Here is a 44,371-nt window from a genome sequence, read left to right on the forward strand (position 1 = left end):
CCCAGGGTTACCCCGCCGCCCCCGCGCCCGCCTGGGGCGCCCCGCAGCACGGCCACCACGGCGGGCACCAGCAAGGCCACTACGGCGGGCACCGGCAGAAGGGCTTCGGCCGGATGCTCTTCTCGTCCTGACCCGACCGGCACACGAAGCAGCCCCCGGCCGATGTCCCGGCCGGGGGCTGCTTGCTGGTGGTGCGCGATACTGGGATTGAACCAGTGACCTCTTCCGTGTCAGGGAAGCGCTCTCCCGCTGAGCTAATCGCGCGGGATTCATTCAGTTGATCTTGCGGTCGTGCTGACTGCGTGCGCGATACTGGGATTGAACCAGTGACCTCTTCCGTGTCAGGGAAGCGCTCTCCCGCTGAGCTAATCGCGCGGGACGGACACCCGTTTCCGGGGTTCCAGTGGACGATACTGGGATTGAACCAGTGACCTCTTCCGTGTCAGGGAAGCGCTCTCCCGCTGAGCTAATCGTCCTTGGAGGTGGAGACGGGATTTGAACCCGTGTAGACGGCTTTGCAGGCCGTTGCCTCGCCTCTCGGCCACTCCACCAGGAGTGAATGACAGGGGGTCGGGAAGATCCCCCACACCGAGCGGACGACGAGATTCGAACTCGCGACCCTCACCTTGGCAAGGTGATGCTCTACCAACTGAGCCACGTCCGCTTGTCTTACCGGGGCGTTCCGTGTCCCGGCGACGTGTTGAACTCTAGCGGATTCCGGGGCCAGTACAAAAACGCGTTTGTGCAGCGTGCTGCGCTGCCTCCGCCCCGGCGCAGGTCATCGCGGTCCGCTCTAGACTCGGGGCCGTGCACGACCTTCCCCCTTTGGCCCGCTTCGGCGGCCTTGTCGCCACCGATCTGCGCGATGTGACCAGCGATCCCGCCGCACTCGACTCCGCCGGCTTCTGGGCCGTCACCGCGGACTTCGAGGGCGGTCTCGTGTGCGCCCGCTTCGGCGACGTGCGCACCGAACCGGTCCCCGCCCCGGTGCCCGGGGCCTGGCTCGGGCCCTCGGCCGGTGACTGGACGTCGTCGATGGACCGCGCCGCGTACACGGCCGGAGTGCGCCGTATCCGCGAGCACATAGCCGCCGGCGACGTCTACCAGGCCAACCTGTGCCGCGTCCTGACCGCGCCGCTGCCCGACCGGGCCGGTGCGCGGGCCGACGTGGACGCGCTCACCGCCCTGCTCGCGCGGGGCAACCCGGCGCCGTACGCGGGAACGATCCGGCTGCCCGCGCACGGCGTCGAGATAGCCACCGCTTCCCCCGAGCTCTACCTGCGGCGCGACGGGCGGACCGTCGAGTCGGGGCCCATCAAGGGCACCGGACGCACGGCCGGCGATCTCCTGGAGAAGGACCACGCCGAGAACGTGATGATCGTCGACCTGGTGCGCAACGACCTCGGACGGGTCGCCGTCGCCGGCTCCGTGACCGTGCCGGAACTGTGCGTGGTCGAACCGCACCCCGGCCTCGTCCACCTCGTCTCCACGGTGCGCGCCGAACTCGCGCCCCGCGCCGGGTGGGCCGAGCTGCTCGGGGCGACGTTCCCGCCGGGCTCGGTCACCGGCGCGCCCAAGTCGAGCGCCCTGGCGATCATCGAGGCGCTGGAGACCGCGCCGCGCGGCCCGTACTGCGGAGGCGTCGGCTGGGTCGACGCCGACCGCGGCACCGGCGAGCTGGCCGTCGGCATACGCACCTTCTGGATCGACCGCGCCCTCCCCGGCGGCCCCGTCCTCCGGTTCGGTACGGGTGCGGGCATCACCTGGGGCTCCGACCCCGAGCGCGAGTGGGCGGAGACCGAACTCAAGGCGTCCCGGCTGCTCGCGGTAGCGTCGGGCACCTACCGGGAGACGGGAAGGACCGCGTCATGAAACTCTGGGTCGACGGCGGGCTGCGGGATGCGGCGACCGCCAGGGTGTCCGTACTCGATCACGGACTGACCGTGGGCGACGGCATCTTCGAGACGGTGAAGGCGACCGCCGGGCGGACCTTCGCCCTCACCCGCCACCTGGACCGGCTGGCCCGCTCGGCGCGCGGCCTCGGGCTGCCCGAGCCGGACCTCGACGAGGTGCGCAGGGCCTGCGCCGCCGTGCTGGAGGCCAATCCCATGGCGCTCGGCCGGCTGCGGATCACGTACACCGGCGGCCTGTCACCGCTCGGCTCCGAGCGCGGCGACACCGGCCCCACCCTGATCGTCGCGGTGGGGGAGGCGGCCCGCCGGCCCGACAGCACCGCCGTGATCACCGTCCCCTGGACGCGCAACGAGCGCGGCGCGCTCACCGGCCTGAAGACCACGTCGTACGCCGAGAACGTCGTCGCACTTGCCCGCGCCCACGAACACGGGGCGTCGGAGGCGCTGTTCGCGAACACCGTCGGGCAGCTCTGCGAGGGCACCGGCTCCAACGTCTTCGTCGTACTCGAAGGCCGGCTGCTGACCCCGCCGGTCTCCTCCGGCTGCCTGGCGGGCATCACGCGCGCCCTGGCCGCCGAGTGGACGGGCGCCGAGGAGGCCGACCTGCCGATGGACGCGCTGGAGCGGGCCGACGAGGTCTTCCTGACGTCCACGCTGCGCGACGTGCAGGCGGTGCACCGGGTCGACGGCCGTCAACTGCCCGGCGCGCCGGGCCCGGTGACGGCCAAGGCGATGCGGGTCTTCGACGAACGGGCCGCGTCCGACCTGGACCCGTAGGCCGCCCGGCCGGAGGTGTCCGCCCCGCGGGGATGACGGACGGCCGTCCGGCGGGTAGAACTCCCCCTGATGACCACGACTCTGCGGCCGACAGCGCCGCTTCAGCAGGGCCTCGACGGCGCGAGGTCACGTACGTACGACGTGTGCGTGAACAGCCGCCCGGTCGGCGCCGTCGAACTGTCCGCGGACCCCCGCGCCGGCGGCGTGGGCGCCGTCGGCCGGATCGCCGCACTGCGCATCGACGAGCCCGACCGGCGCCGTGGCAGGGCGACGGTCGCCGCGCTCGCCGCCGAGGAGGTGCTGCGCGGCTGGGGCTGTGGGCAGGTGGAGATCTCCGTTCCGGCGGGGGCGTCGGCCGCGCTCCGCCTGGCGGCGGCCCTCGGCTACACGGAACGCCGCCGCGTCATGACCAAGGCGCTGCCCGCACAGCCGCCCGGCCTGCCCGGGGGCGTCGTGGGCAGGCCGATGACCGAGGACGAGTTCGCGACCTGGCTCGTCCACACCAAGGCCGGGTACGTCCGGACCCTGACCGCGCGCGGCTGGTCCGAGGAGGCGGCGCGGGCCAAGTCCGAGGCGGACCACGCGACCGCCCTGTCCGGCGGGGCCGCCACCCCGGACACGTACCTGGGCGTTCTGGTCCGCGACGGCGCGGTGGTGGGCACGCTCTGGCTGGCGCTGCGCCACCCGCACCCGGGGCAGAGCGGGTCCTACGTCTTCGATGTCGAGGTGCCGGCGGAGTGCCGGGGCCAGGGGCTCGGGCGGGCGCTGCTGCTGCTCGCGGAGCGGGAGACGCTGGCGGCCGGGCTGGAGCGCGTGGGACTCAACGTCTACACGGACAACACCCCGGCCCTGCGGCTGTACGAATCGCTGGGCTACGAACCGGTGTCGTACCACCTCTTCAAGCAGCTGCTCTGACGCGGCGTCGCGGGCCGCGTGCGGTCAGCCGAGCAGCCGGTCGACGATCGCCTCGATACGCGCGCGCAGCCCCTCCTGGCTCTTGCCGCCGTCCAGGCGCTCGCCGTCGATCACGTACGTCGGCGTACCCGTGACACCGATGGCCTTGCCCTCGGCCTGGTCGGCGTCGACGATCAGCAGGTGCCTGCCGTCGATCAGGGCGGTGTCGAACTCCTCCGCGTCCAGCCCGAGTCCGGCCGCGACCTCCAGCAGCAGGGGCTCGCCCTTGGCCGCCAGCTCCTCGTTCCGGGCGAGCACGGCCTCCACGTACGGCCAGCCCTTGCCCTGGTCGACGGCCTCCTCCGCGGCCTGCGCGGCGGCGTAGGCGTGCTTGTGCTTCTCGAGGGGGAAGTGGCGCAGGCGTACGTCGAGCCGGTCGCCGTAGCGCTCACGCAGGGCACGCACGTCGTCCAGGGCGGCGTGGCAGTCGGGGCACTGGAGCTCGCACCAGACGTCGAGGACGACGGGGCGGGCGGAGGAGGAATCGGTCATGGGGCCAGTCTTCCAGCCCCGGCCCCCGCGCCCCAACCGGGACCTGGGGAGGAGCGCGCCCCCGAGATCTCCCTGAGGTCCGCCGGGGGCATGGCCCGGCCGGCGCGGTCCGGTGCAGGATGGAGGGGAACGCACACCCTGGGGCTGGAGGACCGGATGCTGGCAGAGACCATCTGTTCCGCGGTGTCCGCGGCCGGTCTGGGCATCGCCGCGATCACCGCGTACCGCAAGCGATTCCTGGCCGCGACGCGCATCGCCGCGTACGCGCTCGTGCCGGTCGGGCTGGTGATGACCGGTGTCGTCGAGTGGGTTTCGGGCATCGCCCTCAAGCCGCAGGTCTGGGCGGGATTCGGCGTGCTCGCCCTGTCCTGGGTGCTCTTCATGACCACCAGGGCGGTGGAGCGCCGCGGCGGCGGCACCCGCAAGGAGCGCCGGGCCGCGCGGGCGGCGGGGCGCGAGGCAGCCGCTCCGGGAGCGGCCGCGCCGTCGCTCGCCGCGGGGGCCCCGGCGGCCGCGCCGCAGCGGCGGCAGGGGTCCGGCGCGAAGGCGCGGGGCGGCGACGATTTCAGCGACATCGAGGCGATCCTGAAGAAGCACGGCATCTGAGGAAGCACGTCATCCGCGCGGGCACGCCATGGGCGGCCCGGCGCGCGGCGGTGCGGCTTGTGAAGCGAAAGCTGGCAACTCGGATGCCGAAGTGATCAGTGGAAGATCGCGTATGGCCAAGATCCGGCGAACTGCGGGCGCAGGTGGGCGTGTTGGTCGTAGGGGGTGGTCGGCCTGCGTCATCATCGGCCCGAGATGCTGGACACATCCCGGGGCGAGGCCCCCGCACCCACCGAAGAACCGCGCGGCTGCCTGTTCGCGCTTTCCCAGCCACCCCTGATGATCTTCCTCGGGGTGATCGGCTTCCTGTTGCTGATGGCCGCGATGCACGACCTCTTCCTGCTGTGAGGCCCCTGCTGCCGGGCGGCGCCGCGCGCCGCGTCAGCCCGCGGCTTCCTTGCGCCGCGCCCGGTACGCCGCCACGTGCAGCCGGTTGCCGCAGGTGCGGCTGTCGCAGTAGCGGCGGGACCGGTTGCGCGACAGGTCGACGAAGGCCCGTCGGCAGTCCGGTGCCTCGCACCGGCGCAGCCGCTCCTGCTCGCCCGAGACCACGATGAAGGCCAGCGCCATGCCGCAGTCCGCCGCGAGGTGGTCGGCGATCGAGGCGCCGGGCGCGAAGTAGTGCACGTGCCAGTCGAAGCCGTCGTGGTCGGTCAGCCGGGGCGTGGTGCCGGCGGCCGCCACGAGCTGGTTGATCAGCTCCGCACAGGCCCGGGGGTCGGGCGCCGCGAACACCTGCGCGAAGCGCCCTCGCACGTCCCGTACGGCCCTCAGGTCCGCGCCGGTGAGCGTTCCCACGTCGCTGACGTGGTGGAGGCGCACAAAGCCGTACAGCGCCTCGATGTCGGCGAGCCGGTCGCCCTGGTCGCTCTCCGGTGCCGTGTTCACCAGATCGACGACGACGTCGAGGGCGCGCCGGGTGTCGTGGGGGATCAGCACGATTCGCTCCCTGGCCTGCCGCGGGCGGGCGCCCGCAGATGCCGGACGACTTTAGCGGCTCGTGCGTGAAGCGCACCGGCGCCGTCGCCGCGGTGGTATCCGCGGAGACGGCGCCGGTGTGTGCCGTATGCAGTTGTCCGCCCCTCGCCGTCGCCCCGAGTCGGACGGCGCTGGGTGGCTCTCGGTCTGGCTCAGTTCTCCGCCAGGATGTGTGAGAGTTCGGTGTCGAGGTCGAAGTGGCGATGCTCGGTGCCCGGTGGAACCGCGGCGTCCGTCCGCTTGAGGAACGATTCCAGGGCCCGCGCCGGGGCCTCGAGCAAGGCTTCTCCTTCCGGGGAGCTCAGTGCGATGCAGACGACACCCTGGCCGTGGCTGCGGGACGGCCAGACTCTGACGTCTCCGGTACCGGTGGGCCGGTGCAGGCCCTCGGCGAGGAGATCGCGGGCGAACACCCACTCGACGGTTTCCTCGGCTCCGGTGTGGAAGGTGGCATGCACGGCATAGGGATCGGCCGTGTCATACCGCAGGCCCGCGGGTACAGGCAGTGATGACTCGCTCGACACTACGAGGCGCAGGTGCAGCTCGCAGCTGACCGTGGTGTTCATAAGCGCCAGGGCCTTTCGCTCAGTGTGCGCTCGGGGATTCGCACGTCGGCGAAATCGACATGCCACCTACGGTGTCGTTGTAAACCCCTCTGACCTTTTTGCGGCGCTTCAGGTACCTCGTACGGCGGAGTGACACTTGAGGCAGTACGACCATTCCAGCCACGCGATCACGTCCGGTAGGTTGGGCTTCATGAACGCGGAGAGTAACGAGCGGGAAGAAGTCGTCGGCCCGGCGACCGCAGAGCCCGCCGAGGGGGGCGCGACCGGGGGCGAGCGGGAGCTCGGGTCGCGGGCGCCGCAGGTCGTCAAGCGCTATCGCACCCTGCACCTGAGCTGGCAGGTCGGGGTCTTCGTCATCGGTCTGGCGGTCGTGGCGGCGGGCGTGGTCATGCTGCCGCTGCCGGGACCCGGCTGGCTGGTGATCTTCGGCGGCATGGCGATCTGGGCCACCGAGTTCGTGTGGGCACAGCTGGTCCTGCGCTGGACGAAGCGGAAGGTCACCGAGGCGGCGCAGAAGGCGCTCGACCCCAGGGTCCGGCGGCGCAACCTGATCCTGACGACGGTCGGTCTGGTGATCGTCGCGGTGCTGGTCGGGATCTACGTCTGGAAGTTCGGCATGGCGATGCCCTGGAACATCGACGAGTGACCGGCAGGGGGTTCGGGGGACCCGCTGACATGGGGTAATGTGTGCGGAGCGCCGGGGCGATTAGCTCAGTGGGAGAGCGCTTCGTTCACACCGAAGAGGTCACTGGTTCGAACCCAGTATCGCCCACCCGGACCGAAGGCCCGGAAGACGAGAGTCTTCCGGGCCTTCGGCGTTCACCGCATCCGCCCCAGCGTGTCCCGCAGCCGGCGCGCGTCGCGCAGCCGCTGCTCGTACGTCGCCCCGACCGCCAGCAGCAGCAGCCCGGCGAGGGCCGGCGGCAGCCAGCGGGGGAGCGCGCCGACGACCTGGACGACGTACGGCGCCAGCTCGTGCAGCGCGACCAGGGCGAGCACGGTGGAGCCGAGCACCAGCAGCGCCTGGAGCCGGTGCCTGGCGCCCGTGAGGGTCACCGCCAGCGCCGCCGCCCCCAGCAGCAGCGGGCGCAGCCAGTGCCCGTCGCCCCAGGCCGCGATCAGGCTCGGCAGGAGGGTCGCGGCGAGACCGGGGCCGTACGCCGTCCAGGACGAGGCCCGCGGGTCGCGCCGCCGGCGCAGCAAGCCGATCACCAGAGCCGGCACGGTCACGGGCAGCGTGTACGCCTCCGGCGTGGCCACGTCCGAGGCGCCGAGGCGGACCCAGGTGGCCAGCACGAGGAGAGCGGCCGCCGCGTACCCGACGGGGCGCCGGTCGGCCCGTACGGCCGTGCCGGCGGCGATCACCCCGCACAGGGCCAGGACCAGCGCGAGCGTGGGCGCGTCGCCCGTCGCCAGCGCGATCGCGACCAGCGCCGCCGCCGCGCCCGACACCTCCAGGGGCAGCGCGGTGACGTGCCCGCGGACCCGGGCGGCGAGTACGGCGGCGAGCGCCGGCACGGCGAGGACCAGCAACGCGGCCCGGTGCGCCGGCAACTCCATCGAGGCGGCGAAGGCACCGCTCAGCCCGGTCGCGAACGCGACGGCCGCGGCGGCGGAGGCGGCCGGGACGACGGGCCCGCCGCCGAGCACGGCGGCCGTCGCGAAGAGCGCCAGCAGCACCCCGAGCACGGCGAAGGTCGCGGCCTGCGCGGCCAGCGCCAACAGCGAGACGGACAGGGCCGCCGCGAGGGCGCAGCCGAACGCGGTGAGCGCGACCGGCCCGCCGGGCGCGTGTCCCGCACCGGCGGCGGTGGGGCGTACCGCGAGGGCCAGGGGCGCGGCGGTCAGGAGCGCGTAGACGGCGAGGGCCACCGGGTGGCCGAGGCCGAGGGCCGCCGGGACGCTGTACGCCGCCGCCCAGGCCAGGGCCAGGGCGCCGCACGCCGCCGGCTCGCGCCGGGCGCGGCCCGGGGAGGTGCGGTGATGCGCCACCGCGAGGACGGCGGCCGCGATGAGCAGGACCACCGGGGTGGTGGAGGGCCAGGGCCAGGACGTCCCGGAGGCCAGCGCCTCGCGGGCCCCGGCGGGGGCGCCCGACCAGACGCGTTCGGCCCAGCGGACGGGCCCCAGGACGGCGACGGCGACCGGCGGCAGCGCCCACAGCGCGCCCAGCGCCAGCACGGCGCCCGACGACCCGGCCGCACCCAGGACCATCGGGCGCGGCAGGCCCGGCCGTACGGCGGCCAGCATCGCCACGGCGCACAGCACGTAGACGGGTACCGCCCACGCGCCCGGCACGACGGGCCGCAGCACCCCGCCGACGGCGGCCAGTACGGCCAGCGCGGCCACGGCCCAGGCGGCGACGGCGTGCGGCGACCAGGCGGCGGGGACCGAGGCGGCCCCCGCCGCCGGGGCACCCGCCGGAGCGCCGGCCGGCTGCGGTGTGCCGTGCGGCGCGGGTTCCGGTGCCCCGCCGCCGCGCGGCGCCGGCGTCCACCGGGCGGCGAACGCCGCCAGGGCCGCGACGGCCAGCAGCAGTGCGCCCGGGCGCACCGCTGCGCCGAAGCCGCCCGCCGCCACGGACAGCGCGCCGGCGCCCAGCAGCGTCCCCGCTCCCGCCGCCCAGGCCAGGACGCACGCCAGGGGACGGACCCCGCGGCCCCTGCCCCGCAGTGCCACGGCGACGTCGAGCGCCGCCGTCGCCAGCAGCGCCCAGGTGAGCGTGAGCGGACCCGCGTCGGCGGCCACCGCCCAGAGCAGGAAGGGGAGCTGAGCGGCGATCAGCGCCGCGGGCAGCGGCAGGCGCAGCCGGCCCAGGCCCAGACCGTACGCCGCCCAGAGCGCCGCCAGCGCCGCCGAACCGCCCGCGGCGTACGCGAGCGCGTCCGTGTCCGGCATCGCCACCCGGTGCAGGGCGTACACGTCGAGGACCGTGAGGGCGAGGCCGAGCGCGGCCACCGACTCGGCGGTCGACACGAGCCCCCGGCGCAGCAGCGCGGCGGGCGCCGCCAGCGCCAACGCCGTGACGGCGGCCAGCACCGCCGAGCGGCCGCCGATGCCCAGGTGGCCCCAGCTGACCAGGGTGAAGGCGACGGCGGCGATCGTCAGCAGGACGCCGCCGAGCGTGAGCAGCACGTTCTGCGCCCCGCGCGGCGAGGCGTCCCGAGGGGCGGGCGGCGCGAAGGGGTGAGAGGGGCTCGGCGGGTACTGCGCGGCGACGGCGGACTGCCGCATGACATCGAGCAGCCAGGCCCTGCGGGCCAGCAGTTGGGCGCGACGGGCTTCGAGGTGTCCCAGTTCGCGGTCGAGGATCACCAGTTCCTCGGCGGGCGGTGGCGCGTTCTCCATGCCGATGAGTGTGGTGGCCGCCACACTCCGGGACATGGGTTCTGATACTCAGATCGGTGCGTGAGTACGCCACGCGGGCACACTCCGGGCATGAACTGGAGCCACTACCGCTTTCGCAGCGTGTGGGACCTGCCCGCCCCGCCCGGCGCGGTCTACACCGCCCTCGAACAGGTCGACGCGTACCCCCGTTGGTGGCCGCAGGTGCGGGGCGTCACCCGTCTCGACGAGAGCACGGGCGTCGTCCGTGTGCGCTCCTTCCTGCCGTACGAACTGGTCGTCACCGTGCGCGAGAAGCGGCGCGTGCCCGAAGCCGGCGTGCTGGAGGTCGCCATGAGCGGCGACATGGACGGCTGGGCCCGCTGGACGGTGCGGCCGCGCGGCGCGGACGGGACGCGCGCCGTGTACGAGCAGGAGGTCGAGGTCCGCAAAGCCCTGGTGCGCCGGCTCGCCGTACTCGGGCGCCCCCTCCTCATCGCCAACCACGCGCTGATGATGCGCGGCGGGCGTCGTGCGCTCGCGGCGGCCCTCGCGGTTTGAACCCAACCCGCGAGGGGTTGTATGGTTCAGTCCGTTCCCGGGCGATTAGCTCAGTGGGAGAGCGCTTCGTTCACACCGAAGAGGTCACTGGTTCGAAACCAGTATCGCCCACCCGGGAAAGGCCGGTCCGTCACCGACGGACCGGCTTTTTCGTGCCCCCGCACCGTGCGGGTGTCCCGTGCGCCCGGCCGGTCAGGCGGCGGCCGCCGGGATCTCGGGGCGCAGGGGCCACGCCGGATTCACCGCCTCCTCCGACCCGTTGCGGGCGAACCACGCCTGCAGACCGCGTGCCTGCGCCGCGTGCCACACCGCCTGGAGGGAGTGCAGCTCGGCGGGCGAGAGCCGTTCGAGACGCGCGGCGAAACGGCGGCCCAGCGCGCGTACGACCTCCAGCGAGGCGGTCGCGTCGGCGGCCGCGTCGTGCGCCCCGTCCAGCTCCACCTCGTACTGCGCGCACAGGTCGGTGAGCGTACGGCGGCCCTTGCGGTAGCGGTCGAGATGCTTGTCCAGGACGCGCGGGTCCAGTACGCACAGCGGGCGGCTGTCCAGATAGCGCGTCAGCGAGGACGCCCGGTGTCGGCGCAGCTCACGGTCCAGCAGCGTCAGATCGAACGGCGCGTTCATCACGACCAGCGGCCGGCGGGCGATGCTCTGCTCGGTCAGGCACCTGGCTATCTCCTCCATGACGGGGGCGGGCCAGCGGCCGTTGCGCTGGAGATGATCGTCCGTCAGGCCGTGGATCGCGGCCGCTTCGGCCGGCACCGGGATGCCCGGATTCACCAGCCAGCGCGTCACCCGCACCCGCCCGCCCGGCGCGTCCTGCACGACCAGCGCGGCGGAGACGATGCGGTCCTCCTCGACATCCACCCCCGTCGTCTCGGTATCGAACGCGGCGAGGGGTCCTTCGTACCAGCACGTCATGTCGAACTCCTCTTGCTCCCATGGCAGATGGCGTGCGTCCCCTGCCCGAACCGGTGATACCCGGGACGTTTGCCCGGTACGCCGTTTGCGGGGCAGGCGGAGCGGAGACAACACAGGTGACGGCACGGGCGGTTGACGGACCGTCGCGGGGAAAGATCGGCAACAGCCCGGAAGGCACCGTCAGCCATGGCGCTCACGCAGCCCGAACCGGGCGGGCTGCTGCCCGAGCGGATCGCACCGCTGCGCGGCGGACTCGCCACCACCGCCTGCATGGAGACTCTTCAGGTGGGCTATCTGCACGCGGTCGCGGCGGCCGCGGGATGCTCTCTCTCACAGCCGTTCCCGGACAACGGCATCGACTGGCACGTGAGCCACAGCGCTCCCGAGCACACGGTCGACGACGAAGTCACCATCAAGGTGCAGCTCAAGTGCACCTACCAGATCCCGCCGCACCCGGCCGGCGGCGCCTTCTCCTTCACGCTCGACAACGCGCACCTGGAGAAGCTCGCCCGCAGCCCGGTGTCGGTGCACAAGATCCTGGTCGTGATGATCGTGCCGCGGACCCAGGAGGACTGGCTGCGCGCCGGCCACGACCGGCTCGACCTGCGGCACTGCTGCTACTGGACCAACCTGGCCGGACACCCGGTGACGGGCAGGCGCAGGACCACCGTGCGGATCCCGACCTCGCGGATGTTCGACGACCGCGCGCTCTGCGAGATCATGACCCGGGTCGGGGCGGGAGGGAGACCCTGATGCGGCACCGGCCGAACGACGAGCCCGTACGACCACACCCGAGCACGGAGCCCGACGGCGGCTTCGCCGCGGGGCCCGGCGTCTGGGACGCCTGCGTGGGGCCCGACCCCGCGCAGGTCGACCCCGCCGTGCTCGGCGTGCTCCTCGCCCGGCACGGCTGGCGGCGGCGCGGCGGCGCGGCGGGGCGCTACGCGCGCTGGACCCCGCCGGGTCCCTCCGGCGGCGCCACCAGCCTGCTCGTACCGGAAAGCAGGGCGTTCCCCGACAGCGACGACCTGCTCGGCGAGGCGCTGACCGCGCTCGCCCGCTGCGCCGCGCCCTCCGCCCGCGAGGTGCTGGTCTCGCTCGCCGTGCCGAGCGACGAGATCAGGTGGTGGCGCGACGTACCGGAGAGCCCTTCGGGAGCCGCGTCCTGGACGGCGCAGGAGCAACTGCGCTCGGCGGCACGCCAGTTGCTGCTCGCGGGGGCGCTCGCCGCGCGGGGGCGCGCCGGGTACTACGGCGCGCGGCACCGGCGGCAGGCGCAGGCGTCGCTGGAGGGCGTCCTGGTGGGACCGGCGCCCGGCGGGCGGGCGCTCACCGCGTTCGTACCGGTTCAGGTGGGGCGCGGGGCGGTCGTACGGCTGCACCACGCGCTGCACGCCGCCCGCGAGGCCGTCGACTACCAGCGGGCGACGGGCGGCATGGACGCCTTCGACTCCGCTGTCGAGGCGGGGGTGAGCCGCGAGCTGACGGACGCGGTGATCGCGCTGGTGCACGGCTCGGAGGGCGCGCGGATCGGGCTGGAGTGGTCGCCGGGCGCCGGAGTGCCCGAGGGGTGCGCGGCGCGTCCCGAGGCGGTCGAGTTCTCACCCGGCGACCTGCCGGCGCTGCGCGCGGCGGCCGCGCGCTACACGCTCGACGAGCCGTCCGTCGCGGTACGGATCACCGGCGCCGTCGTGCGGATGCGGCGCTCGGGGCCGCGCGGGTCCGGCACGGTGCGGCTGCGTGTCCTGGCGGGCGCGGAGGTGCCGCACGTACGGATGGTGCTCGACGAGGAGGCGTACCGGATAGCGGGCCACGCCCACCTGGTCGGGCTGCCGATCAGGGTCCACGGGCAGCTGGAGAGCCGGGGCGGTTTCCGGCGGCTCACCGGCGCGCGGAGTGTGGTGCCCGTGCAGGTGGACGACGCGGAGCGGGACCGGCTGATGAAGTCGCTCCACGAGAACCTGGACTTTTTCGAGGAGGCGTGCGGCGGGGATTAACCGTTTCGCGAGGAGGTCACCCGGCTCGGTACAGTTACTAGCCACGCGCGCAAGCACTTACGCGCGACCCCCTCAGTCAGGAGAGACCGGTGTCAGACGTCCGTGTGTTCATCCAACGCGATTCCGAGCGGGAAGAGCGCGTGGTGACGACGGGCACCACGGCGGCGGAACTCTTCCCCGGCGAGCGCACCGTCGTGGCCGCGCGGGTGGCCGGCGAGCTGAAGGACCTGGCGTACGTCGTCGCGGACGGCGAGGAGGTCGAGCCGGTCGAGATCTCGTCCGAGGACGGCCTGAACATCCTGCGCCACTCGACCGCGCACGTGATGGCGCAGGCCGTGCAGGAGCTCTTCCCCGAGGCGAAGCTCGGCATCGGCCCGCCGGTCAAGGACGGCTTCTACTACGACTTCGACGTCGAGAAGCCGTTCACCCCCGAGGATCTCAAGGCCGTCGAGAAGAAGATGCAGGAGATCCAGAAGCGCGGGCAGCGCTTCTCGCGCCGCGTCGTCACCGACGAGGCCGCGCGCGAGGAGCTGGCGGACGAGCCGTACAAGCTGGAGCTCATCGGCATCAAGGGCTCCGCGTCCAGCGACGACGGCGCGGACGTCGAGGTGGGCGGCGGCGAGCTGACCATCTACGACAACCTCGACGCCAAGACCGGCGACCTGTGCTGGAAGGACCTCTGCCGGGGTCCGCACCTGCCCACCACCCGCAACATCCCCGCGTTCAAGCTGATGCGCAACGCCGCCGCCTACTGGCGCGGCAGCGAGAAGAACCCGATGCTCCAGCGCATCTACGGCACCGCGTGGCCGTCGAAGGACGAGCTGAAGGCGCACCTGGAGTTCCTCGCCGAGGCCGAGAAGCGCGACCACCGCAAGCTCGGCAGCGAGCTGGACCTCTTCTCGATCCCCGAGCAGATCGGCTCCGGCCTCGCCGTCTTCCACCCCAAGGGCGGCATCATCCGCCGGGTCATGGAGGACTACTCGCGCCGCCGGCACGAGGAGGAGGGGTACGAGTTCGTCTACACCCCGCACGCCACCAAGGGGAAGCTCTTCGAGACCTCGGGTCACCTGGACTGGTACGCCGACGGCATGTACCCGCCCATGCAGCTCGACGAGGGCACGGACTACTACCTCAAGCCCATGAACTGCCCGATGCACAACCTGATCTTCGACGCGCGGGGCCGGTCCTACCGTGAACTGCCGCTGCGCCTCTTCGAGTTCGGGACCGTGTACCGGTACGAGAAGTCCGGCGTCGTGCACGGCCTGACCCGTGCCCGCGGCTTCACCCAGGACGACGCGCACATCTACTGCACCAAGGAGCAGATGGCGGAGGAGCTCGACCGTACGCTCACCTTCGTCCTCGGCCTGCTGCGCGACTACGGCCTGACCGACTTCTACCTGGAGCTGTCCACCAAGGACCCGGAGAAGTTCGTCGGTTCGGACGAGATCTGGGAAGAGGCCACCGAGACGCTGCGCCAGGTCGCCGAGAAGCAGGGGCTTCCGCTGGTCCCGGACCCGGGCGGCGCGGCCTTCTACGGCCCGAAGATCTCCGTCCAGTGCAAGGACGCCATCGGCCGCACCTGGCAGATGTCGACCGTGCAGCTCGACTTCAACCTGCCGGAGCGCTTCAACCTGGAGTACACCGGCCCCGACGGCAGCAAGCAGCGCCCGGTGATGATCCACCGCGCCCTGTTCGGCTCGATCGAGCGCTTCTTCGCGGTGCTCCTGGAGCACTACGCGGGCGCGTTCCCGGCGTGGCTCGCCCCCGTGCAGGCGGTCGGCATCCCGATCGGCGACGCGCACATCCCGTACCTCCAGGAGTTCGCCGCCGACGCGAAGAAGAAGGGGCTGCGGGTCGAGGTCGACGCCTCTTCGGACCGGATGCAGAAGAAGATCAGGAACCAGCAGAAGCAGAAGGTCCCCTTCATGATCATCGTCGGTGACGAGGACATGAACGCGGGCACCGTCTCCTTCCGCTACCGGGACGGGTCGCAGGAGAACGGCATCCCCCGCGAGGAGGCGCTGGCGAAGATCGCCGACGTCGTGGAGCGCCGCGTCCAGGTGTGACGGCCCCTCCCGTGCGCGCACGGTGAGAACAGGCCCCGGCGGGGCGGTCAGCCCGCCGGGGGCCTGTTCTCGTCCTCCTGCGCGAACGTCTGGATCAGCCAGGCCGAGAAGGAGCCCGTCACCGCTCCCAGCAGTGCCAGGCCGCCGCCCATCATGCCGACCGCGATGAGCCGGCCGGCCCACGTCACCGGCGCCACGTCCCCGTACCCCACCGTCGTCAGCGTCGAGCAGGTCCACCACAGGGCGTCTCCGAAGGTACGGATCGACGCGCCGGGCGCCGCGTGCTCCTGGTGGTAGACGGACAGGGCGCCGGCGAAGCCCAGCAGCACGGCCGTCAGACCCGCGTACGTGATCACCCGGGCGTGCAGGCTCAGCCGGGGCCGGTCCCGCCTGCGCTGCACCGCCCCGTACACCCGCACCATGCGGACCGGGCGCAGCAGCGGGAGCACCAGCACGACGGTGTCCAGCCAGTGGGTGCGGACGAACCCCATCCTCCGGCCCGACAGCCGCCACCGCACCGCGTAGTCGGCGACGAACAGCGCCCACAGGCTCACGGTCACCGCCACGCACGCGTCCCGCCAGACCGGGGCCAGGTCGTGCGCCAGCACGCGGACCGCGTAGGAGGCGAGGAAGAGGAGCGACGCGGCGAAGAGCGGAAGCTCGGCCCGCTCCTCCCACCGCCCCAGCGGACTGTCGCGATCGTCGTGCATCGGCCCAGCATGGCCGCCGGGTGGCCCGCCTCGCCCCGGCGACACGTCCGGCGGGTGCCAAGTCATATGCTGCACTCCATGACGATTGAGCCGGAGCAGCAGATCGGAGTGGGGACGCCGGACGCGTTCCAGCGCCTGTGGACGCCCCACCGGATGGCGTACATCCAGGGGGAGAACAAGCCGACCGGTCCGGGGGCCGAAGACGGCTGCCCGTTCTGCTCGATTCCGGCGAAGTCCGACGAGGACGGGCTCGTCATCGCGCGCGGCGAGCACGTGTACGCGGTGCTGAACCTCTACCCGTACAACGGCGGCCACCTGATGGTCGTCCCGTACCGCCACGTCGCCGACTACACGGACCTCGACGACGCCGAGACCGCCGAGCTCGGTACCTTCACCAAGCGCGCGATGACGGCCCTGCGCACGGCCTCCGGCGCCCAGGGGTTCAACATCGGGATGAACCAGGGCTCGGTCGCCGGGGCGGGCATCGCCGCCCACCTGCACCAGCACGTGGTGCCGCGCTGGGGCGGCGACACCAACTTCATGCCGGTCGTCGGGCACACCAAGGTCCTGCCGCAGCTGCTGGGGGACACCCGCACGATGCTCGCCGACGCCTGGCCCGAGGCGCGCTGAGCGGGCCGCCTACCGGCGGGCCTACGCGTCGTAGACGTCGGCCTTCCTGGGCGCCGCGTCCTGGACCAGGCCGCTGAGGACGAGGGACCGGTTGGTGAAGCGGTCGGTGTCCACGCCGTGATCGTCGAGCACGCGGATCGCCGCCGCGTGCACCACACGCAGTACGGGCGTGGCCGCGCGCATCGCGTCGTCGGCCATGAAGCGGTGCCGCCAGGGCTTCTCGGCCCAGGCGTGCCGCAGGCCGAAGGGCTCGGGGAGCACGATCTTGCCGCCGAAGTAGTCGAGGACCGGCGGGAACCACGTGAACGGGGCGCGCACCGCCAGCCTGACCACCTCGTTGGCGTCGACGAGCGGCAGGTTCTTGTCGACCGTCTCCCAGAACCTGACCGGCTTGCTGACCGTGACCGTCTTGGCCGCGGGCTTCGTGGTGAAGAGCGAGTGGACCGGACCCAGCGCGTGGCCGGTGACCTCGATGCGCAGCGTCTCGTGCAGCACGGTGACCGTGATCAGCATGGTGATGACCAGCTGGCCGTCCCACAGGGTGAACTGCACGCCCAGGTAGTGGCGGTTCCCGGCGCCGAACTGCTGCTCGTTGCAGATCCGCTGTATCTCGTGGCCCTTGATCTGGAACGCGTCGACGTCCTGGCCGTCGGGCCTGGCCACCTCGCCCGCGTTCTCACCGATCGGGGCGACGATCCAGTGCCGTACGGACGGCTTGGGGAAGCCGCCGGTGTGCAGCGGGCCGCGCTCCAGCATGCGCAGCTGGTCGTGGATGGCGCGGATGACGTCCCAGCTGCGGAAGCCGTGGATCTCCTTGCCGGCCTCGCGGGGAACGAGCTCCTCGGCGAGCTGCCAGCTGCCCCAGCGGGTGCCCATGCCGAGTATCCCCTTGGGGCCCGCGTAGAAGACCGAATTGCTGTACTGCTCGGCGGTGAGCTTCGCGAGCGACTGGCGCAACTGCTCGGCGGCGGACTCGTTGGGGTCGCGGGGCACGGCTTCGGGGATCTTCGCGCCCACGCCGCCGCCACTCAGCAGGCCCTCCCAGCGGGCCCGCATGTCCTTGGCCGTGGACTCGCTGATCCGCTTGGCCAGCACCCAGCCGACGACGGGGGCGACGAGCATCGCCCGCAGGTAGATCGCCAGGACTCCGTCGAGGGGCAGCATGACGAGGAGGATCAGGAGGAGGCCGCCCACGGCGACCAGGGCGGCGGTGCCGAACGCGCCGGCCCGCTTGCCCTGGGCGCCGGCGATCGTGCGGCGCAGCTGGAACACGGCGAGCCAGATGAGCAGGCCGGGCAGGAAGAGCAGGCCGAAGAGCGCCATGACGGCGGTGAGCCTGGCGTCCCGCTCCTTGCGGATGCGGGTGGCGGCGAGGCAGTGCTCGACGACGGTCTGCGGCTCGGTGCCGAAGGACTGGATGAGCGCCTTGCGGGCCCCGCCGAGCATGCGCACCTGGACGGCGCGCGAGAAGGCCTCGCCCAGGTTCGGTTCGAGGAGGGAGAGCTTGCCCTTCTTCACCTCGGACTTGTGCCATTCGCTGTTGGCCTTGAGGATCTCGGTCACCGGGCTGTCGCGGTACGCCGCCGAGGCCAGGGCCTGCGTCGCGGCCGTCTGGCCCGCGGCGCCCTGGAGCGGGACCTGCGCCCCCGGTGAGAAGTCGAACCCGTCATCCGCCACTGCTGCCCCCATCGCCGCACGCAACCGCTCCTGCGGCCTTTGCCCAACTGCCCTGCCCCGCACACCTTCCGGAACGGGGCGCCCCGGAGCACACCAGCGTATCCGGCGCGGCCGGGTGCGGCCCCGGGGATGACCCTGCCCGTCATCGGACAGTGAAATGCCGCCCGTCGCAATCGAATTGGACGGGCGGCCTGCCAACTATGATCCGTTTTCGGCCTGTTCGCGGATCCTGCCGGACAGCTGCGGCGGCATCGGCTCGTGGCGGGCGTACGAGCGGCTGAACCGCCCGGTGCCGTGCGAGACCGACCGCAGGTCCACGGCGTACCGCCCGATCTCGATCTCCGGGACCTCCGCGCGCACGAGCGTGCGCCCCTGCCCCGCCTGCTCGGTCCCGACCACGCGCCCCCGCCGTCCCGACAGGTCGCTCATCACCGGCCCCACGTACGGGTCCGGCACCAGCACCACCACCTCGGCGACCGGCTCCAGGAGATGGATCCGCGCCTCGGCCGCCGCCTCGCGCAGCGCCAGCGCGCCCGCCGTCTGGAACGCCGCGTCGGAGGAGTCGACCGAGTGCGACTTCCCGTCGGTCAGCGTGACCCGTACGTCCACCAGCGGGTGGCCGGCGGCGACGCCCCGCCCCGCCTGCGCGCGTACCCCCTTCTCCACGGACGGGATGAACTGGCGCGGCACCGCGCCGCCCACGACCTTGTCCACGAACTCGATGCCGCTCCCCGGCGGCAGCGGCTCCACCTCGATCTCGCAGATCGCGTACTGGCCGTGGCCGCCGGACTGCTTCACGTGGCGCCCGCGCCCGAACGCCTTCGCCCCGAACGTCTCGCGCAGCGACACCTTGTGCGGTACGACGTCCACCCGCACCCCGTACCGGCTGCGCAGCCGCTCCAGCGCGACGTCGCGGTGGGCCTCGCCCAGGCACCACAGGACCAGCTGCCGGGTGTCCTGGTTCTGCTCCAGGCGCATCGTCGGGTCCTCGGCGACCAGCCGGGCGAGCCCCTGGGAGAGCTTGTCCTCGTCCGCCTTGCTGTGCGCCTCGATGGCGAGCGGCAGCAGCGGGTCGGGCATGGTCCACGGTTCCATCAGCAGCGGGTCGTCCTTCGACGACAGGGTGTCCCCGGTCTCGGCCCGCATGAGCTTGCCGACGGTGGCGATGTCGCCCGCGATGCAGCGGTTCAGGGTGCGCTGCTGCTTGCCGAACGGCGAGGACAGGGCGCCGATCCGCTCGTCCGCCTCGTGGAGGTCCTGGCCCTCGTGGTCGCGGTCCGTCAGGCCGTGGCCCGACACGTGCACCGTCTCGTCGGGCCGCAGGGTGCCGGAGAAGACCCGTACCAGGCTGACCCGCCCGACGTACGGGTCGGACGCCGTCCTGACCACCTCGGCGGCCAGTGGCCCGTCGGGGTCGCAGGTGACCGGCGGGCGTGGCCGGCCGTCCGGTGTGGTGACGGCGGGCGCCTCGTGCTCGGCCGGGGTCGGGAAGCCGCCCGTGATCAGCTCCAGCAGCTCGACCGTGCCGATGCCCTCGCGGTTCCCGTCCGTCGGCGGGGCGGCGGCGAGCACCGGATGGAATGTGCCCCGCGCCACGGCCCGCTCCAGGTCGTCGACGAGCGTCTTGTAGTCGATCTCCTCGCCCGCGAGGTACCGGTCCATGAGGGTCTCGTCCTCGCTCTCGGCGATGATCCCCTCGATCAGCCTGCTGCGGGCCGCCTCGATCCGCGGCACCTGCTCGCCGTCCGGCGGCGAGTCCTTGCGCTCGCCGGACGAGTAGTCGAAGACCCGCTGCGACAGCAGGCCGACGAGCCCCTCGACGGGGGCGTGGCCGTCCGCTCCCTGGGGCCCGTACAGCGGCAGGTACAGCGGCAGTACGGCGTCGGGGTCGTCGCCGCCGAAGGTCCGCGCGCAGACCCGGGTCATCTCGTCGAAGTCGGACCTGGCCGCTTCGAGGTGCGTGAAGACGATCGCCCGCGGCATGCCGACCGCCGCGCACTCGTCCCAGAGCATCCGGGTCGAGCCGTCCACCCCGTCCGAGGCCGAGACGACGAAGAGGGCGGCGTCCGCCGCCCGCAGTCCGGCCCGCAGCTCCCCGACGAAGTCGGCGTATCCGGGGGTGTCGATGAGGTTGATCTTCACGCCGCCCCATTCGACGGGGACCAGCGACAGCTGCACCGAGCGCTGCTGGCGGTGCTCGATCTCGTCGTAGTCGGAGACGGTCGCGCCGTCCTCGACGCGGCCCGCCCTGTTGACCGCTCCCGTCGCCAGCGCGAGAGCCTCGGTCAGGGTCGTCTTGCCCGATCCGCTGTGGCCGACCAGCACGACGTTGCGTATCGACGAGGGCCGGTCGGCCGTTGCCGCCCTGCCGGCGGCTCCGGGGTGGGTGTGCGTCTTACCGCCCATGATCCTTGCCTCCCAGTTCGAGCACGGTGAGGAGAGGGGGCGCGGACATGTGGGAGCCGCAGTGACGAGGCGACACCAGTGACGCCCGCGGTCATTCGAGCTTTCCACTCCGGCCACGGCGCGTCCATACGTAGTACGCGACCGGCAGGCGCCAGGAGCCCCTGTGACGGCCCGGCGATGCCCCGGCACGGTCACAGGCGGGTCGTCGCTACGATGGGCCAGCCGGTGGCCATAGGGGCCGCACGGCGCACCGACCCTCGGGAAGGCCATGCTGAACAAGTACGCGCGTGCATTCTTTACGCGTGTCCTCACACCGTTCGCCGCGTTCTTGCTCCGCCGAGGGGTGAGCCCCGACGCGGTGACGCTCATCGGTACGGCCGGAGTGATGGCGGGTGCGCTGGTCTTCTTCCCCCGGGGAGAGTTCTTCTGGGGCACGATCGTCATCACGCTGTTCGTCTTCTCCGACCTCGTCGACGGCAACATGGCGCGGCAGGCGGGGGTGTCGAGCCGCTGGGGCGCCTTCCTCGACTCGACCCTCGACCGGGTCGCCGACTCGGCCGTCTTCGGCGGAATCGCGCTCTGGTACGCGGGCCGCGGCGACGACAACGTGCTGTGCGCGGTCGCGATCTTCTGTCTCGCGAGCGGCCAGGTCGTCTCGTACACGAAGGCCCGCGGCGAGTCCATCGGACTGCCGGTGGCGGTCAACGGCCTCGTGGAGCGCGCCGAGCGGCTCGTCATCACGCTCGTCGCCGCCGGACTGGCCGGACTGCACGGCTTCGGCGTGCCCCGCATCGACGTCCTGCTGCCCTTCGCGCTGTGGATTGTGGCCGTGGGCAGCCTCGTCACGCTCGGCCAGCGGGTCGTGACCGTACGCAGGGAGGCGGCCGAGGCGGACGCCGCCGCCGCGCCGGGGAGTGAGGCCACCTCGTGAGCGGCGCCAGGGAACGGCTGACGGACGGCCTGTACGGCCTCGGGTGGGCCACCGTCAAGAAGCTGCCCGAGCCGGTGTCCGTCGCCCTGGGACGCCGGATCGCGGACACCGTCTGGAAGCGGCGCGGGAGCAGTGTGCTGCGCCTGGAGTCCAACCTCGCCCGGGTCGTCCCCGACGCCGGCCCCGAGCGCCTGGCCGAGCTGTCCCGGGCCGGCATGCGCTCGTACATGCGCTACTGGATGGAGTCCTTCCGGCTGCCCGCGTGGAGCAAGGAGCGCGTCGGCGACGGTGTGGAGGTCCAGGAGGTGCACCGTCTGACGGAGGCCCTGGACGCCGGGCGGGGCGTCGTGCTCGCGCTGCCGCACCTGGCCAACTGGGACCTCGCGGGCGCCTGGGTCACCACCGCGCTCGGAGTCCCGTTCACGACCGTCGCCGAGCGGCTCAAGCCCGAGACGCTGTACGACCGGTTCGTCGCGTACCGCGAGAGCCTCGGGATGGAGGTCCTGCCGCACGAGGGCGGCAGCGCCTTCGGGACCCTGGCGCGGCGGCTGCGCGCCGGCGGCCTGGTCTGCCTGGTCGCCGACCGCGACCTGTCGGCGTCGGGCACCGAGGTGAAGTTCTTCGGCGACACGGCGCGGATGCCCGGCGGGCCCGCGCTGCTCGCCCAGCAGACCGGGGCGGTGCTGCTGCCCGCGACCCTCTGGTACGACGACTCACCGGTCATGCGGGCACGGGTCCACCCGCCCGTCGACGTACCGGAGACCGGCACGCGGGCCGAGAAGACGTCCGTCATGACGCAGGCGCTCGCGGACGCCTTCGCCACCGGCATCGCCGAGCACCCCGAGGACTGGCACATGCTGCAACGGCTGTGGCTCGACGACCTCGAGCCGCGTCAGGAGACTTCGTGAAGATCGGCATTGTCTGTCCGTACTCGTGGGACGTTCCGGGCGGCGTCCAGTTCCACATCCGGGACCTGGCCGAGCACCTCATCGGGCTCGGGCACGAGGTCTCCGTCCTGGCGCCGGCCGACGACGAGACGCCGCTGCCGCCGTACGTCGTCTCGGCCGGCCGGGCCGTCCCGGTGCCGTACAACGGCTCGGTCGCCCGCCTGAACTTCGGGTTCCTCTCCGCCGCGCGGGTACGGCGCTGGCTGCACGACGGCACCTTCGACGTCATCCACATCCACGAGCCGACCTCGCCGTCGCTCGGGCTGCTCGCCTGCTGGGCCGCGCAGGGGCCGATCGTCGCCACCTTCCACACCTCCAACCCGAAGTCGCGGGCGATGATCGCGGCGTACCCGATCCTCCAGCCGGCGCTGGAGAAGATCAGCGCGCGCATCGCGGTCAGCGAGTACGCGCGCCGCACGCTGGTCGAGCACCTGGGCGGGGACGCGGTCGTCATCCCCAACGGGGTCGACGTCGACTTCTTCGCGAAAGCGGAGCCGAAGGCGCAGTGGCAGGGGCGGACGATCGGCTTCATCGGCCGCATCGACGAGCCCCGCAAGGGCCTGCCCGTCCTGATGCGCGCGCTGCCGAAGATCCTGGCCGAGTGCCCCGACGCGCGGCTGCTGGTGGCGGGGCGCGGGGACGAGGAGGAGGCGGTCGCCTCGCTGCCGAAGGAGATGCGCGGGCGCGTCGAGTTCCTCGGCATGGTCAGCGACGAGGACAAGGCGCGGCTGCTGCGCAGTGTCGACCTGTACGTCGCGCCGAACACCGGCGGCGAGAGCTTCGGCATCATCCTCGTGGAGGCGATGTCGGCGGGCGCCGCCGTCCTGGCGAGCGACCTCGACGCGTTCGCGCAGGTGCTCGACCAGGGGTCCGCGGGCGAGCTCTTCGCCAACGAGGAAGCCGACGCGCTGGCCTCGGCCGCGGTGCGGCTGCTCGGCGATCCGGAGCGGCTGGCCGAGCTGCGGCTGAAGGGCTCGGCGCACGTACGGCGCTTCGACTGGTCGACGGTGGCGGCCGACATCCTGTCGGTGTACGAGACGGTGACGGACGGCGCCGCGTCGGTGGACACCGACGAACGTTCGGGGCTGCGGGCGCGGTTCGGGCTGGCCCGGGACTGATCCGGGCCGGGCGCCGGTGGCCGGCCGGGGCTCCGCCGGGCCCGGGTAACGTAGCCGCCCGTGACCGCAACCCTCATCTGGATCGTCGTAGCCCTCTTCGCGATCGGGCTGTACCTCAGCTGGACCGCGGGCCGGCTGGACCGCCTGCACGCCCGTATCGACGCCTCCCGCGCCGCGCTCGACGCCCAGCTGCTGCGCCGCGCCTCGGTCACCCAGGAGCTGGCGACCTCCGGGGTGCTCGATCCCGCCGCGTCGATCCTCCTCTACCAGGCGGCGCACGCCGCCCGGCAGGCCGAGGAGGACCACCGGGAGGTGGCGGAGAGCGAGCTCAGCCAGGCCCTGCGGGCGGTGTTCGGGGAGACGGCGCAGGTCGAGGCGGTCAAGGAGGCCCCCGGCGGTGAGGACGCGGCCGGGGAGCTGGCGGCGGCCGTGCGCCGGGTGCCGATGGCCCGGCGCTTCCACAACGACTCCGTACGCGCCGCACGGGCGCTGCGCCGCCACCGCAAGGTGCGCTGGTTCCGGCTGGCGGGCCACGCGCCGTTCCCGCTGGCCTTCGAAATGGACGACGAGCCCCCGGTGGCGCTGGCCGACCGTCCCGGCAGCTGACAAAACGATCCACCGGCTGCGCATTGGCCCTTGCGGTGGACTGGTCGGGCGATGTTCTCTCAGAGACAGCAAGAACCTTCTTTCTCCGAGTGAGGTCCATCCGTGTCCAGCACCAGCAACTTCCAGGCCCCCGAGACCGGCACCGCACGCGTGAAGCGCGGCATGGCGGAGCAGCTCAAGGGCGGCGTGATCATGGACGTCGTCAACGCCGAGCAGGCGAAGATCGCCGAGGACGCGGGCGCCGTGGCCGTCATGGCGCTGGAGCGCGTGCCCGCCGACATCCGCAAGGACGGCGGCGTGGCCCGGATGTCCGACCCCAACATGATCGAAGAGATCATCGAGGCCGTCTCGATCCCGGTCATGGCCAAGTCCCGCATCGGCCACTTCGTCGAGGCCCAGGTCCTCCAGTCCCTCGGCGTCGACTACATCGACGAGTCCGAGGTGCTGACCCCGGCCGACGAGGTCAACCACTCCGACAAGTGGGCCTTCACCACCCCCTTCGTCTGTGGCGCCACCAACCTGGGCGAGGCCCTGCGCCGTATCGCCGAGGGCGCGGCCATGATCCGCTCGAAGGGTGAGGCCGGCACCGGCAACGTCGTCGAGGCCGTCCGCCACCTGCGCCAGATCAAGAACGAGATCGCCAAGCTGCGCGGCTTCGACAACAACGAGCTGTACGCCGCCGCCAAGGAGCTCCGCGCCCCGTACGAGATCGTCAAGGAGGTCGCCGAGCTCGGCAAGCTCCCGGTGGTGCTGTTCTCCGCCGGTGGCGTCGCCACCCCCGCCGACGCCGCGCTGATGCGCCAGCTCGGCGCCGAGGGCGTCTTCGTCGGCTCCGGCATCTTCAAGTCCGGCGACCCGGCCGCCCGCGCCGCCGCGATCGTGAAGGCCACCACCTTCTACGACGACCCGAAGATCATCGCGGACGCGTCCCGCAACCTCGGCGAGGCCATGGTCGGCATCAACTGCGACACCCTCCCCGAGACCGAGCGCTACGCCAACCGCGGCTGGTAGTGCCGGACATGAGCAACCCTGTGATCGGCGTCCTGGCTCTCCAGGGCGACGTACGGGAGCACCTGGTCGCCCTGGCCGTGGCGGACGCCACGGCCAGGCCGGTCCGGCGCCCCGAGGAGCTCGCCGAGATCGACGGCCTGGTCATCCCCGGTGGCGAGTCCACCACCATGTCCAAGCTGGCCGCGCTCTTCGGCATGCGGGAGCCGCTGCGCGAGCGGATCGCGGACGGCATGCCGGTCTACGGCACCTGCGCCGGACTGATCATGCTCGCCGACAAGATCCTCGACCCGCGCTCGGGCCAGGAGACGTTCGGCGGCATCGACATGATCGTGCGCCGCAACGCCTTCGGACGGCAGAACGAGTCGTTCGAGGCCCAGGTCGAGATCGCCGGCATCGAGGACGGCCCCGTCGAGGGCGTCTTCATCCGCGCCCCGTGGGTGGAGTCGGTCGGCGCCCGGACCGAGGTGCTCGCGGAGCACGACGGCCACATCGTCGCCGTCCGCCAGGGCAACGCCCTCGCCACGTCGTTCCACCCCGAACTGACGGGCGACCACCGGGTGCACCGGCTCTTCACAGAGATGGTGCGCGCCGTACGCTGACGGGATCCCGGTAGGATCTCTGCCGAACGCAGCAGTGTTTGGTGACGCGAAGGAGACAGGCGGATGTCCGGCCACTCTAAATGGGCTACGACGAAGCACAAGAAGGCCGTGATCGATGCCAAGCGCGGCAAGCTCTTCGCGAAGCTGATCAAGAACATCGAGGTCGCGGCCCGCACCGGCGGCGCCGACATCGACGGCAACCCGACCCTCTTCGACGCCATCCAGAAGGCGAAGAAGAGCTCCGTCCCCAACAAGAACATCGACTCCGCGGTCAAGCGCGGCGGCGGTCTCGAGGCGGGCGGCGTCGACTACGAGACCATCATGTACGAGGGTTACGGCCCCAACGGCGTCGCGGTGCTCATCGAGTGCCTCACCGACAACCGCAACCGCGCCGCCTCCGACGTGCGGGTCGCCATGACCCGCAACGGCGGCTCGATGGCCGACCCCGGCTCCGTCTCGTACCTCTTCCACCGCAAGGGCGTCGTGGTCGTCCCCAAGGGCGAGCTGTCCGAGGACGACGTGCTCGGCGCGGTCCTCGACGCGGGCGCCGAGGAGGTCAACGACCTCGGTGAGTCCTTCGAGGTGCTGAGTGAGGCCACCGACCTGGTCGCGGTCCGGACCGCGCTCCAGGACGCCGGCATCGACTACGACTCGGCGGACGCCAACTTCGTCCCGACCATGCAGGTCGAGCTCGACGAGGAGGGCGCGCGGAAGATCTTCAAGCTGATCGACGCGCTGGAGGACAGCGACGACGTGCAGAACGTCTTCGCCAACTTCGACGTGTCCGACGAGGTCATGGAGAAGGTCGACGCCTGACGCTCCGGTCAGCGGCGCGAAACAGCGGCGGGCCGACGGGACACACCCGTCGGCCCGCCGCTTTGTCACTGGCACCCGATAGCCTGCACAAACAGGTGATCGAAGGGGAGGGCATCGTGCGCGTACTGGGCGTGGACCCGGGGCTGACCCGGTGCGGCGTCGGCGTCGTCGAGGGCGTCGCGGGCCGTCCCCTGAAGATGCTCGGCGTCGGAGTCGTGCGGACGCCGGCGGACGCGGAGCTGGGGGACCGGCTGGTGGCGATCGAGCGCGGCATAGAGGCGTGGCTCGACGAGCACCGGCCCGAATACGTCGCGGTGGAGCGGGTGTTCAGCCAGCACAACGTCCGTACGGTGATGGGCACCGCCCAGGCCAGCGCGGTCGCGATGCTCTGTGCCGCGCGCCGCGGACTGCCCGTCGCCCTGCACACGCCCAGTGAGGTCAAAGCGGCCGTCACCGGCAACGGCCGGGCCGAGAAGGACCAGGTCGGAGCCATGGTGACCCGCCTCCTGCGGCTCGACGCCCCGCCGAAACCGGCCGACGCCGCCGACGCACTCGCGCTCGCCATCTGCCACATCTGGCGCGCCCCCGCGGTCAACCGCCTCCAGCAGGCGCACGCCGCGGCCCGCGCGCCCCGCATCCCCGTACGGAAGGTCACCCGATGATCGCATTCGTCAGCGGCCCGGTCGCCGCACTCGCTCCCACCACGGCGGTCATCGAGGTCGGCGGCATCGGCATGGCCGTGCAGTGCGCGCCGAACACGCTGTCCGCGCTCCGCGTCGGCCAGGACGCGAAGCTCGCGACCTCGCTGGTCGTACGGGAGGACTCGCTCACCCTCTACGGCTTCGCCGACGACGACGAGCGGCAGGTCTTCGAGCTGCTCCAGACCGCCAGCGGCGTCGGCCCCCGGCTCGCCCAGGCCATGCTCGCCGTGCACTCGCCCGACGCGCTGCGGCTGGCCGTGTCGACAGGCGACGAGAAGGCGCTCACCGCCGTGCCCGGCATCGGCAAGAAGGGCGCCCAGAAGCTGCTCCTGGAACTCAAGGACCGCCTCGGAGAGCCGCTGGGCACCGCCGGCCACGTCGGCGCCCAGCGCGCCGCGTCGGGGCCCGCCCCCTGGGGCGAGCAGCTCCAGGCCGCGCTCATCGGCCTCGGCTACGCGACGCGCGAGGCCGAGGAGGCGGTCGCGGCGGTCGCCCCGCAGGCCGAGGCGGCCCTCGCGGAAGGCAGCCGGCCGCCCGTGCCGCAGCTGCTGCGCGCCGCGCTCCAGACCCTCAACCGCGCCCGCTGACTCCGGCCGGCCGGCTCCGACCGCTCACTTCCGATGCGAGAGACCCGTACATGAACTGGGACGACAACGGACCCGACATCGACCAGCGACTGGTCGACTCCGGCCCCGACGGCGAGGACCAGGCCGTCGAGGCCGCGCTGCGCCCCAAGGACCTCGACGAGTTCGTCGGCCAGGAGAAGGTCCGCGAGCAGCTCGACCTGGTCCTGCGGGCGGCCCGTGCCCGCGGCGCCACCGCCGACCACGTGCTGCTGTCGGGCGCCCCGGGCCTCGGCAAGACGACCCTGTCGATGATCATCGCGGCCGAGATGAACGCCCCGATCCGTATCACCTCGGGCCCCGCCATCCAGCACGCCGGCGACCTCGCCGCGATCCTCTCCTCCCTCCAGGAGGGCGAGGTCCTCTTCCTCGACGAGATCCACCGGATGTCCCGCCCAGCCGAAGAGATGCTCTACATGGCCATGGAGGACTTCCGCGTCGACGTGATCGTCGGCAAGGGCCCCGGCGCCACCGCCATCCCGCTGGAGCTGCCGCCGTTCACCCTCGTCGGAGCCACCACCAGGGCCGGCCTGCTGCCGCCCCCGCTGCGCGACCGATTCGGCTTCACCGGGCACATGGAGTTCTACGAACCGGCGGAGCTGGAGCGCGTCCTTCACCGCTCCGCACGGCTGCTCGACGTGGAGATCGACACGGACGGCGCCGCCGAGATCGCCGGACGCTCCCGCGGCACGCCCCGTATCGCCAACCGGCTGCTGCGCCGCGTCCGTGACTACGCCCAGGTCAAGGCCGACGGGATCATCGACCGTGACATCGCCGCCGCGGCCCTGAAGGTGTACGAGGTCGACGCCCGAGGCCTCGACCGCCTCGACCGGGCCGTCCTCGGAGCCCTGCTCAAGCTGTTCGGCGGCGGCCCCGTGGGGCTCTCCACGCTGGCCGTGGCCGTGGGGGAGGAGCGGGAGACGGTCGAGGAGGTGGCCGAGCCGTTCCTCGTACGGGAGGGGCTGCTGGCCCGGACGCCGAGGGGCCGGGTGGCCACGCCCGCGGCCTGGACGCACCTGGGGCTCGTACCGCCGCAACAGGGTAACGGAAAAATCGGACAACAGGGTCTCTTTGGGACGTGATGGACCTGACGGCGCGGAGGGTCGACCTGTCAGGAACCACGGTGCCATGCTGGGCGTTGTTCCATTGATGCGGACTCGCTTAGACTCCGCCGATGCCGCCCTTCCAGGGCCGGCGTGCCCACCCCCGTAGATCAGGCCGCTCCCCGGCGCGGTCGTGCGAAGGAATTTCCGTCCCGTGAATATCGTGACCCTCCTCCCCTTCATCGTGCTCATCGGGGCCATGTTCCTGATGACCCGGTCCGCCAAGAAGAAGCAGCAGGCGGCTGCGCAGATGCGCAACGAAATGCAGCCCGGCACCGGCGTCCGGACGATCGGGGGCATGTACGCCACCGTCAAGGAAGTTCACGACGACACGATCCTCCTCGAGGTCGCGCCGGGCGTGCACGCCGTCTACGCGAAGAACGCCGTCGGCGCCGTCCTCGAGGACGAGGAGTACAACCGCATCGTCCACGGTGACGGTGACCTCAAGATCGACGCTCCGGTCGTCCCGGACGACGCCTCTTCGCTGACCGAGTCCGCGGACTCCGACGACGTCGCGCGCATCGACCTGGGCAAGAAGGACGAGGCCGGCGAGGCGGGCAAGGCGCACGACGCGGCCGACGTGGCCGCCGACGAGCCGAAGGACAAGAAGACCGACGGCGAGAGCGACGCGAAGTAGTCACGTACGGGGACCGGGGCACGCCCACCGGCGCGCCCCGGTCCCCGGATCGTGTCGACTTCCGCGGGGCTGGGCCCCACATACTTCGTGGCCGCCTTGGCGCTCACCCGGCGCGGGGGCGGTTGGACAGGGAGAAACGAGAAGGTGGCAGCACCGAAGAAGGGCCGCAGGCCCGCGGGGGCTCCGGGCAGGCCAGGTCGAGCTCTGGCTCTGATCCTGATCGCCATGGTCGCGCTCACCAGCGGGATGTTCGCGACCGGTGAGCTCACGCCGCGTCTGGGCATCGACCTGGCCGGCGGCACGAGCATCACGCTCGAGGCCAAGGCCGAGCCGGGCAAGCCGAACTCGATCAACAAGACCAACATGGACACGGCGGTCGGCATCATCGACCGCCGTGTCAATGGTCTTGGTGTGTCCGAGGCCGAGGTTCAGACCCAGGGCGACAAGAACATCATCGTCAACATCCCCCGGGGCACGAACGAGAAGCAGGCCCGCGAGCAGGTCGGCACGACCGCCCAGCTCTACTTCCGGCCCGTGGTGACCTACACCGCCGGTACCCCGACGCCGGACGCCCCTCCCTCCCCGAAGCCCTCGGCGGGCGGCAAGGACGGCAAGGACGACAAGTCCACGCCGACCGCCACCGCCACCACGCAGGGCCGCGCCGTGACGGACGGGCTCAAGAAGGACCCGACGCCGACGCCCACGGGCAGCGCGTCGAAGAGCCCGGAGAAGAGCGGCGAGCCGTCGGCCACCCCGCCGGCCGACCCCGCGACCGCCGCGCTCGAGAAGAAGTTCGCGGCGCTGGACTGCGCCGAGAAGACCGACCGGGTCCAGGCCAACATGGGCGCCAAGCCCGAGGAACCGATGGTCGCCTGCGGCAAGAACAACGGGGGCCAGTGGGAGAAGTACATCCTGGGCCCGGCCGAGGTCAACGGCAAGGACGTCGACGACGCCAGCGCCACCCTCGACACCCAGCGCGGCGGCGGCTGGAAGGTGAACATGGAGTTCACCGACGCGGGCTCCAAGAAGTTCCAGAAGATCACCGGCAAGCTCTCGCAGCAGCAGCCCCCGCAGAACCAGTTCGCGATCGTCCTCGACGGCGAGGTCGTCTCGGCCCCGTCGGTCAACCAGACGCTCAGCGCCAACGCCGAGATCTCCGGCAGCTTCACCCAGGAGTCGGCCCAGGACCTGGCCAACATCCTGTCGTACGGCGCCCTTCCGCTCACCTTCAGCACGGAGACCGTCACCACCGTGACGGCCGCGCTCGGCGGCGAGCAGCTGCAGGCCGGCCTGATCGCCGGCGCCATCGGTCTCGCGCTGGTCGTCGTCTACCTGCTGGCGTACTACCGCGGCCTGGCGTTCGTCGCGATCGTGAGCCTCGTCGTCTCCGCGATCCTGACGTACACGATCATGACGTTGCTCGGCCCGGCCATCGGCTTCGCCCTCAACCTCCCCGCGGTGTGTGGTGCGATCGTCGCCATCGGCATCACGGCGGACTCGTTCATCGTGTACTTCGAACGCATCCGTGACGAGATCCGCGAGGGCCGCACGCTCAAGCCCGCCGTGGAGCGCGCCTGGCCGCGTGCCCGCCGCACGATCCTGGTCTCCGACTTCGTGTCGTTCCTCGCCGCCGCGGTGCTGTTCGCCGTGACCGTCGGCAAGGTGCAGGGCTTCGCGTTCACGCTCGGCCTCACCACCCTGCTCGACGTGGTCGTCGTCTTCCTCTTCACCAAGCCGCTGATGACGCTGCTGGCGCGCACGAAGTTCTTCGGCCAGGGCCACCCGTGGTCCGGCCTGGACCCGAAGCGGCTCGGCGTACAGCCTCCCCTGCGCCGTACCCGTCGCGTCTCCGCCCCCATCGACCCGAAGGAGGCCTGAGATGTCCCGACTCGGAAGCCTCGGCGCCCGCCTCTACAACGGTGAGGTCGGATACGACTTCGTCGGCAAGCGGAAGATCTGGTACGGCCTCTCGATCCTGATCACCATCACGGCCATCGTGGGCCTGGCGGTGCGCGGCCTGGTCATGGGTATCGAGTTCGAGGGCGGCGCCGTCTTCACCACGGCGAAGACCGGCGTCTCCGTCGCCCAGGTCCAGGAGGACGCCGAGAAGGCGTCCGGCCACGACGCGATCGTCCAGGAGCTCGGCAACGGCGGCATGCGGATCCAGATCAGCGGTCTGGACACCGACACCGCCATCCCGGTCAAGGACGAGCTCGCGAAGGACCTCGGCGTCTCGGCGGACGACATCACCTCCGAGCTGGTCGGCCCCAGCTGGGGCGAGCAGATCGCGAACAAGGCCTGGACCGGCCTCGCGATCTTCATGGTGCTGGTGGTGGTCTACCTCGCCATCGCCTTCGAGTGGCGCATGGCCCTGGCCGCCCTCATCGCCCTGGTCCACGACCTCACGATCACCGTCGGTGTGTACGCGCTGGTCGGTTTCGAGGTCACCCCGGGCACCGTGATCGGTCTGCTCACGATCCTCGGATACTCCCTCTACGACACCGTCGTCGTCTTCGACGGTCTCAAGGAGGGGGCGAAGGACATCACCAAGCAGACGCGCTGGACGTACAGCGAGGTCGCCAACCGCAGCCTCAACGGCACCCTGGTGCGCTCCATCAACACCACTGTCGTCGCGCTGCTGCCGGTCGCGGGCCTGCTGTTCATCGGCGGCGGTGTGCTGGGGGCGGGCATGCTCAACGACATCTCGCTGTCGCTCTTCGTCGGCCTGGCGGCCGGCGCGTACTCCTCGATCTTCATCGCCACTCCGCTCGTCGCCGACCTGAAGGAACGCGACCCGCAGATGAAGGCCCTGAAGAAGCGCGTCCTCGCCAGGCGGGCGGCCGCGACGGCCAAGGGCGAGAACCCGGACGCCGACGGCTACGACGCCTCCGGCGAGCTCCAGGACGGCTCCGCGGGCGACGCGGCGCCGGCCGGCGCCGTCGTCGGGCAGCCCCGTGGCCGCAGCGGGGGCCGGGGCAGGCCCTCGGGGAAGCGCCGATGACGACGAGCACGCAGGACCTCCTGCTCAGCCGCATCCGGGACGTGCCGGACTATCCGAAGCCCGGAGTGATGTTCAAGGACATCACCCCGCTGCTCGCGGACCCGGCGGCCTTCACGGCCCTGACCGACGCCCTCGCGCAGCTGTGCGTGAGCTGCGGCGCCACGAAGATCGTCGGCCTGGAGGCGCGCGGCTTCATCCTGGCCGCGCCGGTCGCCGTCCGCGCGGGCCTCGGCTTCATCCCCGTACGCAAGGCGGGGAAGCTGCCGGGAGCGACGCTGAAGCAGGCGTACGAGCTGGAGTACGGCGCCGCCGAGATCGAGATCCACGCCGAGGACCTGGCCGACGGCGACCGCGTCATCGTCATCGACGACGTCCTCGCCACCGGCGGCACCGCCGAGGCCTCGCTGGAGCTCATCCGGCGGGCCGGCGCCGAGGTCGCCGGGGTCGCGGTCCTCATGGAGCTCGGATTCCTGGGCGGTCGCGCCCGTCTGGAACCGGCGCTCCGAGGGGCTCCGCTGGAGGCCCTGATCACGGTCTGACCAGCACGGCTGTACGTGGAAGGCGGGCCTCGGAGGAATTCCGGGGCCCGCCTTCCACGTTGTCCCAGGTGTCAGGCCGGGGGGGAACCGGAGGCCGGGCATCGTTACCATGGGCTTTCCGGGCCTGACCGGGGGACCCGGACCCGCACGAGGAGCGCTCTTGCCAGACGAGGCCCAGCCACTCTCCCCCAGCTCCCGTCCGGGGGACACCGCAGCCGCCAAGCCCGAGCAGCAGGCCGCGGCGGGCCCGGCCACGCCCGCGGCCGGCCCCGCGGCCACGCCCGCGAAGGGCGGCCCCCCGGCGAGCGGCGGCCCCCCGGCCACGAGCGGCCCTCCCGCGAGCGGCGCCCCGGCCGGCGGCGGCGCCCCCGGCAGGAATCCCGAGCCCACCGGCAAGCCGAAGACCGCCCCCGAGCGGGCCGGTTCCACGCCGCCGGTGTCCGGCCCCAAACCGGCCCAGGGCTCCGCCCCGCGCTCCGGCAGCGGCTCCTCCAACCGCGTGCGGGCCAGGCTCGCCCGGCTGGGCGTCCAGCGTTCCAGCCCGTACAACCCGGTCCTCGAACCGCTCCTGCGGGCCGTCCGCAGCAACGACCCGAAGATCGAGACGTCGACGCTGCGCCAGATCGAGCGCGCCTACCAGGTCGCCGAGCGCTGGCACCGGGGCCAGAAGCGCAAGAGCGGCGACCCGTACATCACGCACCCGCTCGCCGTGACGACCATCCTCGCCGAGCTCGGCATGGACCCGGCGACTCTGATGGCAGGGCTGCTGCACGACACCGTCGAGGACACCGAGTACGGCCTCGACACCCTGCGCCGCGACTTCGGCGACCAGGTCGCCCTCCTCGTCGACGGCGTCACCAAGCTCGACAAGGTCAAGTTCGGCGAGGCCGCGCAGGCCGAGACCGTACGCAAGATGGTCGTCGCCATGGCCAAGGACCCGCGCGTCCTGGTCATCAAGCTCGCCGACCGGCTGCACAACATGCGCACCATGCGCTACCTCAAGCGGGAGAAGCAGGAGAAGAAGGCCCGCGAGACCCTTGAGATCTACGCGCCCCTGGCCCACCGCCTGGGCATGAACACCATCAAGTGGGAGCTGGAGGACCTCGCCTTCGCGATCCTCTACCCCAAGATGTACGACGAGATCGTGCGGCTCGTCGCCGAGCGCGCCCCCAAGCGCGACGAGTACCTCGCCATAGTGACCGACGAGGTCCAGGCCGACCTGCGCGCCGCCCGTATCAAGGCGACCGTCACCGGCCGCCCGAAGCACTACTACAGCGTCTACCAGAAGATGATCGTCCGCGGCCGAGACTTCGCGGAGATCTACGACCTGGTGGGCATCCGCGTCCTGGTCGACACGGTCCGCGACTGCTACGCCGCCCTCGGCACCGTCCACGCGCGATGGAACCCGGTCCCCGGCCGGTTCAAGGACTACATCGCGATGCCGAAGTTCAACATGTACCAGTCGCTCCACACGACGGTCATCGGACCCAGCGGCAAGCCCGTCGAACTCCAGATCCGCACGTTCGACATGCACCGCCGGGCCGAGTACGGCATCGCCGCGCACTGGAAGTACAAGCAGGAGGCCGTCGCGGGCGCCTCCAAGGTGCGCACCGACGTGCCCAAGAACACCGGGCGCGGCCAGGACACCGTCAACGACATGGCGTGGCTGCGCCAGCTCCTCGACTGGCAGAAGGAGACCGAGGACCCCAGCGAGTTCCTGGAGTCCCTGCGCTTCGACCTGTCCCGCAACGAGGTCTTCGTCTTCACCCCCAAGGGCGACGTGATAGCGCTGCCCGCCGGCGCCACCCCCGTCGACTTCGCGTACGCCGTCCACACGGAGGTCGGCCACCGCACGATAGGGGCACGGGTCAACGGGCGGCTCGTACCGCTCGAATCGACCCTCGACAACGGCGACCTGGTGGAGGTCTTCACCTCCAAGGCGGCCGGAGCGGGCCCGTCCCGCGACTGGCTCGGCTTCGTCAAGTCGCCGCGCGCCCGCAACAAGATCCGCGCCTGGTTCTCCAAGGAGCGCCGCGACGAGGCCATAGAGCAGGGCAAGGACGCCATCGCGCGGGCCATGCGCAAGCAGAACCTGCCGATCCAGCGCATCCTCACCGGCGACTCCCTCGTCACGCTCGCGCACGAGATGCGCTACAGCGACATCTCCTCGCTGTACGCGGCGATCGGCGAGGGCCACGTCACCGCCCAGTCCATCGTCCAGAAACTGGTGCAGGCGCTCGGCGGCGAGGAGGCGGCCACCGAGGACATCGCCGAGAGCGCCCCGCCCTCACGCGGTCGCGGCAAGCGCCGCTCGAACGCCGACCCGGGCGTGGTCGTCAAGGGCGTCGACGACGTGTGGGTCAAGCTGGCCCGCTGCTGTACGCCCGTACCCGGCGACCCCATCATCGGGTTCGTCACCCGGGGCAGCGGCGTGTCGGTGCACCGCGCCGACTGCGTCAACGTCGACTCGCTGTCCCAGGAGCCGGAGCGGATCCTCGACGTCGAGTGGGCCCCCACCCAGTCCTCCGTCTTCCTGGTCGCCATCCAGGTCGAGGCGCTGGACCGGTCGCGGCTGCTCTCGGACGTCACCCGCGTCCTGTCCGACCAGCACGTCAACATCCTGTCCGCGGCGGTCCAGACGTCCCGCGACCGGGTGGCCACCTCGCGCTTCACCTTCGAGATGGGCGACCCCAAGCACCTGGGCCACGTCCTGAAGGCGGTGCGCGGCGTGGAGGGCGTGTACGACGTCTACCGCGTCACCTCGGCCCGCCGGCCGTAGCACGAACGCGCGAGGCCCCGGTACGGACATCCGTACCGGGGCCTCGCGCGTACCGCCGGGGTGTCAGCCGCCGAACTCCTGGAGACCCTTCAGGGCCTGGTCCAGCAGCGCCTGCCGGCCTTCGAGCTCGCGGGCGAGCTTGTCGGCCTTGGCGTTGTTGCCCGCCGCGCGCGCCTGGTCGATCTGACCGCGCAGCTTGTCCACGGCGTCCTGGAGCTGGCCCGTCAGACCCGCGGCGCGGGCGCGCGCCTCAGGGTTCGTACGGCGCCACTCGTTCTCCTCGGTCTCCTGGAGGGCCTTCTCCACCGCGTGCATCCGCCCCTCGACCTTCGGGCGGGCGTCGCGCGGCACGTGGCCGATGGCCTCCCAGCGCTCGTTGAGGGAGCGGAACGCGGCCCTGGCCGCCTTCAGGTCCTTCACCGGCACCAGCTTCTCGGCCTCGGTCGCGAGCTCCTCCTTGAGCTTGAGGTTCTCCGCCTGCTCGGCGTCGCGCTCCGCGAAGACCTCGCCGCGCGCCGCGAAGAACACGTCCTGGGCGCCGCGGAAGCGATTCCACAGGTCGTCCTCGGCCTCGCGCTGGGCGCGGCCGGCGGCCTTCCACTCGGTCATCAGGTCGCGGTACCGCGCGGCCGTGGCGGCCCACTCGGTGGAGCCCGAGAGGCTCTCCGCCTCCGCGACCAGCTTCTCCTTGGTCTTGCGGGCCTCCTCGCGCTGGGCGTCCAGCGAGGCGAAGTGGGCCTTGCGCCGCTTGGAGAACGCCGAGCGCGCGTGCGAGAAGCGGTGCCACAGCTCGTCGTCGGACTTCCGGTCGAGCCTCGGCAGGCCCTTCCAGATGTCCACGAGCGCCCGCAGCCGCTCGCCGGCCGCCCGCCACTGCTCGCTCTGCGCCAGCTCCTCGGCCTCGACGACCAGAGCCTCCTTGGCGTGCTTCGCCTCGTCGGTCTGCTTCGCCTTCTCGGCCTTGCGCTCCTCGCGGCGCGCCTCGACCGTCGCCACCAGTGCGTCGAGGCGCTTGCTCAGCGCGTCGAGGTCACCGACCGCGTGGTGCTCGTCGATCTGCTGACGCAGATGCCCGATCGCGGCCTGGGCGTCCTTGGCGGACAGGTCGGTGGTCTTCACCCGCCGCTCGAGGAGGCCGATCTCGACAACCAGGCCCTCGTACTTGCGCTCGAAGTAGGCCAGGGCCTCCTCGGGAGAGCCCGCCTGCCAGGAACCGACGACCTTCTCGCCGTCGGCCGTACGCACGTACACGGTGCCGGTCTCGTCGACACGGCCCCACGGGTCGCTGCTCACAGCGCCTCCTCCACATGATGCCCGCGAGGGCTGTTCACCCCGGGCATCGTCCACAGTTTCTTTCGCGGGGCTGCATGCGCCCTGCACACCGCCAACATAGGCGAACGGCAGGGCGGCTGTCCGCATCCCGCACTTCCGGATTTACTTGGTGACGGTCGCCTTGTCGATGACCACGGTGGCATTGGGCGCCCCGTCGCCCTGACCGGTCGCCTCACCCGCCGCGGCGATCTTCTTCAGCACGTCCTGACCACCCTTGATGGTTCCGAACGGTGTGTAGTTGGCGGGCAACTTGCTGTCCTGGTAGACGAGGAAGAACTGGCTGCCGCCGGTCCCCGGACCCGCGTTCGCCATGGCGACGGTGCCCGCCGGGTAGACGCCGCCCTTGAGCTTCGGGTCCTTCAGGTTCTCGTCCGGCAGCTTGTAGCCGGGCGTGCCCGAGCCCTGCGCCGTCGGGTCGCCGCACTGCAGGACGTAGATGCCGCTCGTCGTCAGCCGGTGGCACTTCGTGTGGTCGAAGTAGCCCTTGGCGGCGAGGAAGTTGAAGGAGTTCACCGTGCGCGGGGCCTTCGCCGGGTCCAGCGCGAGCGTGATGTCGCCGCAGGTGGTGTCGAGCTTCATCGTGTAGGTGGCCGACTTGTCGACGGTGAGCGCCGGCTCCTTCTTGTACGACAGCTTCTTGACCGAACCCGGCGCGGGCTCGGCACACGGGTCGGGCGCCTTCGAGGGTGTGGAGGTGGGCGTCGCGTCGGCGACGGTGTCGTCCTTGTCGTCGCCGCCCAGCACGCCCGTGGCGAACGCCGTCGCGCCGGCCGCGAGCACCACGGCGAGCGCCGAGGCGATCACGGCGTTGCGGCGGCGCGCCTTGCGCCGGGCCTCGGCGCGGCGCTGCTGCTGGCGTTCGAACTTCTCCCGGGCGAGCTGGCGCCGCCGCTGATCGCTGCTGACCACCGGTGTTCTCCTCGTACGTCTCGTCTGTCACTGCTGTCGCACTGCTGTCCGGCCGAGCCGAGCTTGCCCGTACCGTATATGGGTTCGCTGTGCGATGAGCGGCGCCGGTAGGCTCTGATCTGCTGCAATCGACAGCGGCATCTCCCGCCGGACGACATATTGAGGACGATCGTGCTTATTGCCGGGTTCCCCGCCGGGGCCTGGGGGACCAACTGTTACCTGGTCGCCCCCGCCGCGGGCGAGGAGTGCGTGATCATCGACCCCGGCCACCAGGCCGCCGCGGGCGTCGAGGAAGCGCTCGCGAAGCACCGCCTCAAGCCGGTCGCCGTCGTCCTCACCCACGGCCACATCGACCACGTCGCCTCGGTCGTCCCGGTCTGCGGAGCGCACGACGTGCCCGCGTGGATCCACCCCGCCGACCGGTACATGATGAGCGACCCCGAGAAGGCGCTCGGCCGCTCGATCGGCATGCCGCTGATGGGCGAGCTGACCGTGGGCGAGCCCGACGACGTCAAGGAGCTGGCCGACGGCGCCGAGCTGAAGCTGGCGGGCCTCGACTTCACCGTCTCGCACGCGCCCGGCCATACCAAGGGGTCGGTGACCTTCCGGCTGCCCGAGCAGTCCGACATCCCGTCGGTCTTCTTCTCGGGCGACCTGCTGTTCGCCGGCTCCGTCGGACGCACCGACCTGCCCGGCGGCGACCACGCCGAGATGCTCGAGTCGCTGGCCCGCGTGTGCCTGCCGCTCGACGACTCGACCGTGGTGCTGGCCGGCCACGGCTCCCAGACGACCATCGGCCGCGAGCGCGCCACCAACCCGTATCTCAACGGTCTGGCCGCCGCTCCCCGACGAGGAATGTGACGAGACTTCCTGTGAGCACCTTCAAGGCCCCCAAGGGCACGTACGACCTCATCCCGCCGGACTCCGCGAAGTTCCTGGCGGTCCGCGAGGCGATCTCCGCGCCGCTGCGGAACTCCGGCTACGGCTACATCGAGACGCCCGGCTTCGAGGACGTGGCCCTCTTCTCGCGCGGTGTCGGTGAGTCCACCGACATCGTCAGCAAGGAGATGTACGCCTTCGAGACCAAGGGCGGCGACCAGCTGGCGCTGCGCCCCGAGGGCACCGCCTCCGTGCTGCGCGCGGCCCTCGAAGCCAACCTGCACAAGAGCGGCAACCTGCCGGTCAAGCTCTGGTACTCCGGCTCGTACTACCGCTACGAGCGCCCGCAGAAGGGCCGCTACCGCCACTTCTCGCAGGTCGGCGCCGAGGCGATCGGCGCCGAGGACCCGGCCCTGGACGCCGAGCTGATCATCCTCGCCGACCAGGCGTACCGCTCGCTGGGCCTGCGCAACTTCCGCATCCTGCTGAACTCGCTGGGCGACAAGGAGTGCCGCCCCGTCTACCGGGAGGCCCTCCAGGGCTTCCTGCGCGATCTGGACCTGGACGAGGACACCCGCCGCCGCATCGAGATCAACCCGCTGCGGGTGCTCGACGACAAGCGCGCCGAGGTCCAGAAGCAGCTCGTCGGCGCGCCGATGCTGCGCGACTACCTGTGCGACGCGTGCAAGGCGTACCACGAGCAGGTCCGCGAGCTGCTGAACGCGGCGGGCGTCGCCTACGAGGACGACGAGAAGCTGGTACGCGGCCTCGACTACTACACCCGCACCACCTTCGAGTTCGTCCACGACGGCCTCGGCTCGCAGTCCGCGGTGGGCGGTGGCGGCCGCTACGACGGCCTGTCCGAGATGATCGGCGGCCCCGCGCTGCCGTCCGTCGGCTGGGCGCTCGGCGTGGACCGCACGGTGCTGGCGCTGGAGGCGGAGGGTGTCGAGCTCGACCTGCCGGCCGCCACCAGCGTGTACGCGGTGCCGCTCGGCGAGGAGGCGCGCCGCGTCCTGTTCGCCGCGGTCACCGAGCTGCGCAGGGCCGGGATCGCGGCCGACTTCGCGTACGGCGGCAAGGGCCTCAAGGGCGCCATGAAGAACGCCAACCGCTCCGGCGCCCGGTACACGATCGTCGCCGGCGAGCGGGATCTGGCCGACGGCCAGGTCCAGCTCAAGGACATGGAGACCGGCGAGCAGGAGCCGGTCGCCCTCGACGCTGTCACCGCGGAGCTGCGCCGCCGCCTGGCCTGAGCGCCCCCGCGCCGCACCAGGGGCCCGGCCGTCGCGACGACGGCCGGGCCCCTGCCCGTGCGGCATCCGCTCGCACACCCGCTCGTAACGTCAACCCGGCGCGCGCCGATTCGCCCGCCCGGGCCGCCGCGACGCCCCCCGGCCGGGGCCGGAGCCCTCGAACGCCGCTTCGCGCCGGTCACAGCCCTGCGGAAGGGCGCACGGCGGGGCGCGGGCCCGTATCCCTTTATGTCCATCGAACGGTGGACCGGGGTGACGGTGCGGCAGAATGAGCCTGTCCGGCAGCCAACACTCAGTGACGGAACGGCGATATGACGACTGCAGCGGTGGACGACCGCACCTCCAACGGCACGCAGGACGGCCCGAAGGGCGCGACCGGCAGTGGCCGTCCCCTCGCCCTGCTGCTGGTGATCACGGGTCTGGCCGGGCTGCTGGCCTCCTGGGTCATCACGATCGACAAGATCAAGCTGCTCGAGGACCCGGGCTTCCAACCGGGCTGCAGCCTCAACCCCGTGGTCGCGTGCGGCAACATCATGAAGAGCGAGCAGGCCGCGGCCTTCGGATTCCCCAACCCGATGCTCGGACTCGTCACCTACGCGATGGTCGTCTCCATCGGCGTCGGCCTGCTGGCCGGGGCGCGCTACCGCCGCTGGTTCTGGCTCGGCCTGAACGCGGGCACCCTCTTCGGCGTCGGATTCTGCACCTGGCTCCAGTACCAGTCGCTCTACAACATCGGCTCGCTGTGCCTGTGGTGCTGCCTGGCCTGGGTCGCCACCATCGTGATGTTCTGCTACGTCACCACGCACAACATCAAGCACCGGCTGCTCCCCGCCCCCAAGGGCCTGCGCAGTGTCCTCACCGAGTTCCACTGGCTGCCGCCGGTGCTGTGGATCGGGATCATCGGCATGCTGATCCTGACCCGCTGGTGGACGTTCTGGACCAGCTGAGCCGACGGCGTTGTCAGTGGGCTGACATAGGCTTCACACGTGGAGCCAGACCTGTTCACCGCAGCCGCCGAAGAGCGCCGGCTCAAGGATCCGTCCAGCAGCCCCCTCGCCGTGCGGATGCGTCCGCGCACCCTCGACGAGGTCGTCGGCCAGCAGCATCTGCTGAAGCCGGGGGCGCCGCTGCGCCGGCTCGTCGGTGAGGGCAGCGGCGGCCCCGCCGGACCCTCCTCGGTGATCCTCTGGGGCCCGCCCGGCACCGGCAAGACCACGCTGGCGTACGTCGTGAGCCTGGCCACCCAGAAGCGCTTCGTCGAGCTCTCCGCGATCACCGCCGGCGTGAAGGAAGTGCGCGCCGTCATCGACGGGGCCCGCCGCGCCTCCGGCGGTTTCGGCAAGGAGACCGTCCTCTTCCTCGACGAGATCCACCGCTTCAGCAAGGCCCAGCAGGACTCGCTGCTGCCCGCCGTGGAGAACCGCTGGGTCACGCTCATCGCGGCGACCACGGAGAACCCGTACTTCTCGGTCATCTCCCCGCTGCTCTCCCGCTCCCTCCTGCTGACGCTGGAGCCGCTGACCGACGACGACCTGCGGGCCCTGGTGCACCGGGCCCTCACCGAGGAGCGCGGTCTGGGCGGAGCGGTCACGCTCGCCGACGACGCCGAGGCGCACCTGCTGCGGATCGCGGGGGGCGACGCCCGGCGCGTGCTCACCGCGCTCGAAGCGGCCGCCGGAGCGGCCATCGCCAAGGGCGAGGAGGAGATCACCCTCGAAACGGTCGAGGAGACGGTCGACCGGGCGGCGGTGAAGTACGACCGTGACGGCGACCAGCACTACGACGTGGCGAGCGCCCTCATCAAGTCCATCCGCGGCTCCGACGTCGACGCCGCGCTGCACTACCTGGCGCGCATGATCGAGGCGGGGGAGGACCCGCGGTTCATCGCGCGGCGGCTGATGATCTCGGCGAGCGAGGACATCGGCCTCGCCGACCCGACCGCCCTGCCGACGGCCGTGGCCGCCGCCCAGGCGGTGGCCATGATCGGGTTCCCCGAGGCCGCCCTCACCCTGAGCCACGCCACCATCGCGCTGGCTCTCGCGCCCAAGTCCAACGCCGCGACGAACGCGATCTTCGCCGCCCGGGCCGACGTACGCAAGGGCCTGGCGGGCCCGGTCCCCGCGCACCTGCGCGACGGGCACTACCAGGGCGCGGCCAAGCTCGGCCACGCGCAGGGCTACGTCTATCCGCACGACGTCCCCGGCGCCATCGCCGCTCAGCAGTACGCGCCGGACGCCGTGCAGGGCCGCCATTACTACGAGCCCACGCGCTACGGCGCGGAAGCCCGGTACGCCGACGTCGTCGAGAAGGTGCGCGGCCGGCTGCGCGGCGACGGTCAGGCCGAAACCCGCCCCTGACGTGCCGCCGGTCCGCCCGCCGGGTCAGTGCGCGGCCGCCTCGAAGAGCTGGTGCATGGCCCGGCGCAGCCCGACGACGTCCCGCACCGGCTCGCGGAAGTCGAAGCGCGCGTCGAAGACCCGCCCCCGCTCGCCGCCGCTGAAGCGCACCCGCAGCCCGAACCGGTCCAGACCCAGGGGCACCGCGGCGGTGCCGTCGGCCCTCTCGCCGACCAGACCGCACAGCTGCCGCACCTGGTCGCCGTGCGCCGCGTGCAGATGCTGGAGCAGCTCCGCCTCGTGCTCGACGAGCGGATCGGCGGCCGCGGCCGCGAAGGCCTCGGGTTCGACCATGCCGGTGCCCCACAGATCGTCCACCCGCGCCTCGCCGACCTCCAGCCGCACGAGCATGCGCCCCGGCTCCGCGACCCCGCGTACGCAGGTCAGCCAGCCGGAGACCCAGGCGCGGCCCCGGATACGGTGGGGCACGGACACCGGGGCCACGTCCGTGATCTCCAGCACCGCCGGGAACTCGTCGTCCTGGGCGTGGGTGGCGGCCCGTACGACCGGTGAGTCGGCGGGGAAGACCAGCAGCACCTCGCCGTCGGGCCCCACGCTCCGCTCCTCGGGAACGAGCTGCTCGGGGAGGGCCGCGACGGGACGCGGGAGAAGCACTACCGCGGAGCAGGTACTCTGTACGAGAGTTCGTGTGCGCTCGGCTGCTGACGGCATCCGCGCGATTTCAAGTCCGCTGGGACGCGGCTGACCACGATCTGATCGGACCTCCGTCGCGTCGACACTCTTGATGTCGGCCTTCTTTGTGTTGTCCGTGACGTGACTGGTGTTCCCCGGACGAGACATGCGATCTCCTTGAGTAAGGTGAGCCTAACCTAACCTACAACGGAGGTCTGGAGAACGTGCCTAACCAGTCGCGTCCCAAGGTCAAGAAGTCCCGTGCGCTCGGCATCGCGCTGACGCCGAAGGCTGTCAAGTACTTCGAGGCCCGCCCCTACCCGCCGGGCGAGCACGGCCGTGGGCGCAAGCAGAACTCGGACTACAAGGTCCGTCTGCTCGAGAAGCAGCGTCTGCGCGCGCAGTACGACATCAGCGAGAAGCAGATGGCCCGCGCCTACGACCGCGCCAAGAAGGCCGAAGGCAAGACCGGCGAGGCCCTGGTCATCGAGCTCGAGCGCCGCCTCGACGCCCTGATCCTGCGTTCGGGCATCGCCCGCACGATCTACCAGGCCCGTCAGATGGTCGTCCACGGCCACATCGAGGTCAACGGTGGCAAGGTCGACAAGCCGTCGTTCCGCGTCCGTCCCGACGACGTCGTGATGGTCCGCGAGCGCAGCCGCGAGAAGCACCCCTTCCAGGTTGCCCGCGAGGGTGGCTACGACACCGAGGGTGAGACGCCGCGCTACCTCCAGGTGAACCTGAAGGCCCTGGCCTTCCGCCTGGACCGCGACCCGAACCGCAAGGAAATCCCGGTCATCTGCGACGAGCAGCTCGTCGTCGAGTACTACGCCCGCTGATCCAGCGGCCGCGGTAGTCGGGCACGTGCCTCAGCCCGCCGTCTCCTCGTTCCGCACGGAACGGGAGGCGGCGGGCTCGCGCGTGTGCGGGGCGGCGCCGCGCGTCGTCGTGGTCGCCGCGCGCGGCGACCACGACGA

At 71.8% G+C, this 44,371-nt stretch carries 42 protein-coding genes, 7 tRNA genes and 1 pseudogene; 34 read left to right on the forward strand and 16 right to left on the reverse strand.

The genetic code is table 11. The features are described 5' to 3' along the window. Positions 1–131 (forward strand): annotated as a pseudogene (locus E2E34_RS36200) (zf-TFIIB domain-containing protein); the annotation flags it as partial. A gap of 58 nt (positions 132–189) precedes the next feature. On the opposite strand, the gene E2E34_RS03500 reads toward E2E34_RS36200, so the two are convergent. From E2E34_RS03500 to E2E34_RS03520, 5 genes are all read right to left on the reverse strand, one after another. After that, positions 190–264 (reverse strand) — tRNA-Val (locus E2E34_RS03500). Between the two features lie 39 nt (positions 265–303). Next, positions 304–375 (reverse strand) — tRNA-Val (locus E2E34_RS03505). Between the two features lie 29 nt (positions 376–404). Next, a tRNA-Val gene (locus E2E34_RS03510) sits at positions 405–476 on the reverse strand. A gap of 1 nt (position 477) precedes the next feature. Then, positions 478–551: transfer RNA gene (locus E2E34_RS03515), tRNA-Cys, on the reverse strand. 40 nt (positions 552–591) lie between these two features. Then, a tRNA-Gly gene (locus E2E34_RS03520) sits at positions 592–664 on the reverse strand. Between the two features lie 143 nt (positions 665–807). On the opposite strand from E2E34_RS03520, the gene E2E34_RS03525 reads away from it, so the two are divergent. The 3 genes from E2E34_RS03525 to E2E34_RS03535 all read left to right on the forward strand — a co-directional run bounded on the left by E2E34_RS03525 (position 808) and on the right by E2E34_RS03535 (position 3,605). Further along, entirely contained in the window at positions 808–1,872 is a 1,065-nt protein-coding gene (locus E2E34_RS03525) for a chorismate-binding protein (protein WP_138900414.1), read from the forward strand. Continuing rightward, positions 1,869–2,690 (forward strand): aminotransferase class IV, encoded by an 822-nt coding sequence (locus E2E34_RS03530; RefSeq protein WP_138900415.1) that lies wholly within the window; start codon positions 1,869–1,871, stop codon positions 2,688–2,690. The genes E2E34_RS03525 and E2E34_RS03530 overlap by 4 nt, the downstream gene beginning before the upstream one ends. Positions 2,691–2,759: 69 nt before the next feature. Beyond that, entirely contained in the window at positions 2,760–3,605 is an 846-nt protein-coding gene (locus E2E34_RS03535) for a GNAT family N-acetyltransferase (protein ID WP_138900416.1), read from the forward strand. 24 nt (positions 3,606–3,629) lie between these two features. Here the strand turns inward: E2E34_RS03535 and E2E34_RS03540 are convergent, their stop codons facing one another. Next, the gene (locus E2E34_RS03540; RefSeq protein ID WP_138900417.1) at positions 3,630–4,136 is read right to left on the reverse strand and encodes a DsbA family protein; all 507 of its coding nucleotides are present in this window, start codon (positions 4,134–4,136) and stop codon (positions 3,630–3,632) included. A 156-nt stretch (positions 4,137–4,292) separates the two neighbouring features. Here E2E34_RS03540 and E2E34_RS03545 point away from each other — a divergent pair, with 156 nt between their 5' ends. Beyond that, positions 4,293–4,742 carry a hypothetical protein gene (locus E2E34_RS03545; RefSeq protein ID WP_138900418.1) on the forward strand — a complete coding sequence of 150 codons (450 nt, stop codon included), beginning with the start codon at positions 4,293–4,295 and terminating at the stop codon, positions 4,740–4,742. A 195-nt stretch (positions 4,743–4,937) separates the two neighbouring features. Then, entirely contained in the window at positions 4,938–5,090 is a 153-nt protein-coding gene (locus E2E34_RS35245; protein ID WP_167368049.1) for a hypothetical protein, read from the forward strand. Between the two features lie 33 nt (positions 5,091–5,123). On the opposite strand, the gene E2E34_RS03550 is transcribed toward E2E34_RS35245, so the two are convergent. Both E2E34_RS03550 and E2E34_RS03555 read right to left on the reverse strand, forming a co-directional pair. Continuing rightward, entirely contained in the window at positions 5,124–5,681 is a 558-nt protein-coding gene (locus E2E34_RS03550; protein ID WP_138900419.1) for a CGNR zinc finger domain-containing protein, read from the reverse strand. 191 nt (positions 5,682–5,872) lie between these two features. After that, complete coding sequence (locus tag E2E34_RS03555; protein ID WP_003987206.1) at positions 5,873–6,286, reverse strand: SsgA family sporulation/cell division regulator; 414 nt, start codon at positions 6,284–6,286, stop codon at positions 5,873–5,875. A gap of 190 nt (positions 6,287–6,476) precedes the next feature. Here E2E34_RS03555 and E2E34_RS03560 point away from each other — a divergent pair, with 190 nt between their 5' ends. Further along, positions 6,477–6,932: a TIGR02611 family protein gene (locus E2E34_RS03560; protein ID WP_138900420.1), complete on the forward strand. Its 456-nt coding sequence runs from the start codon at positions 6,477–6,479 to the stop codon at positions 6,930–6,932. A 54-nt stretch (positions 6,933–6,986) separates the two neighbouring features. After that, positions 6,987–7,058 (forward strand) — tRNA-Val (locus E2E34_RS03565). Between the two features lie 47 nt (positions 7,059–7,105). Here E2E34_RS03565 and E2E34_RS03570 read toward each other — a convergent pair. Continuing rightward, positions 7,106–9,634 (reverse strand): SCO7613 C-terminal domain-containing membrane protein, encoded by a 2,529-nt coding sequence (locus tag E2E34_RS03570; protein ID WP_138900421.1) that lies wholly within the window; start codon positions 9,632–9,634, stop codon positions 7,106–7,108. Positions 9,635–9,724: 90 nt separating this feature from the next. Here E2E34_RS03570 and E2E34_RS03575 point away from each other — a divergent pair, with 90 nt between their 5' ends. After that, positions 9,725–10,171 (forward strand): SRPBCC family protein, encoded by a 447-nt coding sequence (locus tag E2E34_RS03575; RefSeq protein WP_138900422.1) that lies wholly within the window; start codon positions 9,725–9,727, stop codon positions 10,169–10,171. A gap of 39 nt (positions 10,172–10,210) precedes the next feature. Continuing rightward, positions 10,211–10,282, forward strand: a tRNA-Val gene (locus tag E2E34_RS03580). Positions 10,283–10,363: 81 nt separating this feature from the next. Here the strand turns inward: E2E34_RS03580 and E2E34_RS03585 are convergent. Next, positions 10,364–11,092 carry a 3'-5' exonuclease gene (locus tag E2E34_RS03585; RefSeq protein ID WP_138900423.1) on the reverse strand — a complete coding sequence of 243 codons (729 nt, stop codon included), beginning with the start codon at positions 11,090–11,092 and terminating at the stop codon, positions 10,364–10,366. 186 nt (positions 11,093–11,278) lie between these two features. Here E2E34_RS03585 and E2E34_RS03590 point away from each other — a divergent pair, with 186 nt between their 5' ends. From E2E34_RS03590 to thrS, 3 genes are all read left to right on the forward strand, one after another. Then, a complete protein-coding gene (locus E2E34_RS03590; RefSeq protein ID WP_138900424.1) occupies positions 11,279–11,845 on the forward strand; it encodes a DUF4365 domain-containing protein in 567 nt (188 codons plus the stop codon). Beyond that, the gene (locus tag E2E34_RS03595; protein WP_138900425.1) at positions 11,845–13,089 is read left to right on the forward strand and encodes a hypothetical protein; all 1,245 of its coding nucleotides are present in this window, start codon (positions 11,845–11,847) and stop codon (positions 13,087–13,089) included. Before E2E34_RS03590 ends, E2E34_RS03595 begins: the two co-directional genes overlap by 1 nt. Positions 13,090–13,178: 89 nt before the next feature. Then, a complete protein-coding gene (thrS, locus tag E2E34_RS03600; RefSeq protein WP_138900426.1) occupies positions 13,179–15,155 on the forward strand; it encodes a threonine--tRNA ligase in 1,977 nt (658 codons plus the stop codon). A gap of 47 nt (positions 15,156–15,202) precedes the next feature. Here thrS and E2E34_RS03605 read toward each other — a convergent pair whose 3' ends face one another. Beyond that, positions 15,203–15,865, reverse strand: coding sequence for a potassium channel family protein (locus tag E2E34_RS03605; RefSeq protein WP_244315490.1), 663 nt, complete (start codon positions 15,863–15,865; stop codon positions 15,203–15,205). A gap of 66 nt (positions 15,866–15,931) precedes the next feature. Between E2E34_RS03605 and E2E34_RS03610 the strand changes: the two genes are divergently transcribed. Continuing rightward, positions 15,932–16,495, forward strand: coding sequence for an HIT family protein (locus tag E2E34_RS03610; RefSeq protein ID WP_138900428.1), 564 nt, complete (start codon positions 15,932–15,934; stop codon positions 16,493–16,495). 21 nt (positions 16,496–16,516) lie between these two features. On the opposite strand, the gene E2E34_RS03615 is transcribed toward E2E34_RS03610, so the two are convergent. Next, on the reverse strand, positions 16,517–18,172 hold the full coding sequence (locus E2E34_RS03615; RefSeq protein WP_138900451.1) for an AbeC-like domain-containing protein: 1,656 nt from the start codon (positions 18,170–18,172) through the stop codon (positions 16,517–16,519). 198 nt (positions 18,173–18,370) lie between these two features. After that, on the reverse strand, positions 18,371–20,578 hold the full coding sequence (locus E2E34_RS03620) for an elongation factor G-like protein EF-G2 (protein ID WP_138900429.1): 2,208 nt from the start codon (positions 20,576–20,578) through the stop codon (positions 18,371–18,373). A 268-nt stretch (positions 20,579–20,846) separates the two neighbouring features. Here E2E34_RS03620 and pgsA point away from each other — a divergent pair, with 268 nt between their 5' ends. From pgsA to E2E34_RS03695, 15 genes are all read left to right on the forward strand, one after another. Continuing rightward, positions 20,847–21,509, forward strand: a complete 663-nt coding sequence (gene pgsA / locus E2E34_RS03625; RefSeq protein WP_138900430.1) for a phosphatidylinositol phosphate synthase — start codon at positions 20,847–20,849, stop codon at positions 21,507–21,509. Next, positions 21,506–22,417 carry a phosphatidylinositol mannoside acyltransferase gene (locus tag E2E34_RS03630; protein ID WP_138900431.1) on the forward strand — a complete coding sequence of 304 codons (912 nt, stop codon included), beginning with the start codon at positions 21,506–21,508 and terminating at the stop codon, positions 22,415–22,417. Before pgsA ends, E2E34_RS03630 begins: the two co-directional genes overlap by 4 nt. Next, a complete protein-coding gene (locus tag E2E34_RS03635) occupies positions 22,414–23,574 on the forward strand; it encodes a glycosyltransferase family 4 protein (protein WP_138900432.1) in 1,161 nt (386 codons plus the stop codon). Before E2E34_RS03630 ends, E2E34_RS03635 begins: the two co-directional genes overlap by 4 nt. Positions 23,575–23,634: 60 nt before the next feature. Then, positions 23,635–24,180: a hypothetical protein gene (locus tag E2E34_RS03640; RefSeq protein WP_138900433.1), complete on the forward strand. Its 546-nt coding sequence runs from the start codon at positions 23,635–23,637 to the stop codon at positions 24,178–24,180. 102 nt (positions 24,181–24,282) lie between these two features. After that, complete coding sequence (gene pdxS / locus E2E34_RS03645) at positions 24,283–25,191, forward strand: pyridoxal 5'-phosphate synthase lyase subunit PdxS (RefSeq protein WP_138900434.1); 909 nt, start codon at positions 24,283–24,285, stop codon at positions 25,189–25,191. 8 nt (positions 25,192–25,199) lie between these two features. Further along, on the forward strand, positions 25,200–25,790 hold the full coding sequence (gene pdxT, locus E2E34_RS03650; protein WP_138900435.1) for a pyridoxal 5'-phosphate synthase glutaminase subunit PdxT: 591 nt from the start codon (positions 25,200–25,202) through the stop codon (positions 25,788–25,790). Positions 25,791–25,853: 63 nt separating this feature from the next. Beyond that, a complete protein-coding gene (locus E2E34_RS03655) occupies positions 25,854–26,606 on the forward strand; it encodes a YebC/PmpR family DNA-binding transcriptional regulator (protein WP_138900436.1) in 753 nt (250 codons plus the stop codon). 116 nt (positions 26,607–26,722) lie between these two features. Next, positions 26,723–27,268, forward strand: a complete 546-nt coding sequence (gene ruvC / locus E2E34_RS03660; RefSeq protein WP_138900452.1) for a crossover junction endodeoxyribonuclease RuvC — start codon at positions 26,723–26,725, stop codon at positions 27,266–27,268. Next, positions 27,265–27,894 carry a Holliday junction branch migration protein RuvA gene (gene ruvA, locus E2E34_RS03665; RefSeq protein ID WP_138900437.1) on the forward strand — a complete coding sequence of 210 codons (630 nt, stop codon included), beginning with the start codon at positions 27,265–27,267 and terminating at the stop codon, positions 27,892–27,894. The genes ruvC and ruvA overlap by 4 nt, the downstream gene beginning before the upstream one ends. A gap of 50 nt (positions 27,895–27,944) precedes the next feature. Then, entirely contained in the window at positions 27,945–29,012 is a 1,068-nt protein-coding gene (ruvB, locus tag E2E34_RS03670) for a Holliday junction branch migration DNA helicase RuvB (RefSeq protein WP_138900438.1), read from the forward strand. A gap of 175 nt (positions 29,013–29,187) precedes the next feature. After that, positions 29,188–29,670, forward strand: coding sequence for a preprotein translocase subunit YajC (yajC, locus tag E2E34_RS03675; RefSeq protein WP_138900439.1), 483 nt, complete (start codon positions 29,188–29,190; stop codon positions 29,668–29,670). A gap of 144 nt (positions 29,671–29,814) precedes the next feature. Then, positions 29,815–31,548: a protein translocase subunit SecD gene (gene secD, locus E2E34_RS03680; RefSeq protein ID WP_138900440.1), complete on the forward strand. Its 1,734-nt coding sequence runs from the start codon at positions 29,815–29,817 to the stop codon at positions 31,546–31,548. 1 nt (position 31,549) lies between these two features. Continuing rightward, positions 31,550–32,671, forward strand: coding sequence for a protein translocase subunit SecF (gene secF, locus E2E34_RS03685; RefSeq protein WP_138900441.1), 1,122 nt, complete (start codon positions 31,550–31,552; stop codon positions 32,669–32,671). Further along, positions 32,668–33,210, forward strand: a complete 543-nt coding sequence (locus E2E34_RS03690) for an adenine phosphoribosyltransferase (protein ID WP_138900442.1) — start codon at positions 32,668–32,670, stop codon at positions 33,208–33,210. Before secF ends, E2E34_RS03690 begins: the two co-directional genes overlap by 4 nt. Before the next feature lie 160 nt (positions 33,211–33,370). After that, positions 33,371–35,989 carry a RelA/SpoT family protein gene (locus E2E34_RS03695; protein WP_138900443.1) on the forward strand — a complete coding sequence of 873 codons (2,619 nt, stop codon included), beginning with the start codon at positions 33,371–33,373 and terminating at the stop codon, positions 35,987–35,989. Positions 35,990–36,052: 63 nt separating this feature from the next. Here E2E34_RS03695 and E2E34_RS03700 read toward each other — a convergent pair whose 3' ends face one another. After that, positions 36,053–37,282 carry a DUF349 domain-containing protein gene (locus tag E2E34_RS03700; RefSeq protein WP_138900444.1) on the reverse strand — a complete coding sequence of 410 codons (1,230 nt, stop codon included), beginning with the start codon at positions 37,280–37,282 and terminating at the stop codon, positions 36,053–36,055. Between the two features lie 141 nt (positions 37,283–37,423). Next, positions 37,424–38,230 (reverse strand): peptidylprolyl isomerase, encoded by an 807-nt coding sequence (locus E2E34_RS03705; protein WP_138900445.1) that lies wholly within the window; start codon positions 38,228–38,230, stop codon positions 37,424–37,426. 171 nt (positions 38,231–38,401) lie between these two features. On the opposite strand from E2E34_RS03705, the gene E2E34_RS03710 reads away from it, so the two are divergent. The 4 genes from E2E34_RS03710 (at position 38,402) to E2E34_RS03725 (ending at position 42,722) form a co-directional block, all read left to right on the forward strand. After that, a complete protein-coding gene (locus tag E2E34_RS03710; RefSeq protein WP_138900446.1) occupies positions 38,402–39,091 on the forward strand; it encodes an MBL fold metallo-hydrolase in 690 nt (229 codons plus the stop codon). A gap of 11 nt (positions 39,092–39,102) precedes the next feature. Beyond that, positions 39,103–40,365, forward strand: a complete 1,263-nt coding sequence (hisS, locus tag E2E34_RS03715) for a histidine--tRNA ligase (RefSeq protein ID WP_138900447.1) — start codon at positions 39,103–39,105, stop codon at positions 40,363–40,365. Between the two features lie 311 nt (positions 40,366–40,676). Beyond that, positions 40,677–41,312 carry a vitamin K epoxide reductase family protein gene (locus E2E34_RS03720; RefSeq protein WP_138900448.1) on the forward strand — a complete coding sequence of 212 codons (636 nt, stop codon included), beginning with the start codon at positions 40,677–40,679 and terminating at the stop codon, positions 41,310–41,312. A gap of 39 nt (positions 41,313–41,351) precedes the next feature. Further along, the gene (locus tag E2E34_RS03725; protein ID WP_138900449.1) at positions 41,352–42,722 is read left to right on the forward strand and encodes a replication-associated recombination protein A; all 1,371 of its coding nucleotides are present in this window, start codon (positions 41,352–41,354) and stop codon (positions 42,720–42,722) included. 24 nt (positions 42,723–42,746) lie between these two features. On the opposite strand, the gene E2E34_RS03730 is transcribed toward E2E34_RS03725, so the two are convergent. Next, a complete protein-coding gene (locus tag E2E34_RS03730; RefSeq protein WP_138900450.1) occupies positions 42,747–43,433 on the reverse strand; it encodes a DUF2470 domain-containing protein in 687 nt (228 codons plus the stop codon). A gap of 185 nt (positions 43,434–43,618) precedes the next feature. On the opposite strand from E2E34_RS03730, the gene rpsD reads away from it, so the two are divergent. Continuing rightward, positions 43,619–44,233 (forward strand): 30S ribosomal protein S4, encoded by a 615-nt coding sequence (gene rpsD, locus E2E34_RS03735; protein ID WP_138894445.1) that lies wholly within the window; start codon positions 43,619–43,621, stop codon positions 44,231–44,233. The last annotated feature ends 138 nt before the right edge of the window (positions 44,234–44,371 follow it).

Source organism: Streptomyces albidochromogenes, from assembly GCF_005981925.1.
GTDB classification, from domain to species: domain Bacteria; phylum Actinomycetota; class Actinomycetes; order Streptomycetales; family Streptomycetaceae; genus Streptomyces; species Streptomyces albidochromogenes.

Coding starts and splice junctions, on each gene's coding strand:
- E2E34_RS03590 (WP_138900424.1), top strand. CDS start 11,279: ATGGCGCTCACGCAGCCCGAACCGGGCGGGCTGCTGCCCGAGCGGATC.
- ruvA (WP_138900437.1), top strand. CDS start 27,265: ATGATCGCATTCGTCAGCGGCCCGGTCGCCGCACTCGCTCCCACCACG.
- E2E34_RS03535 (WP_138900416.1), top strand. CDS start 2,760: ATGACCACGACTCTGCGGCCGACAGCGCCGCTTCAGCAGGGCCTCGAC.
- E2E34_RS03720 (WP_138900448.1), top strand. CDS start 40,677: ATGACGACTGCAGCGGTGGACGACCGCACCTCCAACGGCACGCAGGAC.
- E2E34_RS03540 (WP_138900417.1), bottom strand. CDS start 4,136: ATGACCGATTCCTCCTCCGCCCGCCCCGTCGTCCTCGACGTCTGGTGC.
- E2E34_RS03595 (WP_138900425.1), top strand. CDS start 11,845: ATGCGGCACCGGCCGAACGACGAGCCCGTACGACCACACCCGAGCACG.
- E2E34_RS03730 (WP_138900450.1), bottom strand. CDS start 43,433: ATGCCGTCAGCAGCCGAGCGCACACGAACTCTCGTACAGAGTACCTGC.
- E2E34_RS03570 (WP_138900421.1), bottom strand. CDS start 9,634: ATGGAGAACGCGCCACCGCCCGCCGAGGAACTGGTGATCCTCGACCGC.
- E2E34_RS03555 (WP_003987206.1), bottom strand. CDS start 6,286: ATGAACACCACGGTCAGCTGCGAGCTGCACCTGCGCCTCGTAGTGTCG.
- E2E34_RS03530 (WP_138900415.1), top strand. CDS start 1,869: ATGAAACTCTGGGTCGACGGCGGGCTGCGGGATGCGGCGACCGCCAGG.
- ruvB (WP_138900438.1), top strand. CDS start 27,945: ATGAACTGGGACGACAACGGACCCGACATCGACCAGCGACTGGTCGAC.
- E2E34_RS03655 (WP_138900436.1), top strand. CDS start 25,854: ATGTCCGGCCACTCTAAATGGGCTACGACGAAGCACAAGAAGGCCGTG.
- E2E34_RS03620 (WP_138900429.1), bottom strand. CDS start 20,578: ATGGGCGGTAAGACGCACACCCACCCCGGAGCCGCCGGCAGGGCGGCA.
- E2E34_RS03605 (WP_244315490.1), bottom strand. CDS start 15,865: ATGCACGACGATCGCGACAGTCCGCTGGGGCGGTGGGAGGAGCGGGCC.
- E2E34_RS03560 (WP_138900420.1), top strand. CDS start 6,477: ATGAACGCGGAGAGTAACGAGCGGGAAGAAGTCGTCGGCCCGGCGACC.
- E2E34_RS03575 (WP_138900422.1), top strand. CDS start 9,725: ATGAACTGGAGCCACTACCGCTTTCGCAGCGTGTGGGACCTGCCCGCC.
- E2E34_RS03610 (WP_138900428.1), top strand. CDS start 15,932: ATGCTGCACTCCATGACGATTGAGCCGGAGCAGCAGATCGGAGTGGGG.
- E2E34_RS03690 (WP_138900442.1), top strand. CDS start 32,668: ATGACGACGAGCACGCAGGACCTCCTGCTCAGCCGCATCCGGGACGTG.
- E2E34_RS35245 (WP_167368049.1), top strand. CDS start 4,938: ATGCTGGACACATCCCGGGGCGAGGCCCCCGCACCCACCGAAGAACCG.
- E2E34_RS03585 (WP_138900423.1), bottom strand. CDS start 11,092: ATGACGTGCTGGTACGAAGGACCCCTCGCCGCGTTCGATACCGAGACG.
- pgsA (WP_138900430.1), top strand. CDS start 20,847: ATGCTGAACAAGTACGCGCGTGCATTCTTTACGCGTGTCCTCACACCG.
- pdxT (WP_138900435.1), top strand. CDS start 25,200: ATGAGCAACCCTGTGATCGGCGTCCTGGCTCTCCAGGGCGACGTACGG.
- E2E34_RS03545 (WP_138900418.1), top strand. CDS start 4,293: ATGCTGGCAGAGACCATCTGTTCCGCGGTGTCCGCGGCCGGTCTGGGC.
- secF (WP_138900441.1), top strand. CDS start 31,550: ATGTCCCGACTCGGAAGCCTCGGCGCCCGCCTCTACAACGGTGAGGTC.